Genomic DNA, 56,621 nt, shown 5'->3' with positions numbered 1-56,621 from the left:
CGTCGGCGGTCCGTTCTCGATCGAGTTCACGTCCGGCTACGTCCTTTGGGCGGCCGTCGTAAGCTCGGTACTCGCCCGCATGGTGGCCTCAGGGTTTCGCCTCGAAAGGACCGTGTCCCTGTCGTTCCGTGACTTCGCAGAGGACGTGGCGACGTCCGGGGTGCAAACCTGCGTCGACCTGACGATCAACGAGATCGGTCCGGACATCGAGGGCAGCTGGCTCTTCTTCTTCGAGTCGCTCTATCTGCCGGTCTTGTTTCACGAGCTGGCCCATGTAGTGCGAGGGCATCTCGGCCTGCTCCGACAGCGACACGGCGGGGCGGGCCTGTGCATGGTGGACGAGTTGATGAGCCAGGATGCGGGCAACACGCCTCCCGGCTTTCCGCTACGCGATGTCGAGATCGATGCCGACGTCTACTGCTCGGGTATGTCCGGCGAGTTCGCCTTCGCGCGATCCGCGACCCTGCCGCGCTGGCAGTATATGACGGGCAAAGAGAACCTTTATGCCGAATTCGTAGGATACGCACTCTTCGTGGTCGGCCAGGAACGCATGGCGCGCGACAGGATCGGAACCCGCGACACCTACCCGTCGCCAAATCTGCGGTTGCTCCTACACTCTGTCGCCCACAGGGCGCGTTGGAATGTGGAACATCCCGAAAGTGACTATTTCGCCGAGATATTTGAGCCCGCCATGGAATTATTGGCACCGCTCGAACCGGCCTTCCCCGAGCTCGATCTCCTCCGGGACACGATTACCAGGGAGGGGGAGGCCGACCTCAGGAAAGAGATCGCCGCCTATTTCGATCAGGACCCCGAAACGGAGGACGGGCTTTTTGCACCCTTCGCGTTCGACGCGCGATGGAGCGACCCCATCCCGAAATTCTTCGGGATATCGTGATCGAATGGAAGAGGTCTCGCGTGCGTTTTGGAAGGTCGATCCCATCGTCAGGTCTATGGGCGGATATCTCGACGTCATAGGGCTTACACCAGTCGAGACGACATTGGTGCACTGGACCGAACATGTCTTCGACATCAACATAGGCCTCCTGGACGCGCGCGATCCGGACCTCAACATCAAAGGGATCGACCTCGTCATCTCAGCCGGCGATGCTCCGAACGCGGCCGCGCGCCAATCGGGCGATCGCCGTGCAGTCATCATAAGCCTCGGCCTGCTGCGAAAACTTTGGCGGTTCCTTACGGCCGCAGCCCATCATCCGGACGTGCTTTCGCGCGCGCACCCCCTGAGGGATCCGGGCAAATCGTGGAAAGAGGCGCTCGACGGCCCGCTCATTGCCTTCGATGACTGGTCGATGGAGGCGGAGCGTGCGGAGTATTTCGTCGACATCCTGATGCAGATGTTCGACTACGTGATTTCGCACGAACTCGCGCACCTCCTGCGGCGGCATATCGATCTCCTCTTTCCGGACGCGACACCCGGCTTCGTCGACGAAGCGGCAACATATCTGGACCAAGCCCCCGGCCGATCGCCAGAATTGCTGCCGGAAACGCTACAGGATATCGAGTTTGACGCGGATGCGAACGGGCTGAACCAAATGCTCCTGAGCATGGATGAGAAACATCCGTTTCTGAGGGGCTGGACCGCGGAGGATGGGCTCGAATACGGCTTCCAGCTGGCGTTCGCCCATATCCTTGTCATGCGGGCGCTCGACACGAGGGAGGGTCCGGTGGATCGACCGGGGACGGAATATCCCTCCCCGCTCTTTCGGGCGATGAACTTCACCAACCTGGTGTTCAGATCCCTTCACGACCTGGTGCCGTGTGACTTTGAAGAGTCGGTGCGCGTCCACGACACCGCCTGGTTCGAGGCGAGTGAGATCTCCAAAGACATCGGTTTCGGCGACGGCAGATGGTTCGGGGAAGGCCCCTCGGACGCGGATCACGAGAAGTTCCTCGTCAGAGAAGCACGATATTTCGAGGCCACACGCCGGATCGATCGCATCCTCGACGGTGCTGACAATGGGTGAGGAAGACCTCGAAACCCTGACCCTGATCCGCGTCGCCGGAGAGTTCGTCACCTACGTGCTCTTCCCCGGGATCGACGAGACAGCCTTCGCCGAACGGATAGACTGGAGGCACCGCGAAAGTGCGGGCCTTGACGCGATCATTTCGCCTTGGCGCAAGGATCGCTATCGCATCGCGATCGGAACCGCCGTACCCGATCTCATCCTGTCTCGCCTCCAAGCCGTCAACGTCGAAGGAGAGACCGCAGCTCGGGCCGAGCGGTTGGGCGGGATCGAGCCCGCAATGACGCTGGCATGGTTTGCCGGTGTCGCCTTTTTCGCCACCCACGAAGCCTGCCACGCCGCCGCAGGCCATGTCGCCTATCAGAAGGCGCTGAATCCGGAAACAAGCACGGGTGACTTGCCGCGACCTCTGGATCTGGCGACATTCCGGCTCCTGTCAGAGCTTGAAGCCGACGGGGCCGCCGCAGCCAGCCTCCTGTCGGCGGATTATGAGCTGATGCGCACGATCGAAGGGCTCTCATCCGACGGTGATGACAGAGCCGACAGCGCCATGATGTTCATCGTCATCGGCGTCTTCGCGACCCTGGAACTTCTCGCCTCGGAAGGGCCCGTCGAGGATGGGTATCCAACGCCCGAGACGCGCTACCTGAACGTGGTCGCGGCCGTGTTCCGCCACGTGGCACCGCACCTTCTCCTGCTGAAGTCGGGCGACTATGTTCGCCGCGAGGCGAGCGGCGAAGAGGTGCAAAACGTCGCGAACAGGTTTCGCCACTCGGTCCTTCCGGCGCTCGCCGCCCTGAACCACTTCGATGTGACCGCGCCCTTTGGGGAAGACATTGCGGCGCTTCTCGGCGGGGCGATCCCGAACAAAAGTGAAGCGGGGCGAGACCTTGCGCGCTATAGTCGCAACCGGGCCCGATTCATGCGGGCATTGAGTGGATTTCGAGAGACACGGATGTGGGACGATTTCAATGACTGACGTTGTGGTGGTGATGCGCCTTGCCGGCGATGACGCGGACGCGTCCAAACAGGATATCCTCGCGCTGTTGGAAGGCGTCGCCGGTGCGGACGTTACCGACAGCTCGGTCGACGCGGCCCTGGGCATGACCGCAAAAGAGCTTGTGCTGACCGTGACGATCAGTTTCGCGACGTCCGTCTCGGCGAATTTCGCAACCAAGGCGATCGAGGACGCGTTGCAAGGACCACTACCCGACCAGGTGACGGTCGAAGAGATCTTTTGTGAGACGCCCTCCGAGAACGATGGCACGGTGGAAGAGACCTCGGAGTGATGCTTTGCCAGCGGGGCTATCGCACCGGCGAGTTTCGCCATCACCTTGCGACGGGCAGGCCGTTGACCTCGAACTGACCGGCCACAAAGAAAAACGGGAGCCGCGTTTCCGCAGCTCCCGTAAGTTAGGCAGACCGGGCCGGTCTAGGCCGGCCTCGTTTATCGATCGGGACCAGGTTCCGTCACATCAGGACACCAGAGACAGTCCCGCACCAGCGTCCCGCTCGCGCGCACCGCTCTCGACGAAGGGAATGATCGAGAAGGTCTGGCCGCCGCGCTGCTCCTCGTTCTGCACGGCGTTTACCCGCAGATCGCCATCGGGCGTGTTGATGAGGAGCGAGACGTAGTCGTTGCCGGTGCGGTTGCTCTTCGCCATCCAGGCCGAACCCACGCGGATCGGGTGGCCCTTGGGCGAGGAGACCTCGATCCGGTAGTCGGGATGGGTTTCTTCGGTCTTGAACGTGTTCTCGATCAGCATGAAGTCGAGGTCGAACATCATGTTGGCGATGTAACCGGCGAAGGCGTTGTCTCCATCCATCGCGGTCAACTCGCCCGAGATCGAACCGGACTTCATGCCACCGTTCGAGACCAGCGGGATGATCTCGAATTCACCGGTCATTGCTTCGCGTGCTTCCTTCGTCTGCACGGCGTTGACCCGGAACGGCCCGAGGCCGACATCGATCTGCATCGAGATGTAATGGTTACCGGTGGTGTTGCCGGTCTCGTTCCAGGCTGTGCCGATACGCACCTTCCGGCCCGACTTGTTCACCGCGGTCACATCAAAATCCGGGCTGCGCTCGGACATCTTCGTGCGGGTCTCGAGCTGGATCGCGATGTCGAACCGGCTCGAGTGGATCATTCCGGAATAGGCGGTGGCTGCGGTCTCGGCATTCTTGGTCAGGGTTCCTGCGAACATGGGTCTTCTCCTTGGGTTTGCCGCTGCCCGGCACTTGGCCAGAGCACGCGGGATTGCTTTTCGACCCCTCATGGGATCGCAAAACCACAAAGCCCTCTTTCCTTTCTCTCCTGACCGTCAGCCCGGCCCGGCGCTGGACGAGGTGTCCGACGTCGCCCCGCGCACCACCCTCCCCTGCTCTGCCGCGGCATCATTGTTCGGTTCCAATATGAAGAAGTCGGCCTCGGCCCCGTTCAACTGGCGGCCGCTCCGGTCTGTCAAACCGATCGTGCTGCCGTTCCGCACAAAGGTGATGAGGTATTGGCCGAGGCCATCCCGATGCACCCGGTAGCCCTCGCTCGCCCAGTGGACGGATTGGCCGGCATCCACGGCGGCCTTGATCTCGGCGATGTTCATCTGGATCTCCATTTCAGTATTGGTGTTGGAAACAAGAGAGGCCTGATCCGCAGATCGGGCCTCTGCACACCCGCATTCGATCTACCAATCGAAGACCTCGAGATAGGGCACCGGCGGGACATCCCGATCGAAGAGAACGTAGTCGCACCCCGCATCCATCGCCAACGCCATGACCGCCTTGAAGGCGTCACAGTCGACGCCTTCCGGCAGATCGGCGAGCGTCTCCGGGACGGAGAACAGCCAGCCATACTCATTCTGCAAGCTCGGCGATTTGGCGAAGAGCCCGTTCTCGATGGCCTGGACGGTTTGTTCAGGCAGATGTGCGGTGCTGCAATCGTAGAATCTGCGGACGTTGCGCATCATGATCCCCTCGCCTCCATCCAGTCCTTGAGGCCGAGGATCGTCTTGCCCTCAGCCACCTCGGCCAGCCATTTCGTGCGCGGATCGCCGACGGGCTCATGCGCCGGCCCGTCGATATGCCCGTTGGCCATCCAGGGCTCGGGCTGGATCCGTCCGAGCCAGTCGGCGAGGCTCGGGATGCGGCCCTGACAGTCTTCGCGGACATGCTGCTCGCCGATCCAGCGGATGGGAATCTCACGCCCCGCCTCATTGGTGAGCGAAAGCCCGAAAACCCGTTCGGCTTCGAAGATGCCTTGCGTGTGATGGCGCAGCGCACGGTGGGTGAAGATGGCGAGATGCTCCTTTGAGGCATCGATTATCTGGACACTTGCGATTTCACCTCCAAGGCTGAAGTTTTCACCTTTTTCCGAGGACCGATTATGCAAGTCACCAGAACTCCGGAGGGGACTGTCCCTCGCTATTTTGTCTGCGACGATGCTGGTAATTCCGTCGAACCGATTCACGATTTCCTCCGTTATCTTGACGCTCGGGGCTCATCCCCGAACACCATTCGATCCTACGCCTATGACCTGCGGCGCGTGTGGGAGTTCTTCGAAGCCCGAGGGCTCGAGTGGCAGGGATTAAACATCGCGAATGCTGTCGATCTGATCGCTTACCTGCACGACCGGATCGATATGCGCCCCGGCCGGTCCGCAACCGCGGCTGGCCCGGATCGGCTGTCACCGGCAACGATCAATCGAGCGCTGGCGGCAATGTCGTCTTTCTGCGACTGGGCGATCATCGCAGGGACGCTGACCCCGCCGAACCCGATGCGGGTCAGCAAGAGTATCAACAAGCCTTCGGTCACCGATCGGCACCGACCGTTCTTTGAAGGCATTTCCCGTCGCGCAGCGAGCGTGCGCGTAATCCGTGTTCGCAGCGTTCACCGCCTGCCTCGGCCGATGAGCGACGACCAGATCGAGCGTCTCCTCGCCGAGGTGACTTGCCTGCGCGATCGCGCCCTTGTGCTCTTGATGCTTCATGGCGGCCTTCGACCAGGCGAAGCGCTCAGTCTGCATCTCGAGGATATCGCCTATGGGCGGCGGCGCGTGACCGTTCGATGTCGCGATGACCACCCGAAAGGGGCACGCGGAAAGTCGCGCGTCGAGCGTGTCGTCGACCTCCATGACGGGCAGGCCCTCGATACCATCAGCGCCTATGTCATGCGTGATCGTCCCCGCGAGGCGGAGTCGCCGTTCATCTTTCTCGTCGGCGGAAACGGCACTAGGCGATCTGAGCCCTTGTCCTATGCCGCGTTGGCAAAAGCCTTCGCGCGAGCGGCAGAACGCGCCGGGATCAAATCGCACGGCGTCACACCGCATGCGCTGCGGCATACCCACGCCACCCGCATGTGGGAAGCAGGCATGCGAGAGCTGACCCTGCAGCGCCGGCTCGGGCATGCATCACCCGAATCGACGCGCATCTATACACGCGTGTCCGACGCCACTGTGCTCGCCGAGTACAGCCGTGCAATGGGACTGAAGCCATGACGGCCCCCTTGCCGGATGCCCTGATGACGTTTCCGACCGACATCGCGCCGTCGCATAGCGGGGAGGAGGAATACCGCACATTCATCCTCAGCCTCGACATGACCCGCGATATGAAGAACCGGTATATCGCTCAACGTCGAGAGTTCGTCGCCGCTTTTCCCGATCTCGCTCTTTGGTGCGAACAACCGCTTGAGGTTCGGCTCGGCCGACTTCACGGAACATCCGCCTTCACACCTGAACACCCCGCCTCGTTCTGGGCGCGGCAATATCTCTACTACCTCGCCCTCACGGACCGCCTGCGCCTCGACTATGGGTTCCTCCTGTCGATTTCGCCGATGTATGCCGCCCAACTCGCAAATCACCTGGGCATCGATCTAGGCATTCCGGATCTCCGCAAGCGCCAGAAAGCGATGGGGTATCACCAGACGACGCCACAGGGGTCGTCCATCTGGGTGGTTTCCCGCATCGCGCTTCATGCCGGCATACGTTCGCCTGAACTTATCACCTCCGACGACCTTGACCTGTTGAACGATGCAATTTCTGCATATGCGGCGTCTTCCCTGATGAAGCGCTTCCATGGCCATGATCCTCAGAAGGCCAAGACGACCGCCCATTTCTGGCACCGCTATGTCCGTCAAACACAGCTTGTACTGCACCACCTCGGCAACGGTATCGCGCGACCACGCATGACCGCCGACAAGCGAAGGCCTTATGTCTATCCGAGGCCGGATATGGGTGTTTTCATCGAGCGCTGGCTGGAGATCAAGCGCACCAGCCTTTCCAGGGTGACTGTCGACCACTGCGCCGTGTCGCTCCGCCGCTTTGTCGACTTCCTGGTTCGCTACGATCCAAAAATCGAGAAGTTCGCCAATGTCACGTCCGAGGTGATGACTGCCTTCCTGATCGATCTAAGAAGCCAAGTCGGCGCCAGAACCAAGCGTCCATTGTCGATTACCGCCCAGAGATCCCGTGCGCTTCATGTCGCGCAATTCCTCAGCGAGGGGGCGGCCTGGGAATGGCCGGATTTCCCGACGCGACCGGTTCTGAACACGCGTGATCTTCCCCGCCTTCCACAACGCCTGCCGCGATACATTCCTGCCGAACAACTCGGCCCGCTCATGGAAGAGGTCCGCAAGCTTCCCTGCGATTTCCAGCGCGCCGCAATTCTGACCGCGCGTTGGTCCGGCGCCCGTCGGACAGAGATCGCAAGGTTGCCCGTCGACTGTCTGGACACCTATCCCGACGGAACGCCGCGACTGCGCATTCCGGCGGGAAAGACCTACAGAGAGCGGCTTGTGCCGCTTCACCCTGAGGCTGCTGACGCTCTTCGCAAGGTCATCGACCTGCGCGCAAAGTCGGACGAACGCCCGGTCCCGGATGCCAGAACCGGCCAATACGTCAAGTTGCTCTTCTACCGCCGCGGTGTCGCGATCTCGCCCGACTATCTGTTCAATTATCCCCTCAAAGATATCTCTCACCGACTCGGCCTGGTCGATGGAAAAGGGCAGAATCTCATCTCGGCACATCGCTTCCGCCATACGGTCGGCACGGAACTCGCCGAAGGCGGTGCGCGGATGCAGACGATCATGGACGTGCTCGGGCATCAAAGCCCGCATATGTCGATGGTCTATATCCGTGTCAGCGATGAAGCGGTGCTCGCCGACTATCAGGCCGTGTTGAAACCCGATGCGCCGATCGCCGGACCCGCGGCAGAGATCATCCGCAATCAGCGCCTGCCGCAAAGCACGGTCGATTGGCTGAAGTGCAACTTCCTGAAGACCGAGCTCGAACTCGGCCATTGTCTCAGGCTACCGGAAGAAGGTCCCTGTGAATGCGACCTCTATCTGAACTGCGCCAAATTCGTCACCACACGATCTTATGCGCCGAGGTTGCGCGCGCGCCATCGCCTCGAACTCAATCTGACGGAAGATGCGCGTTGCCGCGGTTGGACACGAGAGATCGAACGGCATTCAGGAATAGCTTCGCGCATCGAACAGCTTCTCGTCGAACTGGGCGAGCCAGTCTCAGACGCGGCCCAGGGGGTCGGGCAGACAGTCGAAGCGGCACGGAAAATGTCGCGGTAGCCCACAGGTACCTCCCCGCCGCCCGCTCCGCTGCGCGCGTATCCGCGCTACGCGGGCGGCGGGGGCCCTCCTATGGACAACCACGACAAACCCCGACCGGGAGAACAAAAACAGCTTGATTGTCCGGATAACATCGAACCAATCGTGGATGGCCTGATAGTCGGATGGCGACCCGCCGTACTTCCGGGCCGAGCTTTCGGCATGATGGAGGGGATGGGCCATGTCAGAGCCCCTCGTCACGGCTGTGGGAGCACTCGACATATCGGTCGGCATGATCCAGTGCGATGCTGTCAGCGGTGACATCCCAGGTCAGCGTGCCATAGCCGCCCTCGTTGTTCTCGAAGCCGGGATGCTGGTGATAGGCGACGGACCAGGCGAGGTCGCCGAGCTTCGTGGCGAGATCGTCGGGGAGCGCAATGCCGACCGGCTGCACCGTCACGTCTTCGATATTCCCCGAATCGCCGTAGCCCTCGTATTCGGCGGTGACCTCGGTGATGCCGAGGCCTCGCAATTGCGGGAGCAGCTCGTTTCGGGCGGCCTTGTTGGCGGCTTCGCGCTCGGCCTGCCATTTTGCCATCGCCTCGGCAAAGGTGGTCTCGGAGTTGGTCATGGGTCTCGTCCTCTTGTCTGGGATTGGGGAAGGTGCCGAGGGGTCCAGAGACCCGCCACGGCGGCGGAACGCGAGGGGGCAAAGCACCCTTCCGCGTTCCCCCCGACCCAAGGCCCACTTTCCCTTTCATGCGGCTCGCTCCGCCGCCGTTGGAGACCCTTCCCCCACGATCCGGGCCAGGATGGCGGCGGTATCAACACCCTCCCCGTGGGGCACGAAGACCCGGAGCTGGAAGGCGATGATCTCCGTGAAACACCCCATGGCCTTCAGCCCGTCGATCGTGCCCCGGTCGGCCCCGTCGATCTCGAGGCGGGCCGCGCCCGCGACCCGGCGGCGGGTGAGCGTGAGGCCCCGGCCCAGATCGACCGGCGCGGTGGACCCGAGCGCCGCCGTCAGCATCTCCTGCGGGGTTTTCGGGGTGCCGACCATAAAACGGGCTCTGAGCGCGGCCGCACCGTCCTCGCTGACTGTGCGGCCGATCATGCTCCCCTGCCCCTCGGGCGTGACCCGGTAGATGCGTTCGTTGCCCGAGGGGATGTCCTTCCAGATCGGCAGTAGCAGCCCGGTCAGCAGATAGAGCTTCGTCGTGGTCACCTTCGGCAGGCTATCGGCCTCCTCGTCCCAGAGGCGGCGGAACTCGGACGGCTCGATCTCTTCCCAGGCGGAAGCCTGGAACTTCCCTTCCTCGACATAGGTGGACCCGCTCGGCCGGGTCACCTTGCGCATGAGCGTGACAATCTCCTCGTCGTACATCTGCATCGGACGGGCTGAGATGAACGCCGCGCGACCCGACGCGCGGTTGATCATCGGCAACCTGTCGGGGTTCCGATCCAGCACCTCTTCTGCGGAGAGGATATGGACGGGGTCCGTCACCTCAAGTCCGATTATGCGCGTCACTGCTCTGGAGCGCGGACAGGTCCAGAGGTCTTCGGTCGAGACCTGCTCTATCCGCTCGCCACGCAGTGTCTCGACGCCGAGATCGAGCGTGCCAGCCGCCCGCGCCCGCTCGGTCTGATCGGCGATCCGGCTCATGAACTCGGCGAAGAGCGCGTTCTGCATGTGGATGGGCAGCGCCAGCACCCGGTTCAGGAAGCGTTGGATTGGTGGAAGCTCTTCGAGCAGCACGCCGTCCTGGTCGATCAGCCGCAAGGCGGTCCAATCGCAGAACTTCTCATAGCTCATGGCCCCGGCACGCCCGGCGGCGAGATCGGCGTAATAGCCTCGCAGCGCACCCCTTGCGATCGGGCTTTCGAGATTGTCCTCCTCGCGGAACATGCCCTGGGAGCCGGTCTCGCGCTGGCCCTTGGTGAGGGCGCCCAGCTGATCAAGCCGTCGGGCGATCGTGGAGGTGAAGCGTTTCTCGCCGTGCACGTCCGAGGTGCAGACCCGGAAGAAGGGCACTGACACCTGAGCCGAGCGATGGGTGCGCCCGAGCCCCTGGATCGCGGCGTCTGCTCGCCAACCGGGCTCCAGCAGATAGTGCCGCCGCCGCTTCTGGTTCTTCGCCGTCTTTGCGGCATGGTAGGACCGGCCCGTCCCGCCGGCATCCGAGAAGATCAGGATATCCTTCTCGCCGTCCATGAAGGCCCGGGTTTCAGAAGAATTACTGCTGGCGGACCGCTTCTCGATGAAGAGGGCACCTTCACTGGCTTTCAGGGGGCGGATGGAGCGCCCTGTCACCTCGGCCACGACCTCATCCCCGAAGGCCCAGAGGATCTGGTCGAGCGCCGAAGGGATCGGCGCCAGGGACATCAGCTCTATCATTGCCTCATCGCGCAAGGCCTCGGCCTCGCGGGAGACAACCAGGGCGCCATTCGCATCCCGCAGCGGCTCCACGACCATGTTCCCGTCGATCTCCACGAGCTTCTGGGCATGGATCGGGAAGGCCTGTTCGAGGTAGGAGAGCACATAATCCCGAGGCGTCAACGCCCCCTCGACCAGATCGTCTTCGGGGTCCATCGCTTCAAGCCGGCGTTTCAACAGGCTCTCTCCAGTTGAGACCACCTGGATGACGCAGGCATAACCGTCCCCGATATCCTGTTCGATGGAGCGGATGACAGTCGGGGCTTTCATGCCCATCAGGAGGTGATTGAAGAAGCGCTGCTTGGTGCTCTCGAAGCGGGACTTGGCCGAAGCTTTGGCGGCCGAGGCGTTCGTCTGACCGGAGGCATCATTGACGCCTGTCGCGGTCAGCGCCGCTTCGAGGTTGTGGTGGATGGTCCGGAAAGCCCCGGCATAGGCATCGTAGATCTCGATCTGGGCGGGTGTGAGCGCATGTTCGAGCACGTCGTACTCAACACCGTCGAAGCTGAGCACCCGCGCGGTGTAGAACCCGAGCGTCTTCAGGTCGCGCGCCACGACTTCCATCGCCGCAACGCCGCCGGCCTCCATCGCTGAGACGAAGCTCTCGCGGCTCGGGAAGGGGTATTCGGACCCCTGGCCCCAGAGGCCGAGGCGGGAGGCGTAGGCAAGATTGTGAACACTGGTGGCCCCGGTCGCCGAGACGTAGAAGACCCGCGCCCGGGGCGCAGCAAGTTGCAGGCGCAGCCCGGCGAGACCCTGCTGGGAGGGTTTGACCCCCCTGCCCTCGTCGGACCCGGCGGCGTTCTGCATGGCATGGGCCTCGTCGAAGGCCAGCACGCCGTCGAACCCGTCGCCCATCCAGTCGAGAACCTGGCTGAGCCGGGTCCTCCCGCATTTGCCCGCCGACCGCAGCGTCGCATAGGTCACGAAAAGGATGCCGTCGCCCATCGGAATGGGTTGATCTGGCTTCCATTTGGAGAGCGGCTGGATGTCGGCGGGCGAGCCGCCGAGATCGGTCCAGTCGCGGATCGCGTCCTCGATGAGCGTGGTGGACTTCGAAATCCAGACCGCCTTGCGACGACCTGCGAGCCAGTTCACCAGGATGAGACCGGCGCATTCCCGGCCCTTGCCGCAGCCGGTACCGTCGCCAAGGAAATAGCCGAGGCGGTAGGCACACGCTTCCGGATCATCGTCGGCGCGGGTCATCCGGGTCTGGTCCTGGTCAATGGTAAACCGCCCCGGCAGGTCGCGCGCGTGGGCATCGTTCGCCATGAGGATGGTCTCGAGCTGGGCCTCGGAGAGATGGCCCTCCTCGATCAGACGGCCGGGCAGGCGCAGATCAGCGGCGGCTTCGCCGTTGGGTGCCGGAGGGGCAACCGAGGCCATGGCTATACTCTCGACCAGGGGGGTCGGATGTTCCCGGGCACCCTCAATCTCGATCCGCTGCGGACGATAGCGGGCATAGATGTCGGAGACGGGCGTGTTCTCGCGGGGGGTGTCGAGGCAGGTGAAGGCCAGCGGGATGGCGGCATGCGATTTGGGTTTGGCAGACGCCGCTTGGGCGATTGGGCGCTGACGTGCAACAGGGACACCGACCCGGCGCGACCCAGTCCGAAACTGCGCACCGGTTTGGATCGAGGGAGTGGCAGTGCGGGTTGCGGCGATATCATCGATGATTTGGCGCGCCGCGTCCAGATCGTCGACCATGGCACGGACGATCTCGATCTCCTCCTGCACCTTGTCGAAGACCATGAGCTGGGTTTCGACGGTGGTGCCGAGTTTGCGGTAAACGTGGCCCGGAATAGTGAGCGCGAGACGGGGCTTTGCGATGGCCGAGGCCCGTGCCCAATGGGCCGCGTCTCGTTTTGGCGAAAATCCCATCGGCATGATCGCCGCGAGACGTCCGCCGGGTGCCAGCCGTTTGGCAGCGCCGATCAGATGTTTCGCCGCAATGTGCTTGTCGCGCGACCGATCGACCGATGAGGCGAAGGGCGGATTCATCACGATGACACCGGGAAGCTCGGGCACCGTCAGGAGATCATCAATATGTTCGGCGTCAAAGCCGGACACCTCGCCCCCGAACACCGCCTCGAGAAGCGCCCGACGGAAGGGATCGATCTCGTTCAGCATCGGTTTGCCACCCGCGCAAACTGCAAAACCAGCCAGCGCGCCGGTCCCGGCGGAAGGTTCGAGGACGGTTTCGCCGGTGCGAATGGCGGCTGCGCGGATAGCCAGCGCCGCATAGGGCAGCGGCGTCGAGAACTGTTGCAGGCGAATCTGTTGCTCGGAGCGCCGGGTCTCTGTCAGGAGCCGTGAGGCGAGCAATCTGGCCGTCGCGAGCGCGTCCGAACCGCTGTCCCGCATGATCGCCGTCACCGTGGCGGCCTGCATGAGGTCATAGGCCATGCGCCACGACCACGCGCCGCCGGCATCGCTACCGCCGAAGGTCTCGCGCATGATCCGAGCGAGCGATGAGCTCTTGAGCGGTTGCTTCTCAATCTCGCTGCCGATCAGGCGAATGGCCTGCAGAAGCTGTGGTTTCGATGGGAAATCGCGTGCGAGTGCCGGGCTTCGGTTGTCCATATCGTCTGTCCTTTGAGTCAGGTTGTGGGTCCGACAGGACAGAAAGCCGCCTCAGCGCTTTCAAACGCGCGGAGGCGGCTCAAGGCTGAACAGATAGCGATGTTGCCGGCGGTCAGGAATCGTTCCCGGCGAAAAACTCGGCCAGAACCGGACTCGCCTCACTCTTCGCCGAGCCGAGGAGCTCGGACCCGGCGAGCGAGGCTTTCGACAGGCGCACGAGGCCGCCTGTCTCCTCGATGCGGTAGCAGCGACGCTTTTGCCCTCCGCGCCGGTAATGGGTGGCGGTCACGATCTGGCAGGTGCTGCCATCGGTCAGCGTTACCGGTGCGGCCAGTTTGATCTTGTCACCCTCGTCGTAGTCCGGGATCGCCGCCCAGTCGCGGCAGCGCTGACGCCAGGCATGGGCATAGCTGTCGGGATCCTTCAACTCGGAGAGCAATGCCAGAAGGCTGAGCGGCGCGCGCGACTCCACGGGCCCGGCGCTCTCCTCCATGTCCTTGTAGCCCCAGCAGCCCTCGTCATAGCGGGTGAGGAACACGGCGCCGAAGGTGATCGACCCGTCGGCATCGGTCACGTAGGTTCTGTCTTCAACCGGCGCGCCATCGATGTTGGTGAGCCTCAAAGCTGCATACCAGGTCGACCCGAGTTTGGAGGCCTTGAGCAGCACTGTCTTGCGCGTATCCGTCTCGAACGTGCAAAGCCGGGCGATTTCTGCCTTCTCGTCCGCGTAGGTTTTGACGCGGCGGTCGGTGTAGAAGAGCCAACCCACTATGCCGCCCTCCGGTCATCGATTTCGATGAGCGCATCGAGCGGCACGCGGTAAGGCAGCATCTCGTCGAAATCCTCGCAATTGCCGCTATTCTGCACGAGGGCGTGGGTGTCGGTGGCGTCCTTCAGGATCACCCGGTACGTCCCGCCGAGACCGGAGGGCACGTCGTAGGTGCCGCCGATCAGGTAGTCAGCGGCGCGGCGCAGGAAAACGCAGATCGTGTGGCCATCGGTTGCCAGCCGGATAGTGTCGTGACCGCGGTCGATCAGCATCTGCACGTCATCGAGAATGTCGGTGTAGAACTGGCCCGTCAGATCGCGAAACGCCGCCTGCCGCGCCGCCATCCAATCCGGATCGCGGAACGGGTTGATGCCCTTGGCGAAGGCATATGTGGGATCGGCGCGTTCGGTGGTGACGATCCGCGTGGTCGAACCGTCGATGCCATTGGAGCGCAGATGCACACCATTGCCGACGATCAGGATCAGGGCGGGTTTGACCACCGGCCCGTTCCAGTTGGGAAGGAAGGTGGAGCAGCCGCGCGCATGCGCGATCTGCGCCGCGACGCTCGTCGCAGTGAAGCTAAGAAGGGACATGGGATTTACCTGTAAGATGGAGGGAAGGGTGCGACCCGCGCCGGACATGCCGAGCGGGCCGCCTGCTCGATCAGGCCGCTTCTGCGACCTCGGTTTCGTCTTCGGGTGTCTCGGCCTCGCTGGCATCAACCGGCTCGACACCTGCCGTCTGCATCATCGGCGGACACCAGGCCGCGACCGCCGCGCGCTGCGCCTCCGTCAGCGTGGCGAAAGGCTCCGCAAAGAGCTTGTCGCAGAATTCGACGACTTGCTTCTTGGTCGAGGAGGCCAATGTCACCGCCTCTTGTGCGAGCCCCAGGTCCTCGCCGAGGATCTTCAGAAGCCAGGCCTTCTTGAAGCGGTTGAAAAGCGCCGCGTTCGGCGTCCAATGCGCCCGGATGTCCGGCATGATCTCCACCTCGAAATCATGCATCAGGCTGTCACGCTGCCGGTCCCGTGCGAAGCAGGACTGCGTGGTCGCCGCCGTGGCATAGGCCACGAGTTTGGCCTTCTCGCCCGCATCGAGCGCCCGGAAGAGCGCGAACTGGTCTGCAGGGGATTTCGCGTCATCGGCCCAGGAGAGGTCGAGTGCGTCATGGGCCTCGGCCACCTGTTCAAGCGAGGTGCCGTCGATCTCGTCCATCTTGGCGTGGGTACGATACTCCTGGCGCGCATCGACCTTGATCGCTTGGGTGACGCCCAAACCGCTGGTCAGCACATCCGTGACCAATTTGAAGAGCGTGAGGTCGAGCGTCGCCTCTGGATGCATCGCCATGGCCGCGCCGAGCGCCATCGCCCGCTCGGTCTTCAGGTCCTCGGTGAGCGAGGCGGGATAGGTGATCTGATCGCCGTCTACGGCGCCCCTGTCGCTCGGTGCGCCGGTGCCTTTGCCAGACCGCTCCGCCTTGTCTTCAGGGCGCACCATCCCGACATGCAGGGAGATCTTGCCATGCGACCAGGAGGCGATCACGCCGGAGCGCGAAAGATCCTCGGTGCCATAGGCCTCCTGTAGGTCCCGCGCCTCAGCTTCCAGCGCGTCCACGCGTTCGTAGAGTTCATTGTACGCCTCTTCCTCGAGCTCTTCGTTCTCCATCTCGTGTTCGAGTTTCTCGAGTTCGGCGGCAATCTCATCGACACGCTTCTGGCCCTTCTCATCGGGCTCGACTGGACCCGGATAGACACGGCCATAGTCCGCCATGGCGGCATAGTCGTACTGGATGACCGCATCGGCCCAGGCAAAGCCGATCTCTGCCCGCGCCTCTTCGGCGGCGGCGGCGAGTTTTTCGAGCAGGATCGTTTCGACCAGCGCGGAATCCTCCAGCACGGAATGCTCGTCCAGGAGATCGGCCGCGATGGCGCCGCCACGCGCCTCGTAGTCCTTCCGCACGAAGGCGCCGATATCGTCGCTGACCTGCACACCGCGGGACTTCAGCGCGTTGCGGACGGTATGGGCCTGGACATAGTTGTCCTCCCTGGTGAGCGCCTCGAAGACCTCGCGTTGCACCTCCTGGCTCGGGTGATCGGCGAAGGCTTTCATCGTGTCGAGGGTGATCGATTTGGCGCGGGCCGCGGCACGGATGTCGGGATGGATGAGCCCGTAGCGCAGCCTGCCTTTGACGGCGGCGACGGTTGTGCCGAAGGTCTTGGCAATCGTCTCGGGAGTCTGGCCGTCGACCTCCATCATCCGCGCGAAGGCCTCGAACTCGTCGATGGCGTTCATCGGCGCCTGGGTGATGTTCTCGGCGAGCGACAGCGCGGTGGTCACATCGCAATCGTCAGGGACCAAACGGCAGTCGATCTTGGTGCGGTTCGTGAACCCTTTGGCGGTTTTGTCGGCGACCAGCTCCAGAAGCGCCGCATGGCGCCGGCCACCGGCGAGCACCCCGAACTTGCCACCGATCTTCTGAACGAGCAGCGGCTGAAGAAGGCCCAGAACGGCGATGCTGGCCTTGAGATGCGCGATATTCTCCGAGGCATAGGTCTCGGGGGAATTGGTCCGTACGTTCGCGGGATGCGGGCAGAGGTCGCCGATGGCGACGGTGGTAGTTTTGAATGTGTGAGTCATGACATGTCCTTCTCGACGTGTTTGAGAGGGCCGCGCGGGTCTTCGCGCAACCAATCCCCGGATCCGGGAACCAACAGGACAAGAGGCCCACTTTCCCTTTCGGAGGGTCAGCGGGCCTGTCGGTGATGGAAGGTTGGGGTGCGGCCCGCCCTACCAGTCGCGCGCCATCATGACGGTCAGCACGCGCATGGTCGTCTCGGGATTGTCGGGTGCCTCGGCGCCATAGCGGAAGTCAGAGCTGGCCTCGTAGAGATCCAGCTTCCAGAATACGGTTTCGCCCCGGATCGTCACGGCCCCGAAGTCGTGCCAGCCTTCCGGATCATTGTCCGGCTCGAATGTATCGAACGCACCGGTGGCCTGGACGGCCTCTGTGACGAAGCCATCGCCTGCCTCGATCAGGGACTGGGTCACGACGAGGCGGCCCTGGATCTGCTGATCCGGGGTGATGCCAAGGCAGGCAAACCTGCGGAAAGCGTCGTTCTGGGATGCGATGACAGCCGCGTTCGGACGCGAATAGTCTGCGGGTTCAGGATGGCTCATGGGTCTGTCCTTTCGGGATGGGTTGAAACCACCAAACCCAAAGCCAGTTTTTCCTTTCACCACGCCCTACCAGCCCGGACAGCCCCGGCCTCAAGCGGCCTGTTCCCCCTGCCCCGCCTCCGACGCGGCGACGAGATAGTCACAGGCACGCTGCGCGTCCGCCGCATGTTTGAAGATCGCCCGCTTGTCAGACCGGAGCACGCGGACCCAGTTGTCGAGATAGGCCGCGTTCAGCTCCAGCGTATGCGCGGAGAACCCCAGCTTCTGACCCAAGAACACCGTGCAGAGCTCGGCCACAATCTCTTCCCGTGCGTAGGCGGTGTTGCCGAACCGCGCATCGCCATAGCTGCGGTTTAACCGATGCCGGGGTTTCGTCCAGTGGCCCAGCTCATGACCCCAGACGGCGTAGAAATTCCGCGGGTTCTCGAAGAGCTCGATCGGGGGCATGTAAATCTTGTCGAGATTCGGGACGTAACATGCTTCCCGACCAGAGAAGCTGACATTGGCACCGATTGCCTCGAAGAAGCTCTGCATATGCGGGATCGGTGCGCGTTCGGGATGAACTTCCGGTTCGGCCGCAGCGGGATGGAAGCGAGGGTCCAACCCCTCGATCTGATCGGCGTTGAAGACGCGGTAGGATTTCATGAAGGGGATGGTTTTGGGATCTTCGGTTTCCGCCTGGTCGCCGTGGGCGCTTTCGGCCTGCTCGCGCTCGGCCGTCCCGTAGTAGACGACCACCGACGATTTCGAGCCCTTGATGACTTTCGCATCGAGCTCGTTCGCCTGCCTCAACGTCATCCAGTAAGGCGAGGCGTATCCGGCCATCATGGTGCGCATAGTCAACAGGAAGTTATTGACGCCCTGGTAGGGTTCGCCGTTCAGGCGGAGCGGCACGGAACTGCCGCCGACCGTCCATGGCTTGCGCCAGGGCAGCACGCCCCGGTCAATGATGTCGATGAGTTCGTTGGTGATCGACGCTGCAGCGTCGAACTTGCGTTTGCTAGACTTGGACATGAAATAGCTCCGATGTTTGGGGAGCGCGCGGCAGCCGCGCGCGGATCGGACAAGGGTGGTGAGCGACGCCGCGCGGGGGTACGGGTGCTGTCCGCATTCCCGCCAGACCCATCACTCCACCTCCGGATCCGACTTTCTCAAGGCCTGCTTTGACTTTCCGGAACCCGGTCATCCCGTGGTTGGATCGACCGTCAGAACGCGGACCGCCCGCCAGGAACCCGTCCTGATGCACCAACAGGAAGCCTTTCAGTGCGACGTAAGCGCTTCCCGCACACTTCGGCGGTGTCTCAGGGCAAAACCTGCTGATGGCGGGCAGATCGGGTTGCGGTGTCGGGCCGAAACCTTAGAAGGGCAGACGCGCGGGGCGCGTGCTATCTCGCGTGCGGCCCGGAACCGCTTCCCACCCTTAAACTCCCGGAGTATTTCAATGATCCGCCATGTAGTATTCTTCACTGTCCCAATCGACGGCAACCTCGACGCGGTTCGGAAGGGATTGCAGATCCTGACGCGGATTCCCCATGCGAAGCACCTCGAGATCGCTCTGAACCGAAAGACGGATCCGGCCAGCAAGGAAGTCGATGTTGTCGTCTACGGAGAGTTCGTGGATGACGCGGCGCTGGCCGCCTACAAGGCGCACGAGATCTACGCCGAATCCATCCGGCGCGTGAAACCCCTCCGCGAGATGCGCTTCGCGGTGGACTACGACACCTCTCAGGCCTTCGTAACGGCCGATGAAGAGGCCTGACCCCTCGAGGGTACCAGTAGAGGCCAAATCGGACGCTCACCGCCTCCTGCTGCGCGACGATTGGGCAGGCACCGAGATGCGGTTCACCGCACCTCGCGAGTTTATCTACGCCGACCATGTTGACGAGATGCCACGGGCCTTGGACCGCATGGAACGCGTGCGGACCGCGGGCCAATGGTGCGCGGGCTACGTGAGCTACGAGACAGGCTGTGGCCTTGATCCGCGCAATACAGTCCCTGCGCGCTGGAGGGACGTCCGCGTGACATCGACTGCGGGGCCATCGAATTCATAGATCCTTCTGGCCTGGTGCGCGGCAATGTCTTCATCCGTCCGCAACCTCGCCTTCCAAAAGGGCGATGAGGCCATTTTCAAAGTGTGAGGCGGCATCCTGTTCGATTCCGAGGTTCGCTCGGAATACGACGAATGCCTGCTGAAAGCCCGCTTTGCCTCTGGACCGGATCCAAAGTCTTGCCTGCGCGCCGACGTCTGAGCCCATAATCGTATGACGGTGGCTTTCGGCACATGTTAGCGTGCGTCATTCAAATAAGACACCCCGCACACTTGCCCTTAGGTAAGTCGACCCGTAAACACCTCCCAGCCGACACCACCCGCGTGCGGTCGCGCCCTCCGCGGCGGCCCGAAATAACCTCAGGAACTCCGCTCTTGCTCGACCAGATCGCGCTGCGCGCCGAACTCGCCGATCACTACGATCTCGCCCCTTCAACCGACATCGCGCTGGCAAATGCTGACATTTTTGCCCGGATGGACCGTGTCGTGACGCCCCCCGACTGGGCGATCTATGCGCCCTATGTCGCGGCGATCAACAAGCTCAAGAAAGAGCGGAACGCCGTCATTCTGGCGCATAACTACATGACGCCCGAGATTTACCACGGCATCGCAGATGTGGTTGGTGACAGCCTGCAACTGGCGATCGAGGCGACCAAGGTCGAAGTCGATGTGATCGTCCAGTGCGGTGTGCATTTCATGGCCGAGACGTCCAAGATCCTGAACCCCTCCAAGACGGTGCTGATCCCCGACATGGAAGCGGGATGTTCGCTGGCCGAAAGCATCACCGCCGAGGGCATCGCCCAGATGCGCGCGCAGTACCCCGGTGCGCCCGTTGTCACCTATGTGAACACAACGGCCGAAGTGAAGGCCGCGTCCGACATCTGCTGTACCTCTTCCAACGCGGTGCAGATCGTGCGCGGGCTGGACAGCGACACGGTCATCATGACGCCCGACAAATATCTGGCACAGAACATCGCCAATCTTGTGCCGGAAAAGAACATTGTCTGGTGGGACGGGGCCTGCATCGTGCACGAACAATACACCGCACAGGACCTGAAGGATTTCCGCGAATGGAACCCCGGCACGCGCATCATCGCGCATCCCGAATGCCCGCCTGACGTGGTGGCCGAGGCGGATTTTTCCGGCTCGACCAGCGGGATCATCGACTATGTGACGCAGCAACGGCCGGAAAAGGCGATGCTGGTGACGGAATGTTCGATGGCGTCCAACATCTCGGACGCGCTACCGGAAGTGGATTTCGTCGGGCCCTGCAACATGTGCCCCTACATGAAGAAGATCACGCTTGAAAAGGTGCTGTGGTCGCTCCACACGATGGAAGGCGCGGTCGAGGTCGACCCACAGGTCGCCGACAAGGCCCGTGTTGCCGTGCAGCGCATGATCGACCTCTCAGCCAAGATGGCCGGCTAGGGCGATGTTCCCGATCGAAACGGGTCGTGTCCTTATCGTGGGCGCAGGGCTGGCGGCGCAATATGCCGCGCTGAAACTGGCCCCGCGGCCCGTGCTGATGATCTCGCCCGAGGCATTGGGAACCGGTGCGTCTTCGGCCTGGGCGCAGGGCGGCGTGGCGGCGGCGATGGATCCGGCGGACAGCGCCGATGCCCATGCCCGCGATACCGTCACCGCGGGCGCGGGCACGGTCGATCCGGGTGTGGCGGTGTCGGTCACAGCCGAGGCGCGCGATCACATCCTTGACCTGACCGGGCTGGGCACGCCCTTTGATCGCACCGCAGACGGCAACTATGTGCTCTCGCGCGAGGCGGCGCATGGCTTCGCCCGTGTGGTGCGTGTGCAGGGAGATCAGGCCGGGGCCGAGATCATGCGCGCCCTGACCGCACAGGTGCGCGAGGCGGATCATATTCAGGTGCTCGAAGGCGTGATGGCCACGGGGCTTGAGGTCTCGGGCGGCCGTGTCACCGGCGTGGCCGTCGCCCACTGTGATCAGGGGCAAAGCGCCAGCGTCACCCTGCGCGGCACCGCCGTGTTGCTGGCCGGGGGCGGATCGGGCGGGCTTTATGCCCTCACGACCAACCCGCCGCGGATCCGGGGGCAGGTGATCGGCATGGCCGCCCGCGCGGGCGCGCAGATCGCCGACGCGGAATTCGTGCAGTTCCACCCGACGGCCATGGCCTGCGGGCTGGACCCTGCCCCGCTGGCGACCGAGGCATTGCGCGGCGAAGGGGCCACGCTGGTCAACCGACGGGGCGAGCGCTTCATGCTGGACGCTCACCCCGACGCCGAACTGGCCCCGCGCGACATCGTCGCCCGCGCAGTCTATGCCCAGACGCAGGCAGGGCTGGCCCCGGCACTGGACACCCGCACCGCCCTTGGCGCAAAGATCCTCAGCGATTTCCCAGCCGTCGCCGCCGCCTGCCAGCAGGCCGGGCTGGACCCGGTGACCCAAGTGATCCCCGTGGCCGCCGCCGCGCATTACCACATGGGCGGCGTGGCGACGGATGCAGACGGGGCCAGCACCCTGCCCGGCCTTTGGGCCTGTGGAGAGGTCGCCTCGACCGGGTTGCATGGCGCGAACCGTCTGGCCTCGAACGGGCTGCTCGAGGCGCTGGTCTATGGCCGCCGCTGTGCGCTGGCGATCGACGCGGCCCTGCCCGCGCCCACGGTTGCCGCACCCGTCACCCTGCCCGACCTTCCCGCCGCCGAAACGCCCGACCCCGCGCTGGTCGCCCGGCTGCGACAGGCGATGACCGATGGCGCGGGCGTGATCCGTACCGCAGATGGCCTGAACCGGACGCTGACCGAGATCGCCGCGATCGAAGCCGCGCAACCCGCTTGCGACGCGCTTCTCAACATGACGGCCACCGCCACGCTGATCGCCGCCGCCGCGCTGTTGCGCCGAGAAAGCCGGGGCGCGCATTTCCGGTCGGACTTTCCCCACCCCGATGGCGCAACCGGCATACGGTCGCTGATGACCCTGACCGACGCGTTGGCGATCCGCGCGACCATGACCCGAAAGGAACCGGCATGAACCAGAGCGCAACAATGCCCCCCCTGCCCGACCTGATCCTTGAACCGCTGGTCCGCGCCGCGCTGATCGAGGATCTGGGCACCTACGGCGACATCACCACCCGCACCGTCATTCCTGCCGGCACCACCTATGCCGCGCGGCTGAATGCCCGCGAACCGGGCGTGGTTTCGGGTCTGCAAATGGCCGCGCTTGCGTTCCGGCTGGTCGATCCCGCGCTGCAGATCACCACGCACAAGGTCGATGGCGACGTGATCGCGCCGGGCGACCTGCTGATGGAGATCACGGGCGACGCGGCCTCGATCCTGTCGGGCGAACGGGTCGCGCTGAACTTTGCCGGGCGCATGTCCGGCATCGCCACGCTGACCGCCGCCTTCGTGGCCGAAACGCGCGGCACCGACGCCCGCGTGACCTGCACCCGAAAGACGACCCCCGGCCTGCGTATCGTGGAAAAACAGGCCGTTCTGCATGGCGGCGGGTTCAACCATCGCTTCGGCCTGTCCGACGCGATCCTGATCAAGGACAACCACATCGCGGCCGCCGGTGGCATCCGCCCCGTGCTGCAATCGGTCAAGGCGCGGGCATCCCACATGATCCGCTGCGAGATCGAGGTCGACCGCCTGGACCAGCTGGCCGAGGTCCTGGACGAGGGTGGCGCAGACGTTGTTCTGCTGGACAACATGGACACGTCAATGCTGGCGAAGGCGGTGGACATGACCGCCCGTCAGGTGGTGCTGGAGGCCTCGGGCAACATGAAGCTGGACCGCATCGCCGAGGTCGCGGCGACGGGCGTGGACTATATTTCCTCTGGCGCACTGACCCATTCGGCGCAGGTCCTGGACCTTGGGCTGGACTTCTGAATCGGCAATCTACCGCGCACAGATATGACTTTTTCGTATATACAAACGCAATATTATTGCGCTGCACTTGCGAAAAGAGCCCCAAGCAGGTATCCCCTCGGAAGCCTGTCTGAGGAGGACCGACATGAGCCAATCCGCCCCGCAACGCAGCCTGACCGCGTCCGACATTCGTGCCCGCAAGGGGGCCGATCCGCTGGTCTGCCTGACGGCCTATACGACCCCCGTGGCCCAGCTGGCAGATGCGGACTGTGATCTGGTTCTGGTCGGTGACAGCGTCGGCATGGTGCTGCACGGGCTGCCCTCGACCCTTGATGTCACGATGGAGATGATGGTCATGCACGGCCGCGCCGTCGCCCGCGGGCTGAACCGCGCGCTGATGGTCGTCGACATGCCCTTTGGCAGTTACGAGGAAAGCCCGGCCCAGGCCTTCCGCAACGCCGCGCGGCTGATGGCCGAAACCGGGGCCGGTGCGGTCAAGCTGGAAGGTGGCGCGCATATGGAAGACACGATCCGTTTCATCGTCGAACGCGGCATCCCGGTCATGGCGCATATCGGTCTGACACCTCAGGCGGTGAACGCGCTTGGCGGCTACAAGGTGCAGGGGCGCGGCGCGGATGCGGACCGGATCCTGGAAGACGCCCGTGCGGTGACCCGCGCCGGGGCGTTCTCGGTCGTGCTGGAAAAGGTGCCCGCCGCTCTGGCGGATCAGATCACCGCGGGTATCGACATTCCCACGGTCGGCATCGGGGCCTCTTCAGGCTGTGACGGACAGATCCTGGTGATCGACGACATGCTGGGCCTTTTCGATGCCTTCAAGCCGAAGTTCGTCAAGCGCTATGGCGATCTTGCCAGCGACGCCCGCACCGCCATCCGCACCTACGCCCAGGAGGTTCGCGCACGCAGCTTCCCGGCCCCCGAACATGTCTTTTCGCAGGAGGAACCAGGCACATGAAGATCATCCGCACCAAGGCCGAGCTGCGCGCCCTCACGCAAAGCTGGCGTCGCGCCGGGGACAGCATCGGCGTGGTGCCGACCATGGGCGCGCTGCATGCCGGTCATCTGAGCCTGGTCGACCGCGCCTGCGACGAGAATGACCGCGTGATCGTGACGCTTTTCGTGAACCCCAGGCAGTTCAACAGCCCCGAGGATCTTGCGAAATACCCCCGGACCGAAGACAGCGATGCCGAAAAGCTGACGCCCTATGGCGCGGATGTCCTTTATGTGCCCGACGGCCCGCAGATGTATCCCGACGGCTTTGCCACGACGATTTCGGTGACCGGTGTCAGCGCGGGCCTGTGCGGCGGGGCGCGGCCCGGGCATTTCGACGGCGTGGCCACGGTGGTGACCAAGCTTTTCCTGCAATGCGATGCCGACCGCGCGTATTTCGGTGAAAAGGATTACCAGCAACTTCAGGTGGTGATCCGGCTGGCCGAGGATCTGGATCTGAAGACCAAGATCGTCGGCTGTCCGACCGTGCGCGAGGACGACGGCCTCGCCATGTCGTCGCGCAACCTCCGGCTCGGGCCCGGGCCACGCGAAATTGCGCCGGTGATCGCCCAGGTCCTGGACGACGCCGCGCGTGTCATCTCCCGCGGCGGACAAGTCGCGCAGGCCCTCGATAACGCCAGGGCGGCGCTGCTCACTGCCGGGTTCGACACGATCGACTACCTGGAGTTGCGCAGCGATCCCGACCTCAAGCTGATGAACAGGGCAGACCGCCCCGGTCGCCTCTTCCTGGCCGCCTGGCTCGATGGCGTGCGCCTGATCGACAATGTCCCTGTCGCGGGTCTCGCAAGCGTCCCGGCTCCCGAAGATCACCCGCTCGAGCCGGCCTGACCCGGGCCGCCGCCTCTCAGTCCTGGGCTCGCAAACCGGACCGCGCGAGGGCGGCGATGAGATCCGTCCTGGTGACGATGCCGACGATCCGGCCCTTTTCAAGGACCGGCACCGCATCGACATCACCATCGGCCATCATCGGCAGGAGCACTCCGACCGGAGTCGCCGGTACCGCCCGAGGCCCGGCGACGCTCATGATGTCCTTGGCTCGGACCGGCTGCGTACGATCCTGGTCGATCAGGCGCCGAAACGCCGCGAGATAGCCACGGTCGAGCCGAAGCGCATCCTCGCGCGCTCGGTCGATCAGGTGAATCTGGAAGATCACGCCAAGATAATGCCCCTCGACCCCGGTCACCGGAAGCGATGTGAAGCGATGATGTCTGAACAGGTCCGCAATCTTTGACAGCGGAGTGTCCGGGCCAATGGTCACCAGATTACGCGACATGACGTCGGTCGCGAGAAGCGGACCTGTCCGGTGCGCGGCGGCCTGCAACTCGGCCGCGCCGATCAACCGCGCCAGGTCTTCGACACCCAGATTGAACGACTGGCGATACCGGTCCAGCAGCTCTTTCAGTTCTTCTCGGGACAGCCCGATGCGCTTGGCGGGATCGGGATCTTCGGTGCGGTGGCGACTTGGCTCATCGAACTGGCGGAATGGATATCTGCGCCCCGTGAGCCGGGCGTAGATCGCAGCACAGACGACCAGCGCGAGGGTGCCTGTGGCGACGGGCGCGATCGCGAACCAGAGTCCAAGTCGCTCGACCGCCTCCGGGCTCATCGCCGCTGTCATGGCGACCGCACCCGCCGGGGGATGGATCGCGCGACACAGGATGCCGACCGTAATCGTCAGCCCGACCGCAAGGGCGATCCGCAGGACAGGGTCAGCGACCGCGGAACAGACCACCACACCGACCAGTGCCGCGAGAGTGTTGCCCACCACCGCCGACCACGGCTGCGCCAACGGGCTGTTGGGCACTGCGAACAGCAGAACCGACGTCGCACCGAACGGGGCAATCAGGTAAAGGCCGAGCGTCAGGTCGACCACGGGCGACAACAGGAATGCGCCCGTCACCCCAAGCCCGATCAGGGCGCCGATCCCGGCGCGAAGGGCCTCGGCTGGCGAGGGGCGGCCAATAACCGGGCCAAGCGAACGGAACAGGGACTCCATGACTGCTGCCTTGTCTGTTTTGCCTAAAGTTTCAGCAAGCGACGGCAGGCGCAAGCACATCCGCCCGGCATTGAACCGGGCGCTCAGCCTGATAAGCTGCCGCTCACCTAGGGGTGTCCCGACAAGGGGCTGAGATATCGCTGGCGATTGCAGCGCGGTGACCCTTTGAACCTGATCCGGATCATGCCGGCGAAGGGACAGGATCGCAGCGCTCTCTTGCCCTTGCCGGCCTCAGAATGACGAGGCCGACTTGCCATATCAACAGACAGACCCGCGCCCGATCGCGGCGACCATCGCCGTTCTTGTCCGCGACAGCCAGGTGCTGCTTGTGCGCCGGGCCAATCCGCCGATGCGGGCCTCTGGGGTTTTCGCGGCGGAAAGGTGCATCAGGGCGAACCCCTGTTCGAGGCCGCAACCCGGGAACTGGCCGAGGAAACCGGCGTCGCCGCAGAGCCGCTGCGCGTGATCACCGCCCTCGACGCCTTCGACCACGACCCCGCAGGCGTGCTGCGCCGGCATTTCATCCTGATCGCCGTTCTGTGCCGCTGGATCGCCGAGGTTCCGGTTGCCGCAGATGACGCGCTCGAGGCGCGCTGGATCGACCTTGCCGCGCTGACGGATGGTAGCCTCGCGCTCAGCCGCGATGTCGGCGCAGTTGCGGACCAGGCCGTAGCCCTGATGGCGGGGGCACCGACATGATCGCCAACGTCCTGACCATTGCGGGCACGGACCCGTCCGGCGGCGCCGGCATCCAGGCCGACATCAAGACCATGTCGGCGCTTGGCGCTTATTCCTGTTCGGTCGTCACGGCCGTGGTGGCGCAAAACACCTGCGGCGTTCGGTCTTTTCAGGCGCTGTCGCCCGATTTCGTCGCCGCACAGATCGACGCGGTGCTCGAGGACGTGCGCATCGACGCGGTCAAGATCGGGATGATCGCCAACGCGGGCATCGCCGGGGCCGTGGCCGACCGGCTGACGCATCACCGGGCGCGCAACATCGTGCTCGACCCGGTGATGGTGGCGAAAAGCGGCCATGCGCTGCTGGACCCCGAGGCCGTCTCGGCGGTGCGCGAACGGCTTGTCCCGCTGGCTTCGGTCATCACGCCCAACCTGCCCGAGGCCGCCGTCCTGCTGGACCGCCCCGACGACTGGAGCGTCCCCGCCATGCGCGCCGCCCTGCCCGCGCTGATGGCGCTCGGGTCGGACCACGTGCTGCTCAAGGGCGGGCACCTGGAGGGCGAGGACAGCACCGATCTTCTGGCCGGGCCCGAGGGCACCCAGGCCTTCCGCGCGCCGCGCATCACCACGACCAGCGATCACGGCACGGGCTGCACCCTGTCCTCGGCCATTGCGGCGCTGCTGCCGCATCACCCGATGCCCGAGGCCGTGGCCCGCGCCAAGGCCTATCTGCACGCCGCGCTGGCCCAAAGCGATGCGCTGGACGTAGGGCAAGGGCACGGGCCGGTGCATCATTTCCACGCGCTCTGGGCGTCAGACGGTTAGCGCGTCGATCCTGTCCCTGAGGGCGCGGGCGGCGGCCTTGGGGTCGGGCTGGCCGCAGATGGCGGAAACCACGGCGACGCCCTGCGCCCCGGCCTTCAGGACCTGCGCCACGTGCTCGGTCTTCAGCCCGCCGATCGCCACGGCGGGCACCGGGCTGGCCGCAACCTGCGCCGCCAGCCCCTCGAAACCCACAGGCGCCTTGTGATCCAGCTTGGAGGGCGTGGCAAAGACCGGCCCCGCACCGATGTATTCGACCAGCGCCTGATCGACGGCGGCGGCCAGCGCGGGCGTCTCGACCGACAGGCGCAGCACCATCGCCGCACCGATCCGGGCGCGGGCCTCGGTCACGGCCATGTCGCCCTGCCCGATGTGCAGACCGTCCGCACCAATCGCAACGGCGGCCTCCACGTCGTCGTTCACGATCAGCACCGCGCCGGTTCCGGCCAGCGCCGCCTTCAGTGCCCGGCCCGTCTCGATCATCCGCGCGGTGCCTGCCGCCTTGTCGCGCAGTTGCACAACCGTCGCCCCGCCCGCGACGGCAGCGCGGGCGGTTTCGACCATGCCGACCCCGGCGCACAGGCCGGGATCGAGCACGAGGTAAATCGAGAGGTCAGGGCAGCGCCTCACGCGGGCACCGCCGCGTCGTGGATCGCCGCCCGCGACAGCGCCTCGGGCGCAACCGCCGCCAGCGCATCGAGGAACTGTGGCGCAAAACTTCCCGGCCCCGAGGCGCCCTCATCCGCCTTCGCCCCCGCAACGGCGAAATGCGCCAGCGCAGCGACGGCGGCGTCGAAGGCGTCTTCCGCAACCGCAGCATAGACCCCGCAGAGACAGGTGAGCGAACAGCCAAGCGCGGTGTTCATCGGCATGAAGGGCGAGCCTCCCTCGATCCGCACGGCCCGCTCTCCGTCGATCACGTAATCCACCTCGCCCGTCACCGCGACGACCGCGCCGCTGGAGCGCGCCAGCCGACGCGCCCCCTCTTCCGCCGCCGCGACCGGATCACGCCCGTCGACTCCCTGCCCCCGGCTGGCTTCCCCGGCGAGCGACAGGATTTCCGAGGCATTGCCCCGGATGATCGTCGGCCGTTCGGCAACCAGCGCCTGCACAACCTCGCGCCGATAGGACGTCGCCTGACAGGCCACCGGGTCCAGCACCCAGGGCCGCCCCGCGACCTGCGCCCCCCGGATTGCAGCGCGCATTCCGGCGACGAAGGGCGGCGACAGGGTGCCGATATTCACCGTCACTGCCCCCGCGATCCCGGCAAATTCCTCGGCTTCCTCGACGTCGGAAACCATGGCGGGGCTGGCGCCAGCCGCGAGCAGCACGTTTGCGGCGATGTTCATGGCGACGTAGTTGGTGATGCACTGCACCAGCGGCGGCGTGGCCCGCAGCGCGGTCAGAAGGGTTTCGGGGCTCTGGCTCATGCCTTGTCCTCCAGCGGGATATACAGGTCTCCGCCTTCGCGGAACTTCTCGGCCATGCGGGCCATGCCGTCCTTCTGCGCTTCGGCGCGGATGTCGTGGCTGATGCGCATCGAACAGAACTTGGGCCCGCACATCGAACAGAAATGCGCGACCTTGTGGGCTTCCTTGGGCAAGGTCTCGTCATGCATAGAGCGAGCGGTTTCGGGATCGAGCGAGAGGTTGAACTGGTCTTCCCACCTGAACTCGAACCGCGCGCGGCTGAGCGCATCGTCGCGGATCTGCGCCGCCGGATGGCCCTTGGCGAGGTCCGCCGCATGGGCCGCGATCTTGTATGTGATGACACCGACCTTCACGTCGTCGCGGTCGGGCAGCCCGAGGTGTTCCTTGGGCGTCACGTAACACAGCATCGCGGTGCCGAACCAGCCGATCATCGCCGCGCCAATGCCGCTGGTGATATGATCGTATCCCGGCGCAATGTCCGTTGTGAGCGGCCCGAGCGTGTAGAACGGCGCCTCGCCGCAGACCTGCAACTGCTTGTCCATGTTGGCCTTGATCTTGTGCATGGGCACATGGCCCGGCCCCTCGATCATCACCTGGCAATCCCGCGCCCAGGCGATCTGCGTCAGCTCTCCGAGGGTCTCAAGCTCGGCAAATTGCGCCTCGTCATTGGCATCCGCGATGGAACCGGGGCGCAGCCCGTCACCCAAGCTGAACGACACGTCATAGGCGCGCGCGATCTCGCAGATCTCGTCGAAATGCTCGTACAGGAAGCTTTCGCGGTGATGGTGCAGGCACCACTTCGCCATGATCGAGCCCCCGCGCGACACGATCCCCGTCACCCGGTTCACCGTTATCGGGATCATGTGCAGCCGCACTCCTGCATGGATGGTGAAGTAATCCACCCCCTGCTCGGCCTGTTCGATCAGAGTGTCGCGGAAGACCTCCCAGCTCAGGTCCTCGGCGATGCCGCCGACCTTTTCCAGCGCCTGGTACAGTGGCACCGTGCCGATCGGGACCGGCGAGTTTCGCAGGATCCAGTCGCGGATGTTGTGGATGTTGCGCCCCGTCGACAGGTCCATGACCGTGTCGGCGCCCCATCTGGTCGCCCAGACCATCTTTTCCACTTCCTCGGCCATCGAGGAAGTCACCGCCGAGTTGCCGATATTGGCGTTGATCTTGACGAGGAAGTTCCGCCCGATCGCCATCGGCTCGGCCTCGGGATGGTTGATGTTCGCGGGGATGATCGCGCGGCCCTTGGCGATCTCGTCACGCACGAATTCCGGCGTGATGAAATCCGGAATTTCCGCACCAAAACTTTCGCCGTCGCGCGCCAATGTCTGTGCATGGGCCTCTGCCTGCGCCTTGCGCCCGAGGTTTTCGCGGATCGCGACGAATTCCATCTCGGGCGTGACGATGCCGGCGCGGGCATAGGCCATCTGGGTCACCGCCCGACCTTGCGTGGCGCGACGGGGCGCGTTGCGAACGGGAAACTCGGGCGTCAGCCGCGCGCCTTCGGCAAAGCCGTTGTCGGCAGGGGTGACATGCCGGCCTGCGTAGGTTTCGGTATCGCCACGGGCCGCGATCCAGCCCTCGCGCAGGCGCGGCAGGCCCCGGTCGATGACGATCGTCGCCTCAGGGTCCGTATAGGGGCCCGAGCTGTCATAGACGGTGACGGGCGGTTCCCCGGCCGTGGGGTGCAGGTCGATCTCGCGCATGGGCACGCGGATATCGGGGTGACGGGTGCCCGCATGCCAGACGCGGCGCGAGGCGGGCAGCGGGCCCGTGGTGACGGTTGGGTTGAGATCTTTCATCGGTCGGAGCCTCCATAGCTCAAAGCGTTGGAGACCCAGTTCCGCGTCGAATGGGATTGCCGGTGTGGGAATAGCCCTCCACGAAAGTGGTCGGGGCCCGCGCGGCCAGTGCACCATCCCTACGCCAGTGTGAACTGGATCAGGTTCATCGGGTCACTGCGCTGCACGGGTGCCAGCAGTATCTCAGCCTCTTGTCGAGACCCCCCGGGTGAGTGCCCGCAGGCTGTTCTGGGCGCGCGCAAATGTCAACGCATGATAAGGAGGGGCCATTATCGTTACCGCTTGGGCAGGCGAATTCGGAGCACTGAACGGCCTGTGTTGAACTGGCTGAACCGCACCACAGGAGTTCAGCATGCCCCGCTTCGATCACAATGCCTTCGTCAATGCCTGCCGCGATGAGCGCGGTGTCGGACATCACACACTTCGGGCCTTTGCTCAGGATCTGCGCGCCTTCGCGTGCTTCACCAAGACGTACCAACTTAGCGATCCGCTGCCGAGGGACGACATCCTCGCCTGTCACCGCCACCTGCGCAACGATTTGCGCGCTGGGGCGACATCGTAGCAAAGTGACCGGGCCCGCGAACGGAAAGGATCACTGTATGTTCATTGTTTGTTCTGCTAGTGTGTCCGCGAATGCCGATCAGAGGCAGTCGACTGAAGCGCGAGGTTCCCATGCAGATATCCATATTTCTGGCTTTCTGGATTGCACGAAAGCCAGAAATATGGAATTCAGGATGCGTTATCGCGGCCGAACAGGGACGGTCGTCAGGAAAGGGGATACCGAATGGCCCGAAACCAGCCGGTCGCATCCGACGACGAAAGCGACCAGGTACCCGAAAAAGGGGCCTCGCTAAACTTCAAGGTCAGCGCGGAATTCAAGAAACAATTCAAGGGCTTTGCTGTCGTGCAAGGTATCAGCATGACAGACCTGCTGAAGGAAGGCTTCGCGCTTTCCAAAAAGGAGCGGCAGAAATGACCGCTCCGGCGGTCGCATATTTGCGCTCGGGCAGGACCCGCACGGCGTCAATATGTAGACGGCAGCGATGACACTCGACACCCGAATGGAGTCAGCCGACTGGCTGTTCGCGATCGCGGAGACGCGCGATCTGCCAGTCGTCGACGGGCTTGTTACGGTCGCAGGCTACGATCACGCTGGCCGTCCGCCCGAGGAAGTCGCAATCATGGAGAAGGCACTGTCCTACGGTGCCCGCGCAGTCTTCTTCGAAGCGGCGCGCCACGGCCGCGCTGCGGTTGCACAAGCCTTCATCTTCAACGTGGCTGACGAACCCGACGACGCGCGTTTCGCCGAGCTCCACAAGCGGCTGTGGAGTTGGGGTGGCGTCCCACTCATTTACCGGGCGGGCCGCGGCGAGATCCAGCTGTTCCGCTGCGCGCACGAACCCGACTTCGCGGGTCCCGACGGCAAACCCGTCTGCCGCCCGATCCGAACGCTGATGACGGGCGCAAAGATCGCCGAGCTCGACGTCTGGTGGGATGCAGCGCGCATCCGCAACGGTACGATCTGGGACGATCCCCACGCCTGCAACCTGATGCTTTCCGCCCAGAAGGCGGCACACCGGACGCTGGTTGAGGAAGTTCGCGCACTTGCCAAGCAACTGTCCGATCGGCGCCTACTATCGCCCAGGCTACGCCGAAGACTGTTGATCCTTTCCCTCCTAATCGCCTATCTCGAAGAACGCTCGGTACTGCTCCCGGCCGATTTCAATCAGGCGCGCGAAGGCGCAGGGCGCTTCTTTGAAATCCTCGGCGACGGCCCAGCATTGATCACACTGCTCGAGGCGCTCGAAGAGCGCTTCAACGGACACGTCTTCAAATTGACAGGGGAAGACCGCGCGGCGCTGTCGGCGAGTACCGAGCTTGCCAGCTACGCCCGTCTCGTCGAAGGCTATGAGGACAGCTCTGGCCAACTCAGCCTCTGGCGGCTCTATTCGTTCCGCGACCTCCCGGTCGAGCTGATTAGCAATATCTACCAGCTTTTCGTAAAGGACGCGGCAAGCTCCATCTACACACCGCCCGCGCTCGTGCGCCTCATGCTTGAGGAAACTTTGAGCTGGGAACGGCTCGACCGCTTGATGGCCGGCGACGGCGTCATACTCGACCCGGCCTGCGGGTCGGGCGTGTTCCTCGTCGAAGCCTATCGGCGGCTCGTTCTGCACTGGCGCTGGCACCACGACTGGGCGCGCCCCGGCGTCGATGAACTGCGCCCGCTACTTCAGCGGGTTCACGGGATCGACATCGAAGAGGGCGCGGTCGAACTTGCCGCTTTCAGCCTCTGCCTGAGCCTCTGCGACGCGCTGCAGCCCGAGGAAATTCGCTCGAGCGTCAAGCTCTTCCCGCCTCTCGCCGGCACGACGCTCCATCACAGCTGCTTTTTCGATGCTAAGGCCAGAAGGCTCGTCGGCGCGCCGGTCGCCGCCATCCTCGGCAATCCGCCATTCGAATCATCGCTGCCGACTGCCGGCGCGAAACGAAGCTACGCCGCCTACACAAAGGCCAACGGCGCGCTTGCTGACAAGCAGCTAGCCTATCTCTTCCTCCACGAAGCGATGGAGCTCCTCGCTCCCGATGGCGTGCTGGCGATGGTTGAGCCTTCCGGTTTCCTCTACAATCAAAACGCGCTTGCTTTTCGGAAATCCTTCTTCAGCCGCTGGCGGGTCCGCGAGGTCCTGGACTTCGTCTCGGTCCGCGGGCTGTTCAAGAAAGGCGAAGCCGACCCCAAGATCGTCGTGGTCATTGCCGAAGCCAGCAAGCCGTCCTTCGACGGCCGCCTGCTCCATGCCGTCTTTCGCCGCAGTGGCCGCGCCACGGCCGAGCAGGGATTCGACATCGACTATTATGACTTGTTTTGGCTCTGCAATGCCGATGCCGAGCGGACATGGGATATCTGGCGTTCGAACTTGCTCGGTGGAAGTCGTGTACGGGACTTAGTCGAGCGGCTTCGGGCATTTCCAACGCTGAAAGACTATGCCGCCAAGCAGGAGTGGGATTTCGGGGAAGGTTTCATCGCGGGTCTCAGCGGTGAGTCCGCCCCGGCTGACCATCTTGTTGGAAAACCGCTGCTGCCGACGAGCGCACTTTCCGAAACCGGACTGGACACGAGTTTTCTTGAGACTGTGCCAGATCGACCGATCAAACGGCCCAAGACCGCGCGCCGTTTCACGCCGCCCTTCCTTCTAATTAAGGAGAACGATGACCTACACCACGGTGTGTGGGCCGGACACTATCTCGCATACAAGCACCGCATCGTCGGGTTCGCCGCAGATCGGCGTGACATCGACAAGCTCAGAGCCGTTGAAGCCTGGCTGCAACGTGAAAGCACCGCGTTGCGGGCCTATGTCGCGGCAGTCAGCGCCAGCCTGTTCGTCCAACGCGCGACGGCGATATTGGGCGCTGATATCTACGCTTTGCCCTATCCCGAAGACGAGGATCTCGATCTCAGCGAAAATGAGCGCATCGTCGCCCAGGATATCGTGATGCATCAACGGGACTTTATCCGGCTCGGCGCGAACGCGCCGGTCATGCGAGCAGCACCAGACGATGCTCTTGCTGACTTCGATGCTGTGTTCGTCCGTCAGCTCAACGCCGTCTACACGCGCAATCCGATACGCCCTCTCGAATCGCAAAGGTGGTCGGGCGCGATTTGCAGGGCTTACTCATTCGGTGATGGCGCGGTGGATTGGTCGGGAGCAGATGAGCTGCACGGCAGGCTCGACGCGCTCCTCCACGAGCGCCGCGGCTCGGGTTTGACAGTCACCCGGATCACCCGCCTTTACGACAAGGGCTTCGTCTTCCTGCTGAAGCCCGACCGGCACCGGTTCTGGACCCGATCAATCGCGCTGCGCGATGCCGATGACGTGCTCACCGACTTGCGCGAGCAGGGCTTCTAGGATGCTGGCCGACGAAGGCGAGTGCCGGGTGCAAGTCGGCAGGCTGGACAGCGAGGTCCATCTTCCCGGCGAGTGGATCAATGCTCTTGTCGGCTTCATTGGAAGCGTTCTGCCCGGTTGGCGCGATGATCCTCGCCGGCCCGCGCGGACCGGCGAGGATGCCTTGACAGCGCAGCTCTGCGCAAAGCTCGCCAGCGCCAGCCGTCACACACCAGGCTGGGATTTTCTGCAATTTCGGCGCGAAGAGCCTGACGCCGCGGATAGCCGACGTGCGATCGACCTCGCCGTCGCGCCGAGCGGCTCGGTCATCTGGATCGAAGGCCGCGAATATACCGAGTACCAAACGCTCCTGCCGATCGAATGCAAGCGGCTCCCAACCCCGACGGGCCACAAGCGGGACGAGCGCGAATATCTCTACAGCCGTTTCAGCACGACCGGCGGCGTGCAACGTTTCAAGGCGGGACATCACGGTTCGGTACACGATCGGGCGGCGATGATCGCCTACGTGCAAGAGCGAGATATCCCATCGTGGGCGGTCCAGCTCGACGAATGGATCGACGGTCTCGAAAGCGACGACGTCGAGGGCTGGTCTGCCGCCGACAAGTTGTCGCTCCTAGTGTATGATCCGCCATCGCGCGTGGCGGGCCTCACTTCTGCTCACGCTCGCAGTTCGGCGCTTGGCGGTATTCGGCTCGATCACCTCTGGATCGAAATGTAGTAAGGTCGCATCGCGGGCCTGAAGCTCACCTGGACCCACGGCCGCTTTCGGCAACCCGAGGAGTGACTCCTGTCAGTATTCGACGTCCGATATTGCCGACCCTCTGATCGGTCTAAGAGGGTCGCCATTTTCAGATGGGCGCTGCCAGCCAGAGACTGGACGCCAGACGTAGGTGACGCTCCGCAGCCCGAAATGTCGCGTGTCATTGTCAAGCTATTCGTGGGACTCCTTCGTACTGGCGCCCTAATTCCTGAAACTGGTAAGACTATTTGTGGGATATCAACACGGCACCGGCGCGCATTCTAAATCAGCCTTATCGCGCATTTGAACACTTTCCGTCCGATCCAGCGCTTACTCGTTCGCTTGATCAGAAAAGTTATCCACAAACAAACCGTCTCGCGAATAACGTTGCCATCTCACAAATAGCTTTACCATCCCACAGACAACCCTACCAATCCACCATTGAAAATAAACGAGAAAATCTTGAGAGAGTCTCACGAATTACATGACCATGACAGCCGTTCGGGTATCCGACGACGACGAAAAAGGCGAAAGGTCCAAAAGTATTACAACAAGGGATCGAGGATGAGGAGCGGGCCGGGGGTAATGGACATTTTGTAGGCTTCGTGCTACATAATCAGCAAATCTGTAGCGCGAAGGCTTCAAATTATGCCAACTCCACACCATCCCTCTGTTGCCGTGCGACGCACGCTCCGCAAGTTGGGGTCAGACATCCGCGACGCACGACGTCGACGCAAACTGCCCATGGCGGTCGTGGCAGAACGCGCCTTCACGTCCCGCTCGACCCTTCAGAAGATCGAGGCAGGCGACTCGAACGTCGGAATCGGGATTTACGCCTCTGTTCTGCAAGCTCTCGGCCTGCTGGATGGCCTTGGCGGCATCGCTGACATCAGCCGTGATGAAATAGGTCAGTCTCTCGCAAGCGCAAACCTACCCCGACGGGTTCACCTCAAAAACAAGTCAGGGCGGTCCTCCCGTGAGTGATATAGAAGTTCATATCGATCTTCATGGACAAACCCGACCGATCGGGATCGCCCACGCCAACCTGGTTCGCGGGAACGAAACCGTTGTGTTCGAATATATCGAGGACTGGCTCAATGACCCTGAGCGCTTCTCAATCGAGCCCGCCCTCGCATTGACACGCGGCGGCTTTGCACCACCGCAAGGCCAAGCCATTTTCGGATCACTCGGTGACTCAGCCCCGGATACCTGGGGGCGTCGCTTGATGCAGCGTGCGGAGCGTCGACTCGCTGACCGCGAAGGCAGACAGGTCCACACACTTACGGAAACCGATTGCTTGCTCGGCGTAGCTGATGAGACCCGCCTAGGTGCACTGCGCTTTCGACGCGTGGGCGAAGAAGAGTTCCAAGCTCCCATTCGGGCGGGCGTTCCAGCCGTCATCGAACTCGGTCGCTTGCTACAGGTCACCGAACGCATCCTACGAGACGAGGAGACCGATGAGGACCTGCAACTAATCTTTGCGCCAGGATCTTCACTCGGAGGCGCGCGCCCTAAGGCGTCGATCATCGACCAACATGGTCATCTATCCATCGCGAAGTTTCCGAAAGAAACGGATGAATACAGCATGGAGACCTGGGAGGAAATCGCGCTTCGGCTTGCCGAACGTGCCGGGATCAACACCCCCAGTCACGAACTCGTCGAGGTCGCCGGTAAGGCCGTGCTCCTTTCGAGGCGTTTTGACAGGGAGGGCAACAAACGAATTCCGTTCCTTTCCGCCATGTCTATGACCGGTTCGAGAGATGGGGAACGCGGTAGTTACCCTGAGATCGTCGACGCTTTGGGAGGGCAAGGCGCGCAGGCAAAGACGGATGCCGCTGAGCTCTACAGGCGCGTTGCTTTCAGTGTTCTGATCTCCAACGTGGACGACCATCTCCGTAATCATGGGTTCCTATGGGCAGGAAGGGAGGGTTGGACACTCTCGCCAGCTTACGACTTGAATCCAACGCCAGTCGATCTCAAGGCCCGCGTCCTGACGACCAATATCGACCTCGATGAAGGTACGTGTTCGGTCGAGCTGCTCGAAGGTGCTTCAGAATACTTTGGCCTCGGGATTAAAGCTGCACGCCTGATTATCAAGGAAGTAGCAGCAGCGACTTCTACTTGGCGGGAAACGGCAAAAGAACTCGGCGCGCGCCCTGCCGAGATCAATCGGATGGCTAGTGCTTTTGAACATGATGATCAAAACAAGGCCCTCAAGCTCTGAAGGGGAGGAGCCAACCAATGCAGCTCGATACAATTGCCATAAAGAATTTCCATTGTTTCGGACCTGATGGCGTCTCCATCGAACTGGCAGATCCCGTCACCGCGTTGATCGGCGCAAACGGGTCCGGGAAAACCGCCGTCTTCCAAGCTCTCAGCCGAATGTTTGGCATCGGCAGTGGGAATCGGACGCTTGAGAAGACGGACTTTCATCTCCCTTCAGAAGCTGACGATCTGGAAAGCGAGACCGAGCTACAGATAGAGGCGATCTTTTCCTTCCCAGAGCTGGACGAAGACGATGCAGGGGCCGCAGTCGCAGAATTTTGGACCCAGATGTCGGCAAGTGACCCTGACGAGCCCCTGAAGGCGCGTATTCTCCTGAAGGCAGTTTGGATTGACGATGGGACTCCGGATGGTGTGGTGGAATCCAGTCTTCGTTGGGTGCCTCGTATGGATGACGACTATACTTGGGAAGCCTGCAAGCCGGTAACTGCTGCGCAGCGCTCAGCCATTCAAGTCGTCTATGTACCCGCCAATCGAGGCTCAATCACTCAGGTCAAGGCGCTACTGCGGGGGCGTCTTTGGCGCGCCGCCCGGTGGTCCGACGAGCTGAAAGAGACAGCCGAAGATCACGCAGATACCCTTCAGGATGCATTCCAGAAGGAAGCGCCCGTAGATTTCATTAGCGAACGCCTCGTCGAGCGTTGGCATCAGGTCAATGAAGCGGGAACCCAGTCCACGCCAATTCTCAAGCTCACGGAAGATCGCTTCGACGCGATCATCCGCAATACGGATGTCAAGTTCTCACCAGATGCGGCAGGGGCTGACCGCAGCCTTGATCGGTTGAGTGACGGTCAAAAGTCGTTGTTTCAAATCGCTCTCACTGCGGCCACGTTAGAGATTGAACAGGATGCGCTCGCGCTGCCTGACAAGAAATCTCCGTTCGAGCCCACTCAACTCAAACATGTGCCTTTGACGCTGTTGTTGATCGAGGAGCCGGAAAACTCCCTGTCGCCGTTCTTCCTGTCCCGCATCATGGATCTTTGTGAGGACGTCGCTGAGATGGACACGGCGCAGGTCATGCTGTCGAGTCATAGTGCATCGATCCTGTCGCGAATAAGGCCTGAGAACCTGCGATATTGTCGCCTCGATCCCGAGGCCGGTCGCAGCACAGTCAAAGCGCTCGCCCTTCCGTCTGCAACTGACGAGGCGGGGAAATATGTCCGCCAAGCAGTGCAGGCCTATCCTGAGCTCTATTTTGCAAAGCTCGTCGTGCTCGGCGAAGGCGATTCCGAACAGATCGTATTGCCGCGGCTTGCGACAGCCCAAGGCCTTCATCTCGATAAGGCGTTCTGTCCGGTAGTTCCACTTGGAGGACGTCATGTCGAGCATCTGTGGAAACTGCTCAGAGAGCTTTCTATTCCGCACGTTACGCTTCTCGATCTGGACTACGGGCGCCAGCATGGTGGTGCCGCGGCCATTCGCAACATCGTCAAAAAGCTGGAGGCGTTTGGAGTCGCCTTCGACGATTGCAAACATGTCGCCGCGGGGAAAATCGCCTTGAAGGACATTGATTCCCTTACCGATGACGATATCGACGTTGAATACGACCCAAAGGCTGCCAAGGCGCTTGGCACCTACTGGCTTGAGGCGCTCCGTGAACTCGACGTCTTCTTCTCAGAACCGATCGATATCGATTTCTCGATGCTTTGGGAGTTCAGCGAAGCTTACATGCACGCCAACCCAGGAGGGCATGGTCCGAGCGATACAAAAGAGATTGTCGCCAAACGCAAAAAGACAACACTCAAAAAAACTGGTCATCCGGAATATTACGATGAAAGCTGGGATGATCTCTTTCGATGGTACCCCTATTTGTTTCTTTCGAAGAGCAAGCCTGCTGCACATCTCACGGCGATGAACCGGATCAAGAGGAAGGATCTTAAATCGCCACCTGCAGAGCTCGGCGCATTGCTCAAACGGATCAAGCGATATCTAGGGTGAGACATGGCGATCCTTCGACCTGATCAATGGATGCCCAAGGGTGTTGCGTCGCTGGAGCCCGCCGCGCTCCGCGCGATCAGCGAGAACGATCACAACCTTTGTGTGGTCGCAAGCGCAGGCGCCGGCAAAACCGAGTTTCTTGCTCAGAAGGCAGACTATCTCTTATCGACAGGGCTCTGCCGAGCCCCGCAGAGAATTCTCGCCATCAGTTTCAAGAGCGACGCCGCGAAAAATCTCAAAGATCGCGTTAGAGCGCGTTGTGATCCCGCTTTGTCGAGCCGTTTTGACTCTCTGACTTTCGACGCCTTCTCGAAAGGCCTGATAGACCGGTTCGGGCCGCTCGTCCCGCCGCCCTACACGCCATCGCCCAACTACGAGATTGTTTTCCCCGCGTTTCGTGACTGGGACGATTTTCTCGCTCGCCACGGCTATCGCCATCTGTCAGGCAAGACTCTGGAAAAAGCAGTCGCTCGGTGCAGGCTGCCTATCGCCGATCTCAATCTGAAAAAACCTGAGTGGAAAGACGTTTTGGAGCGCTTCTGGCGCGAGTATTATAGGGATGAGACCGCTACGCAGCTCACATTTCCCATGATCAACAGGCTCACCAATTACGTGCTTTCGAGCGACCCACGGCTGATTGCCGGGTTGAGAGCAACCTATCCCTTCGTGTTTCTCGACGAGTTTCAGGACACGACTTATGGACAATATGATCTGCTCAAGCAGCTTTTCCTCGACAGCGAAGCGCGTGTCACCGCCGTCGGAGATAACAAACAACGTATCATGGTCTGGGCTGGCGCCATGCCGGATGCCTTCACCACTTTCGCGTCAGATTTCCACGCAAAGCAGGAAACGCTGCTTTCTAATTGGCGCTCCCATCCTGAACTTGTGGAGATTCAGCATGTGATCGCGCTAACGCTTGAGCAGAGCTCTGCAAAACCCGACGCCAAACGAATTAAAGACGTCGATGGTGATGTATGCGCGATCTGGGACTATGCAGATCGAGCCTCGGAATGCGAGGGAGTCGCGCAGTGGATTGCAGACGCCGTGAGCGCTGGAGAGATGGCTCCTGAGGATTGTGCTATCCTTATCCGCTTCAGGCCCGACAAGCTTGAGACGGAGTTGGGCCCCGCACTAGCTTCGGTTGGTTTGCGACTGCGCAACGTTGCTCGTATGCCTAAAGGTGCGAAGATTGCGATTCAGGATATCCTCACAGAGGACCTGACCGTCTGTCTTATGGCCATGATCCGTGTCAGCGCATTCCCCAAAGCCCCCGATGACTGGCACGTTCTTGTCGATCGTATTTCCACTATGTGGGGCATCGATCCGAACGATGAAGACGAACAGGATGCCTTGCAGGACGACCTAGGCGCGAAAGTCGCTGAGGTCAGGTCTTATTTGGCCGGGAATTCGCCGTCTGGCGCATCTTGTGCGGAGCTGACTCAATCGATCCTGGACTTTATCGGCGAAACCGAATTGCGCGCCACGGTGCCATCCTATCATCGGGACAAAGACTATCTTCGTGCGCGTGATGGCTTTCTCCTGTTGCTTCAGGAGTCGGCGGAAGACCGAGATGATTGGGCGGAGGTTGTGAATAGCTTCGACGGTATCGATCAAGTCCCGCTCATGAGTATTCACAAAAGCAAGGGCCTGGAGTTTCATACTGTCATATTTTTTGGGCTGGACGAACGGTCGTGGTGGAACTTCGAGCCCAATGATAGTGAGGAAATGCGCGCCTTCTTTGTAGCCTTCACGCGTGCAATGCAGCGAGTGTTCTTCACGTCCTGTAGCGGCCGCGGTACGAAGCTCACTTACATTGACGATTTGATCGGTCGCGTCGGCGTAGAGCGGATTCCGGGGCCACCGAGCTAGAGGGGGGCGTCGTCTCACCCAAGCGCCATTCGGCGCAAGATGGTTGCTCAGGCAGCGCTTTCTTCCGGGACGTCCGCCGTCTTGATCAGTTCTTTCGCATAGCGCTTGGCCTGAGATATGCTCTGCTTGTAGTCATCTGCAGCCAGAGAAAGAGATTCGGGCGAGGTGGCACGGTCGAGATCGTCGCTCGACCAGTCGTCAGAGAGTCGCTTGCTGATGGCGTAGCAAGTAGCCTTCCCAACTCGGAAGGCCATGAATTTGCGAGAAGCCCTAAGTATCGCGGTGCGCACTACTTCCGGCTCGCCGGACGTCCGTAGCTCGGCATCGAGTTCGACAGCCATACGTTCCACGACAGAGTACAAACCGTTCACGAACAGCGTTTGGGCATCCTTGTAGAAGCGTCCCGCGCGGCCTTTCAGATTTTTCTCCGCGATTTCTTCGGGATCGGTGAGGATCTTGATCTCCGGCACGCGCTCCAACGACTGGGCGGAACGGGAGAGTTGTGCCCCCTCCGGCGCCTTACGCACCTTCTTATGCTTGGCGCGTTGACTCTTGTTCGGGTCGCGCTTGTCACCATTCTCATCGGGCTCGTCGCCCGTCTCCGGGAAATCAGTGTCGAGGTCGACGGGATCGGACGTATCGGTGCCCTCAGCAGTATCCTCCGTCGGGGATGCCATCGGACGACGAGAGGGACTAAGGGTCGCCGTAGGGACACGGAACTCGTCGAGGAGTTTCTGAAGGTCGGTTTGGAGATCATCCAGATTGTCGTCGGAGGATGGTGACTCGGAGCGAATGACCTCCCTGACCCATTCGGGCATCAGCTCGCGCACATAGGCGTCGAAGTCCTCAGCAACCATCGGCGACCGGTCATCAGGCCAGGTCAGTCCATCACGATACTGATTTGGCATGGCGACATTGTCAGTAAGCTCGATTTCGATTGTGAGGACCTTCGAGCCGAAGGGAATACCGAAGTTCGGGGCTGCCGCCGACCAAGCCTTCTTCGACTTGATGTCATAGCGCTCACCTTTATGCACCAGCGCGCAAAATGTTGTGGAACTCGTTGCCGGATTGGCGAGCGCACTTAGCGAATGGCTGTGCCGCTCATGCTTGGGGTCGTGGATATAGTGTACAGTAACCTCCCCGCCGGGCGCTTCGACCCTTTCATGGTTGGGCAACTCTTCGACCACATCTTCCAGCGTTTTCAATCGACGCGTTCGACCTGTCTCGCCTTTGCCGCCGCCTTTGGTCATGGCGACATCGACGCGAACTTCGACTCCCTCTCCAAAACGCGCAAAACGCCGGAAGATCGCCGACGGAATGAAGCTTCGGTCCAGACTTTTCCCCTTGCCCAGCGGCTCGGCTACGGTGTCGTGATCTTCGCTTTGACCGAGCAGGACGACTTCCGTCCAATCGAACGCGGTGCCCTGTCCCGCTTCACGGGCCACGTCGGTAACGTCATAGACAGTGTCGGAGCTGCCGTCAGGCAATTCGACAGGAAAGCGGACATAGGTGCCTTCGTCAGCATCGAAGCCGATGGTGACTTCGTTGACGATGCCACTCTTGCACGACCGATAGCGTATCCCTTCGCGCGACATGGTGAGACCTGAGACCTTCGCCCCAATCCCGAAATTGCCATCAAGCGCCATCTCTTTGTTGATCGAAGACGATAGATCGGTCGCTTGCTTCAACTCTCTATCGTCCATGCCCACGCCCGTGTTCCAGAAGGTCAGCTTGCGTACGCCATCGATCGTCGTGGGGTAGATTTCGATACGACGATTCCCCGTTTCCGCCAGAACAGCGCTTTCGTCGGCATTCTTGAAGAACTCGCGAACCAGCGTGCTCACGGGCGCCTGTTCGATCAGCCGGTTTATGAGAAATCGCTTGTCGCGAATGTTAAGTGGTTCAGCCTTCATGGATTGCGCCTTCTACAGCTTGAACTTGTCTGCGCCATCGCCCGAAGTCGATCCGAACTTTCGCTCTATCTCGCCTGTCGCATCTCGGAGCGCTTTGATGATCTTCTTCACGTCAGCATCGTTGTATTCGTAGGCCCGGCGGTTCGAGAGGTTGCCAAGTTTCCGAATGGCGTCGAGCGCTGACTGAGTCCGCCCCTCGGCCAGCCGAACAAACTTTTCCCGTTTCTCGCTGTCTTCAGACATCAATCCATCACCGCCTTCCGCATATTTCGCTGAATTTCAGGTAGTTTCTACACCGCATTGAGTCAATGGATTCTATGAATTTCATGCCATATTTTGCGATAATTTCGGGAAGTGCGTGCCGAATATCGATGCAAATGCGCCGTCCGGACGCCAACATATTGCCAACGACCTTCTTGTTGGGGCGGTGTCGCAACACTGAGATTCTGTGTTCTCGCCGGTGCAAGAGAGAGAGTGAGAGTTCGGCGGCTTTCGCCGTGACGGGTTTGGAGGTCGAGAGAGAGGCTCTCGGCCGGCCCGCCCACAGGATTGACCCATGACCTACGGGATGGAATCGAGGTCGGGCGGATCTTGCGGAAAAAGAAAACCTTACTGGAGCGCGGCCTGCCATTTGAAGACCTGCTTGAAGAGATAGACGCACTCAGGGGTAACGGCGGAGAAATTGAAAAAGCGGAGGACCTCATTCTTGCGACGCGTGTCCGTGGCTCTGTCCACCACGCAGTTCAAATCGAAAACCAACTGGAACTCGAGCAGCTGTTGGTCAGGATACTTCGGGCCGCGGCATTGACCCACGCGTTGCTGAAGCCGGTCGATACCGATTAAGGTTCAGCACTCAGCCCCGCATCCTCCAACTGCTCCCGATCCGGAAGATCGAGCAGGCTCTCCAACCCGAACGCCACTAGGAACTGTTGTGTCGTAACGTAGGTATAGGGCGACCCTCGCCGGGGCGACCGTGGCCCAGTCCCGATCAGGTCGCGCGCATGCAGCCGTCCGATCACATCACGGCTGATCTCCTTGCCGAAGATGTCCTTGAGTCCGTCGCGGGTGATCGGCTGGTGATAGGCGATGGCCGCCAGCACGGCGACGTCGTACTCGCGCAGATCGAGATCCTGCTCGCCCACATCGGCGGCCGCCCGGATCGCCGGCGCATAGGCCGACCGCGTCCGCAACAGCCATCCGCCAGCGACCTTCGCGAGCTCGAAGGACCGGCCTTCGAGATCGGCTGCAAGGTCCTCGATCAGCAGATCGACCGAGGCCCCCTGCCCCACCACCCGGGCCAGATCCTCGCGCGGTACTGGCGAGGCGGACGCGAAGAGCACCGCCTCGATCCGGCGCATCCATTCCCGCCAGCGCAGGTCGGCGGGCAGGTCAGTCAACTCGCGGTCCAGATCGGCTTCGGAGTGATCCTTGGCCATCGGTCAGACCCCATAAAGCCGGAAGGTGTCGCGCCCGGTCAGCTCACGCACGGCGCCCAACTCAACCAGCCGGTCGCAGAACCGACGTGCCGCGCGATCGGAACGCAGCGAGATGAGCGACGCCGGCGCTACCACGTCTCGGCTCAGGAACAGTACCAAAGCCTCATCGGATCCCTTCGCCCGGAGCTTCGGCGCGACCTCCTTCAAGCGCGCCACACGGCGGGCAAGATCAGTGGCCTCTCGGGTCGCTTCGGTCGCCGCCGCCGCGATCGCCCGATGACAGGCCAGTTGCAGGTCTGCGCCGCTCTTCCGCAGATCGGCACGACTCAGACCGAGCGCCAGAAGCGGCAGGACATAAGACCATCCGAGCCCTTGTGCCAAAGCCGCGTCAGCCAAGATCAACGCCGTAGCGGCATCCCGCGGGCGATCCTCGATCACGGCTTGGAATACGGCCGCGGCACGCGGGACCGGCGCTCCCTGCCCCACATCCAGCCACGTTGCGATCTGCTCCACTTCAACATTAGGCAACGCCCGATGCAGCGCCTTGGTCGAAACTGGTCGTTCGACCGCGCACTGCCAGGACAGACAGACCTCTCCCGCCGGTCCGGGGCTGTCGCCGGGCTGCAAGAATGCCACCGCATCACGCAGCTCCGACGCTCGTTCCTGGCGTCCCTGGTGCGTCACACACGCCTCCGCCGTGCGCAGCGCCAGCCGTGCCCGGAGCAAGGTCTGGGGGACATCCTCGTGTCTCAGCACAAGATGGAGATGGCCGAGTGCTGCCCCCGACAAAAAGGCCACATCCTCAAGGGTTTCGGCGCGCGCAGAGGTGACCCATGACGGCATGCAGGCTATCGTCTCGGCGTCGTCCAATGCGTCGGGTCGGGCAAAAGTCATGCTTGGAGCCTAACCCACGGCGGCGCTTTTTGCCAGAAAATAGCACACAAACCGCCCCGCCTTGGTGTTCTCTTTTATGTCCAATAAGTTTGCATTATCGGATGTGAAAAGATATGCTGGGAAGCAGTTCAATTTCATTGCCGGATTCAGTGAAAATATGCCCTCAGAGACCGAGAAATCGACGCCAACGCCCTCTGGTGAGCCTGATGACGATCGCGTCGACGCTAGCGATCAAGAGGAAAACGATGACATCGCCCTGCCCTCCCATGTCGCGGGTTCCGGCACGCTCGATCGACTGGTGGACACCGCCCGAGATTACGCCCGCGCCGCGGCTTCAGAGAACACGCTGAGGGCCTATGCGAAAGACTGGGCGCATTTCGCGCGATGGTGCCGAATGAAGGGCGCGGAGCCATTGCCCCCCTCTCCTGAGATGATCGGGCTTTACCTCGCCGATCTGGCCTCCGGGTCAGGCTCCTCCCCTTCGCAGTCGGCGTCCCGACCCCTGTCGGTCAGCACGATCGACCGCCGCCTGTCCGGTCTCACCTGGAACTACGCGCAGCGCGGGTTCATTCTCGATCGCAGGAACCGGCACATCGCGACAGTTCTGGCGGGCATCAAGCGCAAGCACGCGCGGCCGCCAGTCCAGAAGGAAGCGATCCTGGCCGAGGACATCCTCGCGATGGTGGCCACCCTGCCCTATGACCTGCGCGGGCTACGCGATCGGGCAATCCTTCTGCTTGGATACGCCGGAGGCCTCCGCCGATCCGAAATTGTCAGCCTGGACGTGCACAAAGACGATACACCGGATTCCGGCGGCTGGATCGAAATCCTGGAGAAAGGCGCCCTCCTGACCCTCAACGCCAAAACCGGTTGGCGCGAAGTCGAGATCGGCCGCGGCTCCAAGGATCAGACCTGCCCTGTTCGTGCCCTTGAGCAATGGCTGCACTTCGCGAAGATCGACTTCGGCCCGGTCTTCGTCGGAACCTCGCGTGATGGCACACGGGCATCCGAAACGCGGCTCAACAACAAACATGTGGCTCGACTGATCAAGCGCACGGTCCTCGACGCCGGCATCCGATCAGAGCTGCCCGAAAAGGATCGCCTCGCCCTCTTCTCTGGCCACTCTCTGCGCGCCGGTCTCGCCAGTTCGGCCGAGGTCGACGAGCGCTATGTCCAGAAGCAGCTCGGACACGCCTCGGCCGAGATGACCCGCCGCTATCAGCGCCGCCGCGACCGGTTCCGGGTGAACCTGACCAAGGCAGCCGGTCTCTGATCGCGCGGTCATTCGGTCGTTTATTAGTGTTATCTAAAATTGCAAATGGCCCGTTTTCATGCCCCTGATAGGCTATGCGCGCGTATCCACAGAGGATCAGACCCCCCTGCCCCAGTCCGAGGCGCTGCAATCGGCGGGATGCGCCGAGATCTTTGAAGAGCACGCCTCAGGCGGCAATCGTGCGCGTCCGGTGCTTGCACGTGTGCTGGAGCGGATCGGCAAGGGCGACACGCTGGTCGTCGTCCGGATCGACCGCCTCGCGCGGTCTTTGTCGCACCTGCTGGAGGTGATCGAGCGGCTGGAGGCCAAAGGTGCCTACTTCCGGTCCCTGCAGGACCCGATCGACACTGCATCGCCGCAAGGCAAGTTCACACTACAGGTCCTCGGTGCCGCGGCCGAGTTCGAACGCGCGCTAATCCGCGAGCGTACCAAGGCGGGTCTTGCCTCTGCGCGCGCCAAAGGGCGCGTTGGTGGCAAGCCGACATCGATCTGCATGGAGATGTAGGGGTTACCGATCGGGCGCCGCTTCAAGAGACGTCTCGAACCGCTTGTCCGCCGTCGCCGCTTCTTTCAAGAGCGCGTCGAAATCGTCAGGTGGATTTCCATCTTCCAGCATCCCTTTGAACGTCGCATAGGCATCCGTCTTGCTGCCGTAGGCGCGCAGGGTCTTATCGTCGTTCACCCAGGCCACCACGATGACCTTCGCATCGCTGTTGAACCGGTAGAACAACCGATACTGCTGGAAGAATTTCGCCCGGAACCAGTGCTTGCGGTGATCCCCGAGCGTGCTGCCTTGCCGGTAGGCTGCGGCACTCGGATCTGCCGGTATGGCCTCGGTGACCAGCTTGAAGATGGCGGCCAGCCGTTTCGTCGGGTTTTTCTTGCGCCAGGTCTTTGGATCGCGTGCCTTACGCGCCTCGACTTCCTCGATCAGCCCTTCGAGCTGGTCCAGAAAGAGCGGATGCGCATAAATCGACCATCCGTTTACGACAAGGGGCGCTTGGGCGGGCACGCTATCGCCGCTTATTCATCCTCGAGCGATAGGGGCGCATCGAGATCGACGTCAACGTCTCCGACCAGTGCTGCAAGACGATCATGCAAAGCCCCATCGAACGCCCGAATGCGGTCCGGATGCGCCTTGATATCGGCCTCGACAAAATCGAGAAACGCGCCGAGCGCGGGATCATCCTCTTCGGCGCGCACGGGCTCGATATAGACCCTGCCACTCGGCTCGGTGCAGTAGCGAATCTGGTCGCCCTTGCCCAGCTTGAGCTGCTTGCGCACACCCGCCGGCACGGTCGTCTGATACCGGTCCGTGAGTTTCGAGACGTCTTGTGCGAGCGCTGTCATGGCAGTCTCCTGAAAGAAAAGGGGCTTTGCTGACCGCAATAGGTAATGCACTTGCATTGTCTTGTCAAGACAAGCCGCAGGATCTGCTGTCGCCCGCAGGTCGATGAACCGTCCGGCGCAGCACCTATTCTCGCCCCGCGAGATACTCCGCCAGCACCGGGCTGGCAGCACCTTTCGCGGAGCTGAGCAGCTCCGAACCCGCAAGCGTGGCCTTCGAGAGGCGTACGAGCCCACCGGTTTCCTCGATCCGGTAGCAGCGGCGTTTTTGCCGCCCCCGCTTGTAGTGGGTCGCGGTGACGATCTGGCAGGTGCTGCCGTCGGTGAGCGTCACCGGTTTTGCGAGCTTGATCTTGTCGCCTTCGGCGTAGTCAGGGATCGCGGCCCAATCCCGGCAGCGCTGGCGCCAGTCCCGGGCGTAGCTGTCCGGGTCTTTCAGATCGGAGAGAAGTTCGATCAGCGCAAGGGGCGCGCGCGACGCGTTCGGGCCCGCGCTTTCCTCCATATCCTTGTAGCCCCAGCAGCCGTCATCGTATCGGGTGAGGAAGACAGCCCCGAAAGTGATCGAGCCATTCGCATCGGTCACATAGGTCGCATCCTCGACAGGGGTGCCGTCAAGACTTGTGACCTTTGCCGCCGCATACCAGGTGGAGCCAACCTTGCAAGCCTTGACCAGTTCGGTTCTGCGCCTGTCGCTCTCGAAGTTGCAGAGCCGGGTGGTCGTGCCATCAATGCCGTTCGAGCGCAGATGCACGCCATTGCCGACGATGAGGATCAGGGCGGGCCGGTCAACGGGTCCGTTCCAGTTGGGCAGGAAGGTCTTGCAGGCACGCGCGTGGGCGATCTGCGCCGCGACAGCGGAGGTGGAGAACTTGAGAATAGCCATGGGGATGTCTTTCGGTTGAGTGTGGGAAGGTCCAACCGAGTTGAAGGAACGTTCCGCCTTCTCCGAAGATGACATGGGCATTCGGCAGCGTCGCCGCCTGCCTGAGATAGGCGAGATCGCGGAGAACGGCCTTCCGCTCGAGCTGCCGTGCCAGCCCTGTCTGACCGGCTCGGCGCAGCTCTATATGCCGCCACCAAGAGGCAGCGGTCGCGCGTAACACGCGCAAGACACCTGATTGCATGGGAATGCCCTTCATCCGTAACGGCAGACCGGAACCCGGCCCGAACTCGTCAGAGGCACCCCAAAGGCCCTCATCCGTCGGTCACAAAAACCCGAAGTCCACTTTCCCTTTTCACTAGCCAACTGGTCCGGGGTAACTGCCGAGGGTCCGACACCACCGCGGACCCCCGTGACTGGATGCAGTAAGTGGCGGTTCCGATCCAAGATCGGCAACTCCGGTCCGACTGCTGCAGCCTTTCTCATATTATCAATAACTTATCTGACGTTCTCGATCGGCAAAAGCGCTCTAACGGCGACTTCTCAAGCCCAAAAATCAGGATTTGCTTCGTTCAGAGCAATGCAGCGTTACGGATTAGCACGGGAAACGAAGGCGCAGTATCTCCTATCAACTTGAAATTCAGCAATATTGTCGCTATATACCGTCAGTATCACTGTAGGAGCATAGATCATGCATATCACGAACTTTGCTGAAGCTGGGCAATTCGAACCGCGCAAGATCGCCGCTGTGCTACGCACATCAGCAGAAGAGATCGCATTGACCGTCGGCTTGGGCAAAGACGCGTTGCAGAGGCGAGCCCGCATTGGTTCGGACAAGACGCAGCGCCGCCTGCGCGAATTGGTAGAGGTGCTGAACAAAGTCGAACCCCGCTTCGGCTCGGAACTGATGGCCTATGCATGGTACCGGTCAGAGCCCCTGCCCGGCTTTGATGGCCGGACAGCCATGCAGCTGGTGCAGGAAGGCAAAGCTCAGCAAGTTCTGGAATACATCGATGCGGTCGATGCGGGCGTCTTTGCCTGATGCCGCTGAAAGATGGACGCTACTCAGGGCCGCTCTACCGCGCCCTGAACGCCGTCTATGCGCGTGAACCTTTGTCCGGACGGGGCGCCGAACTCTATGGAGGGCGCTTTAATGCCAAGGGCACCCCTGCCCTCTACACCTCGCTGGATCCCGCGACCGCTCTTAGAGAAGCCAACCAGGTAGGCAGCCTGCAACCCACGATCCTGGTGTCGTACAATGCCGACCTGGGGCCAATTTTCGATACCCGCGATCAGGACAGGCTCGAACGGTATGGTGTGACAGCGTCAATACTTGCCGACCCTGCATGGCGCATGAAGATGCTCGACGGTCAACCTGTGCCGACACAGGATTTAGCAAGCGCCCTTATAGCGGATGGGTTTGCGGGGTTCCTGATCAAGAGTTTTGCGAAGGGTGCGTCGTCATCGGACTTCGACATCGTCCTGTGGGCTTGGGATGGCAAGGGCGGTTCACTTGACGTCGTGGATGACGAAGAACGGCTGTCACGAATGTGAGGTGTGAGACTTGGTGCCGGATCTGTCCACCGCGGTGGACATCGACCGGACGGAGGAACATGGAATGACCGCGCAGTATCGCCCTATTGGAATTTGGCTCGGTGGCTTTGATGCATGTGGAGAGACCACGCGTAATTGGACTAGTTGCCAGTCAGACGTCCACCGCGGTGGACACTAGGCGGGTTGCATAGCAGTTTTGGATAGACGATTGATCAAAGCCACTGGATCAAACTGGTCTTGACGTTGGCCCAAGGTAATACTGTGAAAATACGCTCCAAAGTCCCTGATGCGTCTTCCAAGTTGTAGCATGATGAAGATGGCGCATGACGCTTTCTGAGCTCCTACTGCATTCTTGGCTTTTTCGAATGTATCTGGGTGAACCCCCATCATGGGTGCAAGTGTTCGAGCATGGTTTTCAATGTCCAACCAGTTTCTAAGTCTCTCTGTGGAGAACGACGTCGCTTGATCGCAAACTGAGGTTAGCAAGTCTGGTTTCAGAGCTTCATTGCCTATGTTGCTATCTAAATCTTTTTTTTCTTCTTCAGACTTAGATTGGTGCCGGACAGTTTGTCCGTCATTGGCGGGCAATTCCACAGTTTCTGGTGGGTCATCTGGTGTACTCAAATTCCGGCATTCTTTGTCCGTGTCAGCGAGCAGCGCGTGGTATTCGGGCAGGCTCAGCTTCCTGCGTAGAGCTCTCCGTGCGTGGGTGATGAATGTGTTGCAGGGATCATGCTTTTCCAAATTGGCGAGCTTTGTAAGGATCTGTTTGCGGATAAATATCCGATCCCGCCGGTTATTTTCCATCTCATGTGCGATGGCGATAAGCTCGCTTGCACGTTGGATGAGGGGGGTTAGAGACAGTCCATAGCTGATGCATTCCCCGCTGGACGAGCGAACGCGGTATCGCTTCCGGTTCGAGCTATCATTGCGTTTGATGAAACCGAGTTCGACGAAGCGGTTGATGTGTCTGCGGAGTGTCCGTTCGTCGATACCGCCGACGCGCTGGCAAATCGAGTCGTTGGACGCGAAAACCGTTTCGCCGTGGCCGGGCTTCAAGAAACTGAGCATGGCTTGAAGTGTTTGGATATGGCCAGGACGCAGACCGAATACGCTCCGTGCATCTCTCAGTGCCCTGAAGATGGTCCAAATGTCGGTTTCAGCCGCAGAAATTGAGCCGCTTGATGCAACAGCACCAGCGGTTTTGATCGATAGTTTTGTAAATGCCATGGTTTGTTCACGACGACCGTTCGGCCCACAGCTTCCCAGTCTTTTCCCGAGATTTTGCTCAGGAAAAGGCAAAAAAAACCGTCCACCGAATCGGTGACTCTTGACCGGTTTGTTGGAGGTTGCTACATCATGAGTGCTAATCGAATGATGAGGGCTCTCCAGGGGAAACTTTGGGGGGCTCTTTTCTTCTGGTCTTCGCTTTTCTCCTCTGCTCGCGTTACTCTGTGTGGCTTGGGTTAGGACCCAGAGCCGCTCTCATTCCGCCACTGTTCGAAGATCTGCAAAAGCGCTGCCTCTGCGCGCTCTTCGAGCCATTGGCCGAATTCTGGGTTGTCCTTCTTGGCGATCTTGATGGCGATCGTTTTCTGATCGACCGTCAGCGTTCCCACAGAGCTACCGTCCGCATCTTTGACGACGGACTTTAGGCTGCCGTTGGCTTGCTTCTTGTCGCTACGTGCCTTGTTCGAGCAAGCCGAGTAGACTGCCTGAAACTTTTCCGCGCTTGGAGTGTCGTCGGGCAGGGCGGCAATCACTTTTTTGGCCGTGTTCACCAGATCTATCTTTTTCGAGAAAGCAGCCAGATCACCCCATTGCCGTCGTCCGATGCCATGTGCCGGCCCTATCAACTGTACAAGCCCTTCTGGCAGTTGCTCTATGACGACGCGATGGTTGGACACGCCCTGCCGTGTCAAACCGAGAGCATCCTGGATGACGTTTGGCTTGTAGCCTGATTCCTGCATCTCTTTGATAAAAAGAGATTTCTCAATGAAAGACGGGTCTAGTCGGAGATTGTTCTCTTGGCCCTGTGCGATCAGAGATGCGTCGTCATCCAAAGTTCGGACGATCGCCTTGACCGTTCCACCGATCATGCGGATCGCTGCAAGCCTGCGTCGGCCGTAGATGATACGGTATCTGTCCGGTTGGGCCGATGGACGGACCATAATTGGCACTTGTTGCCCATGCTTGCGAATGCTTTCGGCCAACTCATCAATACTGGAATCCTCCAGCACTAACCGATCGCGCAGACCATCCATCTCAATCTGATCGGGCTCGATGTCCCGAATGGAATTCGCGGTGATCTCGCGCAAAGAGTCGCGCAATCCGCCAACAGATCCTGGCAATTTTGCCGCTTTTGGCGCGGTAGGGGAGGGGGCCGCGCTCTCCTTCTCGTCCTTTGGTGGCTGATTGAAGATGTTTCGGGCCATCAGCGGCGCCCCCATGCCATTTGGATTGTCTGTTCCAACTCATCTCCAACGCCGTTCACGCTGGTCAGAGCGCGATCAATCGTTTTTCTGATGAATTGGCTCGGATCAACTTCGTAGACGGTTTGCTGGGTCATACCAGCGTCTGAGATCGCCGTAGATTTCAGCATTGGTTCAGTCATGACCTGTCCGGCCAAGATCGATCTTAGGTAGCCCGCCATCTGCGTCTGAGGCCCGTCCGACGGTTCGTATCTCGTGATCAAGAACTTTACGAAGTCCCAGGTCACGCGCCGGCCAATGGCTTCTTCCACGGCCTTGACCGTTTCCGAAGCAAGTTTCAGAAACTGGCTCATGGAAGCGATGTCGAGCATGCCAGGTACCACGGTTACCAAAAGTCCCGTTGAGGCTGCCAACGCCGTAAGGGTCAAGAAACCAAGTTGAGGTGGGCAGTCGATCAGAACGATGTCGTAATTCGCCTCTACTTCCTCAAGCGCTAAGGCGAGACGCTCCGCAAATATGGGCTGCACCCGGCGGGCGAGGGCATTTGCCGTCTCAGTTTCGTATTCCGAGAGCATCAAGCCCGCTGGGACCATATCGAGCTTATGGAAGTAGGTTTTTTGGATGACGGCTGAGAGCGGAACTTGCTCCTCATATCTCAGGGCATCATAGATTGTGCCGCCTTCGGCGAACTCGAGCTCAGGCCGAAAGCCGAAAAAGGTGGTCAAACTTGCCTGCGGATCGAGATCCAAGACCAACACTCGGTAGCCTCGCAAGGCATACCGTTGTGCAAGATGTATCGTTGCTGTCGTTTTTGACGATCCGCCTTTGAAATTGACGACCGATATTACCTGGAGACGATCGCCCTCTCGTCGACCAGGGCGGTAACTTTCTACGTTCTTTCCAGTGCGCCCTAGAATATCACGCAACTCATCAATCTCTTGGGCTGTGTAGAACCGGTGTCCGCGGTTGTCTGTATGCACTTCCGGGAAGCTGCCGTCCTTGTGCCGGTTGCGCAGGTTAGATGTGCTTACGCGCAGGAGGCTGGCGACCTCGGTTGAACTGAAACGGCGCAGGGACTTTCGTTCTTCGGGCTCGAAAGCGATCTTCATCTGGCGATCCAAAGATTCAGCCAGATTGTCGGCAAATGCTCCGATGTCGGAAGAGCCTATGCCTTGCGCGTATCCAACGTTACGATCATCCATGTCCTGCCGCCCACTCTCGGCCTCTGTTGAGGCTCTTGGTCATTCTGACGGTGTACAGCGCGTCTGACGCGTTTTGCCGTCAGAACGGGAATGCCACGATCAAGTGAGTCCGGCAAGAAGAATCTAGATGTAGTGTGAAAGTTATCCACAGCACCAATACGTAAGTCACATAAAGATACCCGCAAGTTTTTGATTTTATGGTAATAAATCCACAAGACCGTGCTTCAGGCCACTCATGAGCATTTTTTGGACGGTATTGGCTAAACCCATGCAACCAATGGCACAATTGACCTTCTGACGGTGTCTGGAGCGATAGATTCAGCTGTTTGGGTCTCTGCTAGTTACGGTTGGGGGTGAGCCGATTCTGATGAAATTAGGCCAAGCCGCTCCGCCCGTTCCAACAGCATCCTGACGGAGGACGGTTGCCAGCTGGTGCGGCCTCGAGGGGTGCGCTCACGCATGGATTCCAACCGGTCGCAGATCGCTTGTAGCGTGATATCTGGGTCCGACCCTTTGATGGCCGCCACGATGGCCGGCAGGCGGTCATCGGTTTCGCGGCGTCCGGCGCGCCGAAGCACCTCGGCAGGCAGGAAACCGTCTCTGACATAGGCCTTCACAGCGCGGAGCAGGCGGCTTTGGGTCCAATGGCGATCTGGGGGCAGGGGGGCCATTGATAATCCGCAGCACGTCTTCCCAAGCAATATCGGGGCGCAAGCGGCGCACGTGGGGCACCCAATCCTGCGCGGTCTCGTCCAAGCGCTCCATATAGCCGTCCTGTCGCGCCAGCCGCACCTTGCGCAGCGCAGCGGGGTCTTTGGCGCGCGCAGAGACAAGCCCGGCCTTCGTGCGCTCACGGATTAGGGCGCGTTCGAACTCGGCCGCGGCGTCCAGAACCTGCAGCCTAAACTTGCCTTGCGGCGATGCAGTGTCGATGGGGTCCTGCAGGGAGCGGAAGAAGGCGCCCTTGGCCTCCAGACGCTCAATCACCTCGAGAAGGTGCGACAAAGACCGCGCGAGGCGGTCGATCCGGACGACGACCAGCGTGTCGCCCTTGCCGATCCGCTCCAGCACACGTGCAAGCACCGGACGCGCACGATTGCCGCCTGAGGCGTGCTCTTCAAAGATCTCGGCGCATCCCGCCGATTGCAGCGCCTCGGACTGGGGCAGGGGGGTCTGATCCTCTGTGGATACGCGCGCATAGCCTATCAGGGGCATGAAAACGGGCCATTTGCAATTTTAGATAACACTAATAAACGACGGATTGGCCGAGCAGGGCAGGGGGAGACGGTTGCTTGATGGCAAAGCTTGCCATATCCTCGCCGCGAAGGAGACAGCCATGGGCACCATGAACATCTCGCTGCCGGATCCGATGAAGTCCTGGGTCGAGGATCAGGCGAAGTCGGGACGCTACGCCAACTCGAGCGATTATGTCCGTGACCTGATCCGGCGCGACAGGATGCGGCACGATGCAATCGCTGAAATCCAGGCAGCGGTTGATGCCGGAATCGCCAGCGGCCCGGCAAAGTCGTTTGACTGCAACGCGTTCAAGGCCCGGATGCACGCGAAGCATGCCGGAAAATAGCAGATGGACCATCCGTCCTGCAGCGGAAGCCGATCTTGCGGACATTTGGATCCAGGGCGCGGCGGAATGGGACATGAGTCAAGCCGAGCGCTACGCAGATGGCCTGTTCGCGCTCTTTGACTTGCTTGCAGCTTATCCAGAGCTATGCTGAAATCTGGGTGATGCGGCTTGATCACGCGGCGCGGTTTTCGGTGTCGTTCTCGGCGACACCGTCGG

Annotated in this window: 53 protein-coding genes, 3 pseudogenes and 2 riboswitches (1 of these 58 running past the window's edge); of the genes and pseudogenes, 28 read left to right on the top strand and 28 right to left on the bottom strand. The window is 61.7% G+C overall.

All coding sequences use genetic code 11. The features are described 5' to 3' along the window. The 4 genes in view from CVM52_RS01465 to CVM52_RS01450 are tightly spaced (at most 4 nt apart) and all read left to right on the top strand, a layout consistent with a single transcriptional unit that may run on beyond the window. Positions 1-898, top strand: partial view of a hypothetical protein gene (locus CVM52_RS01465; protein ID WP_088626559.1) — the 3' portion only. It extends 221 nt beyond the left edge of the window; only the last 898 of its 1,119 coding nucleotides appear in the window; its start codon lies off the left edge, out of view; it ends in the stop codon at positions 896-898. Positions 899-902: 4 nt separating this feature from the next. Beyond that, positions 903-1,985: a hypothetical protein gene (locus CVM52_RS01460; protein WP_100160936.1), complete on the top strand. Its 1,083-nt coding sequence runs from the start codon at positions 903-905 to the stop codon at positions 1,983-1,985. After that, on the top strand, positions 1,978-2,964 hold the full coding sequence (locus tag CVM52_RS01455) for a hypothetical protein (protein ID WP_121066868.1): 987 nt from the start codon (positions 1,978-1,980) through the stop codon (positions 2,962-2,964). Before CVM52_RS01460 ends, CVM52_RS01455 begins: the two co-directional genes overlap by 8 nt. Further along, the gene (locus tag CVM52_RS01450; RefSeq protein ID WP_028288521.1) at positions 2,957-3,274 is read left to right on the top strand and encodes a hypothetical protein; all 318 of its coding nucleotides are present in this window, start codon (positions 2,957-2,959) and stop codon (positions 3,272-3,274) included. The genes CVM52_RS01455 and CVM52_RS01450 overlap by 8 nt, the downstream gene beginning before the upstream one ends. Before the next feature lie 186 nt (positions 3,275-3,460). On the opposite strand, the gene CVM52_RS01445 is transcribed toward CVM52_RS01450, so the two are convergent. The 4 genes from CVM52_RS01445 to CVM52_RS27565 all read right to left on the bottom strand — a co-directional run bounded on the left by CVM52_RS01445 (position 3,461) and on the right by CVM52_RS27565 (position 5,319). Further along, the gene (locus tag CVM52_RS01445) at positions 3,461-4,189 is read right to left on the bottom strand and encodes a DUF736 family protein (protein WP_100160934.1); all 729 of its coding nucleotides are present in this window, start codon (positions 4,187-4,189) and stop codon (positions 3,461-3,463) included. Positions 4,190-4,306: 117 nt separating this feature from the next. Then, a complete protein-coding gene (locus tag CVM52_RS01440) occupies positions 4,307-4,585 on the bottom strand; it encodes a hypothetical protein (protein ID WP_100160985.1) in 279 nt (92 codons plus the stop codon). An 81-nt stretch (positions 4,586-4,666) separates the two neighbouring features. Continuing rightward, positions 4,667-4,948 carry a DUF5983 family protein gene (locus CVM52_RS01435; protein WP_048534139.1) on the bottom strand — a complete coding sequence of 94 codons (282 nt, stop codon included), beginning with the start codon at positions 4,946-4,948 and terminating at the stop codon, positions 4,667-4,669. Next, the gene (locus CVM52_RS27565) at positions 4,945-5,319 is read right to left on the bottom strand and encodes a DUF6915 family protein (RefSeq protein ID WP_240620832.1); all 375 of its coding nucleotides are present in this window, start codon (positions 5,317-5,319) and stop codon (positions 4,945-4,947) included. The genes CVM52_RS01435 and CVM52_RS27565 overlap by 4 nt, the downstream gene beginning before the upstream one ends. Before the next feature lie 45 nt (positions 5,320-5,364). Here CVM52_RS27565 and CVM52_RS01425 point away from each other — a divergent pair, with 45 nt between their 5' ends. Both CVM52_RS01425 and CVM52_RS01420 read left to right on the top strand, forming a co-directional pair. Continuing rightward, a complete protein-coding gene (locus CVM52_RS01425) occupies positions 5,365-6,474 on the top strand; it encodes a tyrosine-type recombinase/integrase (RefSeq protein WP_100160933.1) in 1,110 nt (369 codons plus the stop codon). A gap of 23 nt (positions 6,475-6,497) precedes the next feature. Further along, positions 6,498-8,558 carry a tyrosine-type recombinase/integrase gene (locus CVM52_RS01420; RefSeq protein WP_205964845.1) on the top strand — a complete coding sequence of 687 codons (2,061 nt, stop codon included), beginning with the start codon at positions 6,498-6,500 and terminating at the stop codon, positions 8,556-8,558. On the opposite strand, the gene CVM52_RS28045 is transcribed toward CVM52_RS01420, so the two are convergent. The 8 genes from CVM52_RS28045 to CVM52_RS01380 all read right to left on the bottom strand — a co-directional run bounded on the left by CVM52_RS28045 (position 8,499) and on the right by CVM52_RS01380 (position 18,514). Next, entirely contained in the window at positions 8,499-8,780 is a 282-nt protein-coding gene (locus CVM52_RS28045; protein ID WP_100160931.1) for a DUF6915 family protein, read from the bottom strand. The genes CVM52_RS01420 and CVM52_RS28045 overlap by 60 nt on opposite strands. Position 8,781: 1 nt before the next feature. After that, complete coding sequence (locus CVM52_RS01410) at positions 8,782-9,168, bottom strand: DUF6878 family protein (protein ID WP_100160930.1); 387 nt, start codon at positions 9,166-9,168, stop codon at positions 8,782-8,784. A gap of 126 nt (positions 9,169-9,294) precedes the next feature. Continuing rightward, positions 9,295-13,554: a bifunctional class I SAM-dependent methyltransferase/DEAD/DEAH box helicase gene (locus tag CVM52_RS01405; protein WP_100160929.1), complete on the bottom strand. Its 4,260-nt coding sequence runs from the start codon at positions 13,552-13,554 to the stop codon at positions 9,295-9,297. A 112-nt stretch (positions 13,555-13,666) separates the two neighbouring features. Further along, entirely contained in the window at positions 13,667-14,323 is a 657-nt protein-coding gene (locus CVM52_RS01400) for a DUF6927 domain-containing protein (protein ID WP_048534129.1), read from the bottom strand. Continuing rightward, positions 14,323-14,916 (bottom strand): regulator, encoded by a 594-nt coding sequence (locus CVM52_RS01395; RefSeq protein ID WP_100160928.1) that lies wholly within the window; start codon positions 14,914-14,916, stop codon positions 14,323-14,325. Before CVM52_RS01395 ends, CVM52_RS01400 begins: the two co-directional genes overlap by 1 nt. 70 nt (positions 14,917-14,986) lie before the next feature. Next, positions 14,987-16,960 carry a ParB/RepB/Spo0J family partition protein gene (locus tag CVM52_RS01390; protein ID WP_100160927.1) on the bottom strand — a complete coding sequence of 658 codons (1,974 nt, stop codon included), beginning with the start codon at positions 16,958-16,960 and terminating at the stop codon, positions 14,987-14,989. A gap of 150 nt (positions 16,961-17,110) precedes the next feature. Next, positions 17,111-17,500, bottom strand: coding sequence for a DUF3768 domain-containing protein (locus tag CVM52_RS01385; RefSeq protein ID WP_100160926.1), 390 nt, complete (start codon positions 17,498-17,500; stop codon positions 17,111-17,113). Positions 17,501-17,590: 90 nt separating this feature from the next. Further along, complete coding sequence (locus CVM52_RS01380; RefSeq protein ID WP_048534124.1) at positions 17,591-18,514, bottom strand: ArdC family protein; 924 nt, start codon at positions 18,512-18,514, stop codon at positions 17,591-17,593. A gap of 427 nt (positions 18,515-18,941) precedes the next feature. Between CVM52_RS01380 and CVM52_RS01375 the strand changes: the two genes are divergently transcribed. From CVM52_RS01375 to panC, 6 genes are all read left to right on the top strand, one after another. Then, positions 18,942-19,259, top strand: coding sequence for a Dabb family protein (locus tag CVM52_RS01375; protein WP_028288509.1), 318 nt, complete (start codon positions 18,942-18,944; stop codon positions 19,257-19,259). A 663-nt stretch (positions 19,260-19,922) separates the two neighbouring features. After that, on the top strand, positions 19,923-20,975 hold the full coding sequence (gene nadA / locus CVM52_RS01370) for a quinolinate synthase NadA (RefSeq protein WP_100160925.1): 1,053 nt from the start codon (positions 19,923-19,925) through the stop codon (positions 20,973-20,975). A gap of 4 nt (positions 20,976-20,979) precedes the next feature. Continuing rightward, a complete protein-coding gene (locus tag CVM52_RS01365; RefSeq protein ID WP_100160924.1) occupies positions 20,980-22,551 on the top strand; it encodes an L-aspartate oxidase in 1,572 nt (523 codons plus the stop codon). Further along, positions 22,548-23,408: a carboxylating nicotinate-nucleotide diphosphorylase gene (gene nadC / locus CVM52_RS01360; RefSeq protein ID WP_028288506.1), complete on the top strand. Its 861-nt coding sequence runs from the start codon at positions 22,548-22,550 to the stop codon at positions 23,406-23,408. Before CVM52_RS01365 ends, nadC begins: the two co-directional genes overlap by 4 nt. Before the next feature lie 124 nt (positions 23,409-23,532). Further along, complete coding sequence (gene panB / locus CVM52_RS01355) at positions 23,533-24,360, top strand: 3-methyl-2-oxobutanoate hydroxymethyltransferase (RefSeq protein ID WP_036562971.1); 828 nt, start codon at positions 23,533-23,535, stop codon at positions 24,358-24,360. Then, entirely contained in the window at positions 24,357-25,244 is an 888-nt protein-coding gene (panC, locus tag CVM52_RS01350; RefSeq protein WP_100160923.1) for a pantoate--beta-alanine ligase, read from the top strand. The genes panB and panC overlap by 4 nt, the downstream gene beginning before the upstream one ends. A gap of 16 nt (positions 25,245-25,260) precedes the next feature. Here the strand turns inward: panC and CVM52_RS01345 are convergent, their stop codons facing one another. Then, complete coding sequence (locus CVM52_RS01345; RefSeq protein WP_100160922.1) at positions 25,261-26,412, bottom strand: HPP family protein; 1,152 nt, start codon at positions 26,410-26,412, stop codon at positions 25,261-25,263. A gap of 99 nt (positions 26,413-26,511) precedes the next feature. Next, positions 26,512-26,628, top strand: a riboswitch (TPP riboswitch). 165 nt (positions 26,629-26,793) lie between these two features. On the opposite strand from CVM52_RS01345, the gene CVM52_RS01340 reads away from it, so the two are divergent. Together CVM52_RS01340 and thiD are read left to right on the top strand one after the other, a co-directional pair. Then, the gene (locus tag CVM52_RS01340) at positions 26,794-27,111 is read left to right on the top strand and encodes an NUDIX domain-containing protein (protein WP_240620818.1); all 318 of its coding nucleotides are present in this window, start codon (positions 26,794-26,796) and stop codon (positions 27,109-27,111) included. Then, the gene (thiD, locus tag CVM52_RS01335) at positions 27,108-27,914 is read left to right on the top strand and encodes a bifunctional hydroxymethylpyrimidine kinase/phosphomethylpyrimidine kinase (RefSeq protein ID WP_048534113.1); all 807 of its coding nucleotides are present in this window, start codon (positions 27,108-27,110) and stop codon (positions 27,912-27,914) included. Before CVM52_RS01340 ends, thiD begins: the two co-directional genes overlap by 4 nt. Here thiD and thiE read toward each other — a convergent pair. The 3 genes from thiE to thiC are packed head-to-tail and all read right to left on the bottom strand — an operon-like array spanning position 27,903 to position 31,152. Then, entirely contained in the window at positions 27,903-28,541 is a 639-nt protein-coding gene (gene thiE / locus CVM52_RS01330; RefSeq protein ID WP_240620817.1) for a thiamine phosphate synthase, read from the bottom strand. The two genes, thiD and thiE, sit on opposite strands and share 12 nt — an antisense overlap. Further along, positions 28,538-29,341 (bottom strand): hydroxyethylthiazole kinase, encoded by an 804-nt coding sequence (thiM, locus tag CVM52_RS01325; protein ID WP_100160920.1) that lies wholly within the window; start codon positions 29,339-29,341, stop codon positions 28,538-28,540. The genes thiE and thiM overlap by 4 nt, the downstream gene beginning before the upstream one ends. Beyond that, positions 29,338-31,152 carry a phosphomethylpyrimidine synthase ThiC gene (thiC, locus tag CVM52_RS01320; protein ID WP_100160919.1) on the bottom strand — a complete coding sequence of 605 codons (1,815 nt, stop codon included), beginning with the start codon at positions 31,150-31,152 and terminating at the stop codon, positions 29,338-29,340. The genes thiM and thiC overlap by 4 nt, the downstream gene beginning before the upstream one ends. Before the next feature lie 98 nt (positions 31,153-31,250). Continuing rightward, a riboswitch (TPP riboswitch) is annotated at positions 31,251-31,369 on the bottom strand. Positions 31,370-31,504: 135 nt separating this feature from the next. On the opposite strand from thiC, the gene CVM52_RS01315 reads away from it, so the two are divergent. The 8 genes from CVM52_RS01315 to CVM52_RS01280 all read left to right on the top strand — a co-directional run bounded on the left by CVM52_RS01315 (position 31,505) and on the right by CVM52_RS01280 (position 41,889). After that, positions 31,505-31,714, top strand: coding sequence for a site-specific integrase (locus tag CVM52_RS01315; RefSeq protein WP_133119765.1), 210 nt, complete (start codon positions 31,505-31,507; stop codon positions 31,712-31,714). Between the two features lie 222 nt (positions 31,715-31,936). Further along, the gene (locus tag CVM52_RS01310; RefSeq protein ID WP_100160918.1) at positions 31,937-32,128 is read left to right on the top strand and encodes a hypothetical protein; all 192 of its coding nucleotides are present in this window, start codon (positions 31,937-31,939) and stop codon (positions 32,126-32,128) included. 67 nt (positions 32,129-32,195) lie between these two features. After that, on the top strand, positions 32,196-35,060 hold the full coding sequence (locus CVM52_RS01305) for an HsdM family class I SAM-dependent methyltransferase (RefSeq protein ID WP_100160917.1): 2,865 nt from the start codon (positions 32,196-32,198) through the stop codon (positions 35,058-35,060). A gap of 1 nt (position 35,061) precedes the next feature. Beyond that, the gene (locus tag CVM52_RS01300; RefSeq protein WP_100160916.1) at positions 35,062-35,778 is read left to right on the top strand and encodes a hypothetical protein; all 717 of its coding nucleotides are present in this window, start codon (positions 35,062-35,064) and stop codon (positions 35,776-35,778) included. A gap of 669 nt (positions 35,779-36,447) precedes the next feature. Next, entirely contained in the window at positions 36,448-36,783 is a 336-nt protein-coding gene (locus tag CVM52_RS01295) for a helix-turn-helix domain-containing protein (RefSeq protein WP_065818596.1), read from the top strand. Continuing rightward, positions 36,776-38,023: a type II toxin-antitoxin system HipA family toxin gene (locus CVM52_RS01290; protein WP_065818595.1), complete on the top strand. Its 1,248-nt coding sequence runs from the start codon at positions 36,776-36,778 to the stop codon at positions 38,021-38,023. The genes CVM52_RS01295 and CVM52_RS01290 overlap by 8 nt, the downstream gene beginning before the upstream one ends. 17 nt (positions 38,024-38,040) lie before the next feature. Continuing rightward, a complete protein-coding gene (locus tag CVM52_RS01285) occupies positions 38,041-40,020 on the top strand; it encodes an ATP-dependent nuclease (RefSeq protein ID WP_083213169.1) in 1,980 nt (659 codons plus the stop codon). A 3-nt stretch (positions 40,021-40,023) separates the two neighbouring features. Further along, on the top strand, positions 40,024-41,889 hold the full coding sequence (locus CVM52_RS01280; protein ID WP_100160915.1) for a UvrD-helicase domain-containing protein: 1,866 nt from the start codon (positions 40,024-40,026) through the stop codon (positions 41,887-41,889). Positions 41,890-41,936: 47 nt separating this feature from the next. Here the strand turns inward: CVM52_RS01280 and CVM52_RS01275 are convergent, their stop codons facing one another. Next, positions 41,937-43,802 carry a hypothetical protein gene (locus CVM52_RS01275; RefSeq protein ID WP_100160914.1) on the bottom strand — a complete coding sequence of 622 codons (1,866 nt, stop codon included), beginning with the start codon at positions 43,800-43,802 and terminating at the stop codon, positions 41,937-41,939. 12 nt (positions 43,803-43,814) lie between these two features. Continuing rightward, a complete protein-coding gene (locus CVM52_RS01270) occupies positions 43,815-44,045 on the bottom strand; it encodes a hypothetical protein (protein WP_065382766.1) in 231 nt (76 codons plus the stop codon). A gap of 348 nt (positions 44,046-44,393) precedes the next feature. Between CVM52_RS01270 and CVM52_RS01265 the strand changes: the two genes are divergently transcribed. Continuing rightward, positions 44,394-44,645 carry a hypothetical protein gene (locus CVM52_RS01265; protein WP_100160913.1) on the top strand — a complete coding sequence of 84 codons (252 nt, stop codon included), beginning with the start codon at positions 44,394-44,396 and terminating at the stop codon, positions 44,643-44,645. On the opposite strand, the gene scpB is transcribed toward CVM52_RS01265, so the two are convergent. Both scpB and CVM52_RS01255 read right to left on the bottom strand, forming a co-directional pair. Further along, positions 44,642-45,238, bottom strand: a complete 597-nt coding sequence (gene scpB / locus CVM52_RS01260; protein ID WP_100160912.1) for an SMC-Scp complex subunit ScpB — start codon at positions 45,236-45,238, stop codon at positions 44,642-44,644. The genes CVM52_RS01265 and scpB overlap by 4 nt on opposite strands. A 3-nt stretch (positions 45,239-45,241) precedes the next feature. Further along, complete coding sequence (locus CVM52_RS01255; protein ID WP_100160911.1) at positions 45,242-46,132, bottom strand: DUF1403 family protein; 891 nt, start codon at positions 46,130-46,132, stop codon at positions 45,242-45,244. A 157-nt stretch (positions 46,133-46,289) separates the two neighbouring features. Here CVM52_RS01255 and CVM52_RS01250 point away from each other — a divergent pair, with 157 nt between their 5' ends. Both CVM52_RS01250 and CVM52_RS01245 read left to right on the top strand, forming a co-directional pair. After that, positions 46,290-47,405 (top strand): tyrosine-type recombinase/integrase, encoded by a 1,116-nt coding sequence (locus tag CVM52_RS01250; RefSeq protein WP_027264267.1) that lies wholly within the window; start codon positions 46,290-46,292, stop codon positions 47,403-47,405. 58 nt (positions 47,406-47,463) lie between these two features. After that, positions 47,464-47,886: pseudogene (locus CVM52_RS01245) on the top strand (recombinase family protein); the annotation flags it as partial. 27 nt (positions 47,887-47,913) lie between these two features. Here CVM52_RS01245 and CVM52_RS01240 read toward each other — a convergent pair. From CVM52_RS01240 to CVM52_RS27560, 4 genes and pseudogenes are all read right to left on the bottom strand, one after another. Beyond that, positions 47,914-48,432, bottom strand: a complete 519-nt coding sequence (locus tag CVM52_RS01240; RefSeq protein ID WP_027264268.1) for a type II toxin-antitoxin system YhaV family toxin — start codon at positions 48,430-48,432, stop codon at positions 47,914-47,916. Then, positions 48,429-48,755, bottom strand: a complete 327-nt coding sequence (locus CVM52_RS01235; RefSeq protein ID WP_027264269.1) for a type II toxin-antitoxin system PrlF family antitoxin — start codon at positions 48,753-48,755, stop codon at positions 48,429-48,431. The genes CVM52_RS01240 and CVM52_RS01235 overlap by 4 nt, the downstream gene beginning before the upstream one ends. A gap of 124 nt (positions 48,756-48,879) precedes the next feature. Continuing rightward, positions 48,880-49,638 carry a DUF6927 domain-containing protein gene (locus CVM52_RS01230; protein WP_100160910.1) on the bottom strand — a complete coding sequence of 253 codons (759 nt, stop codon included), beginning with the start codon at positions 49,636-49,638 and terminating at the stop codon, positions 48,880-48,882. Between the two features lie 28 nt (positions 49,639-49,666). Continuing rightward, positions 49,667-49,894: pseudogene (locus CVM52_RS27560) on the bottom strand (hypothetical protein); the annotation flags it as partial. Positions 49,895-50,326: 432 nt separating this feature from the next. Between CVM52_RS27560 and CVM52_RS01220 the strand changes: the two are divergent. Next, the gene (locus CVM52_RS01220) at positions 50,327-50,677 is read left to right on the top strand and encodes an MbcA/ParS/Xre antitoxin family protein (RefSeq protein WP_027264271.1); all 351 of its coding nucleotides are present in this window, start codon (positions 50,327-50,329) and stop codon (positions 50,675-50,677) included. Next, a complete protein-coding gene (locus CVM52_RS01215; RefSeq protein ID WP_027264272.1) occupies positions 50,677-51,189 on the top strand; it encodes an RES family NAD+ phosphorylase in 513 nt (170 codons plus the stop codon). Before CVM52_RS01220 ends, CVM52_RS01215 begins: the two co-directional genes overlap by 1 nt. A 174-nt stretch (positions 51,190-51,363) precedes the next feature. Here CVM52_RS01215 and repC read toward each other — a convergent pair whose 3' ends face one another. From repC to CVM52_RS01195, 4 genes and pseudogenes are all read right to left on the bottom strand, one after another. Further along, complete coding sequence (gene repC / locus CVM52_RS01210) at positions 51,364-52,419, bottom strand: plasmid replication protein RepC (protein WP_027264273.1); 1,056 nt, start codon at positions 52,417-52,419, stop codon at positions 51,364-51,366. Between the two features lie 236 nt (positions 52,420-52,655). Next, positions 52,656-53,624, bottom strand: coding sequence for a plasmid partitioning protein RepB (repB, locus tag CVM52_RS01205; RefSeq protein ID WP_223228107.1), 969 nt, complete (start codon positions 53,622-53,624; stop codon positions 52,656-52,658). Beyond that, positions 53,624-54,823 (bottom strand): plasmid partitioning protein RepA, encoded by a 1,200-nt coding sequence (repA, locus tag CVM52_RS01200; protein ID WP_027264275.1) that lies wholly within the window; start codon positions 54,821-54,823, stop codon positions 53,624-53,626. Before repA ends, repB begins: the two co-directional genes overlap by 1 nt. Positions 54,824-55,164: 341 nt before the next feature. Next, positions 55,165-56,038, bottom strand: a pseudogene (locus CVM52_RS01195) (recombinase family protein). A gap of 121 nt (positions 56,039-56,159) precedes the next feature. On the opposite strand from CVM52_RS01195, the gene CVM52_RS01190 reads away from it, so the two are divergent. Continuing rightward, positions 56,160-56,405: a type II toxin-antitoxin system ParD family antitoxin gene (locus CVM52_RS01190; RefSeq protein ID WP_027264276.1), complete on the top strand. Its 246-nt coding sequence runs from the start codon at positions 56,160-56,162 to the stop codon at positions 56,403-56,405. The last annotated feature ends 216 nt before the right edge of the window (positions 56,406-56,621 follow it).

Origin of the sequence: Pseudooceanicola lipolyticus (assembly GCF_002786325.1) — a bacterium.
GTDB lineage: Bacteria > Pseudomonadota > Alphaproteobacteria > Rhodobacterales > Rhodobacteraceae > Pseudooceanicola_C > Pseudooceanicola_C lipolyticus.
Note: the sequence above shows the minus strand (reverse complement) of the source record. Positions and strands in the feature narration are given on the sequence as shown.

Bases quoted from the DNA above. Each gene is read 5' to 3' on its own strand.
- CVM52_RS01345 (WP_100160922.1), bottom strand. From the start codon at position 26,412: ATGGAGTCCCTGTTCCGTTCGCTTGGCCCGGTTATTGGCCGCCCCTCG.
- CVM52_RS01450 (WP_028288521.1), top strand. From the start codon at position 2,957: ATGACTGACGTTGTGGTGGTGATGCGCCTTGCCGGCGATGACGCGGAC.
- scpB (WP_100160912.1), bottom strand. From the start codon at position 45,238: ATGGCCAAGGATCACTCCGAAGCCGATCTGGACCGCGAGTTGACTGAC.
- panC (WP_100160923.1), top strand. From the start codon at position 24,357: ATGAAGATCATCCGCACCAAGGCCGAGCTGCGCGCCCTCACGCAAAGC.
- thiC (WP_100160919.1), bottom strand. From the start codon at position 31,152: ATGAAAGATCTCAACCCAACCGTCACCACGGGCCCGCTGCCCGCCTCG.
- CVM52_RS01310 (WP_100160918.1), top strand. From the start codon at position 31,937: ATGGCCCGAAACCAGCCGGTCGCATCCGACGACGAAAGCGACCAGGTA.
- CVM52_RS01425 (WP_100160933.1), top strand. From the start codon at position 5,365: ATGCAAGTCACCAGAACTCCGGAGGGGACTGTCCCTCGCTATTTTGTC.
- CVM52_RS01445 (WP_100160934.1), bottom strand. From the start codon at position 4,189: ATGTTCGCAGGAACCCTGACCAAGAATGCCGAGACCGCAGCCACCGCC.
- CVM52_RS01230 (WP_100160910.1), bottom strand. From the start codon at position 49,638: ATGGCTATTCTCAAGTTCTCCACCTCCGCTGTCGCGGCGCAGATCGCC.
- CVM52_RS01365 (WP_100160924.1), top strand. From the start codon at position 20,980: ATGTTCCCGATCGAAACGGGTCGTGTCCTTATCGTGGGCGCAGGGCTG.
- CVM52_RS01255 (WP_100160911.1), bottom strand. From the start codon at position 46,132: ATGACTTTTGCCCGACCCGACGCATTGGACGACGCCGAGACGATAGCC.
- CVM52_RS01410 (WP_100160930.1), bottom strand. From the start codon at position 9,168: ATGACCAACTCCGAGACCACCTTTGCCGAGGCGATGGCAAAATGGCAG.
- CVM52_RS01285 (WP_083213169.1), top strand. From the start codon at position 38,041: ATGCAGCTCGATACAATTGCCATAAAGAATTTCCATTGTTTCGGACCT.
- CVM52_RS01270 (WP_065382766.1), bottom strand. From the start codon at position 44,045: ATGTCTGAAGACAGCGAGAAACGGGAAAAGTTTGTTCGGCTGGCCGAG.
- repB (WP_223228107.1), bottom strand. From the start codon at position 53,624: ATGGCCCGAAACATCTTCAATCAGCCACCAAAGGACGAGAAGGAGAGC.
- CVM52_RS01215 (WP_027264272.1), top strand. From the start codon at position 50,677: ATGCCGCTGAAAGATGGACGCTACTCAGGGCCGCTCTACCGCGCCCTG.
- CVM52_RS01420 (WP_205964845.1), top strand. From the start codon at position 6,498: ATGACGTTTCCGACCGACATCGCGCCGTCGCATAGCGGGGAGGAGGAA.
- CVM52_RS01395 (WP_100160928.1), bottom strand. From the start codon at position 14,916: ATGTCCCTTCTTAGCTTCACTGCGACGAGCGTCGCGGCGCAGATCGCG.
- CVM52_RS01455 (WP_121066868.1), top strand. From the start codon at position 1,978: ATGGGTGAGGAAGACCTCGAAACCCTGACCCTGATCCGCGTCGCCGGA.
- thiM (WP_100160920.1), bottom strand. From the start codon at position 29,341: ATGAGCCAGAGCCCCGAAACCCTTCTGACCGCGCTGCGGGCCACGCCG.
- CVM52_RS01250 (WP_027264267.1), top strand. From the start codon at position 46,290: ATGCCCTCAGAGACCGAGAAATCGACGCCAACGCCCTCTGGTGAGCCT.
- CVM52_RS01295 (WP_065818596.1), top strand. From the start codon at position 36,448: ATGCCAACTCCACACCATCCCTCTGTTGCCGTGCGACGCACGCTCCGC.
- panB (WP_036562971.1), top strand. From the start codon at position 23,533: ATGAGCCAATCCGCCCCGCAACGCAGCCTGACCGCGTCCGACATTCGT.
- CVM52_RS01435 (WP_048534139.1), bottom strand. From the start codon at position 4,948: ATGATGCGCAACGTCCGCAGATTCTACGATTGCAGCACCGCACATCTG.
- CVM52_RS01275 (WP_100160914.1), bottom strand. From the start codon at position 43,802: ATGAAGGCTGAACCACTTAACATTCGCGACAAGCGATTTCTCATAAAC.
- CVM52_RS01385 (WP_100160926.1), bottom strand. From the start codon at position 17,500: ATGAGCCATCCTGAACCCGCAGACTATTCGCGTCCGAACGCGGCTGTC.
- CVM52_RS01440 (WP_100160985.1), bottom strand. From the start codon at position 4,585: ATGAACATCGCCGAGATCAAGGCCGCCGTGGATGCCGGCCAATCCGTC.
- CVM52_RS01405 (WP_100160929.1), bottom strand. From the start codon at position 13,554: ATGGACAACCGAAGCCCGGCACTCGCACGCGATTTCCCATCGAAACCA.
- CVM52_RS01235 (WP_027264269.1), bottom strand. From the start codon at position 48,755: ATGACAGCGCTCGCACAAGACGTCTCGAAACTCACGGACCGGTATCAG.
- CVM52_RS01190 (WP_027264276.1), top strand. From the start codon at position 56,160: ATGGGCACCATGAACATCTCGCTGCCGGATCCGATGAAGTCCTGGGTC.
- CVM52_RS01375 (WP_028288509.1), top strand. From the start codon at position 18,942: ATGATCCGCCATGTAGTATTCTTCACTGTCCCAATCGACGGCAACCTC.
- CVM52_RS01280 (WP_100160915.1), top strand. From the start codon at position 40,024: ATGGCGATCCTTCGACCTGATCAATGGATGCCCAAGGGTGTTGCGTCG.
- CVM52_RS01460 (WP_100160936.1), top strand. From the start codon at position 903: ATGGAAGAGGTCTCGCGTGCGTTTTGGAAGGTCGATCCCATCGTCAGG.
- CVM52_RS01390 (WP_100160927.1), bottom strand. From the start codon at position 16,960: ATGACTCACACATTCAAAACTACCACCGTCGCCATCGGCGACCTCTGC.
- CVM52_RS01220 (WP_027264271.1), top strand. From the start codon at position 50,327: ATGCATATCACGAACTTTGCTGAAGCTGGGCAATTCGAACCGCGCAAG.
- repA (WP_027264275.1), bottom strand. From the start codon at position 54,823: ATGGATGATCGTAACGTTGGATACGCGCAAGGCATAGGCTCTTCCGAC.
- thiD (WP_048534113.1), top strand. From the start codon at position 27,108: ATGATCGCCAACGTCCTGACCATTGCGGGCACGGACCCGTCCGGCGGC.
- CVM52_RS01300 (WP_100160916.1), top strand. From the start codon at position 35,062: ATGCTGGCCGACGAAGGCGAGTGCCGGGTGCAAGTCGGCAGGCTGGAC.
- CVM52_RS01315 (WP_133119765.1), top strand. From the start codon at position 31,505: ATGCCCCGCTTCGATCACAATGCCTTCGTCAATGCCTGCCGCGATGAG.
- CVM52_RS01305 (WP_100160917.1), top strand. From the start codon at position 32,196: ATGACACTCGACACCCGAATGGAGTCAGCCGACTGGCTGTTCGCGATC.
- CVM52_RS28045 (WP_100160931.1), bottom strand. From the start codon at position 8,780: ATGGCCCATCCCCTCCATCATGCCGAAAGCTCGGCCCGGAAGTACGGC.
- nadC (WP_028288506.1), top strand. From the start codon at position 22,548: ATGAACCAGAGCGCAACAATGCCCCCCCTGCCCGACCTGATCCTTGAA.
- CVM52_RS01380 (WP_048534124.1), bottom strand. From the start codon at position 18,514: ATGTCCAAGTCTAGCAAACGCAAGTTCGACGCTGCAGCGTCGATCACC.
- repC (WP_027264273.1), bottom strand. From the start codon at position 52,419: ATGGCATTTACAAAACTATCGATCAAAACCGCTGGTGCTGTTGCATCA.